This window comes from Streptococcus sp. HSISS3 (assembly GCF_000448605.1).
Taxonomy (GTDB): Bacteria; Bacillota; Bacilli; order Lactobacillales; family Streptococcaceae; genus Streptococcus; species Streptococcus raffinosi.
This window is the reverse complement of record NZ_CM002130.1, coordinates 999,042-1,056,712: the sequence shown is the minus strand read 5'-3', so window position 1 is coordinate 1,056,712 and position 57,671 is coordinate 999,042. Positions and strand designations below refer to the sequence as shown.

The window sequence follows — 57,671 nt, the reverse complement described above, 5'->3', positions numbered from 1 at the left end:
TTCTAATTTTCAGAAGAAGTAACATATAAAATTAAGGTAGCTATCCTTTTAAACTAAAGAATCAATTAAATAATACTTACAAATTGAAAGTGAGTATAAATTTTTAAAAATATTAAGACAATTCCATTGACAGAAAGTTTAAAAGTGATAGACTTTAGGTGTTAAGAAAATATAGAAGGAAATTTGTGATATGGGAAGAAAAGATTCACAACGTTTTTCAATCAGAAAGTATAGCTTTGGAGCTGCTTCTGTTCTTTTGGGTACAACCATTCTTGCGATGGGGGCAACTGGTGTACATGCAGATGAGGTTTCAACTTCAGCTGCTACTGATACACCACTCAGTGCTTCTGTACTAACAGATACTGCTGCTGATCCGGCAACGACTGTTGATCATTCAGAGAAGCAAGTTGTTTCTGTCAAAGAAGAAGGAAATACCACTGTAACAACAAGTGTTGTTACAACTGATAGTCTTGAGGATGCTAAAACTTCTGCGGTAAAAGAAGGGGTAGAAGTCGAAGAAACTGCACCTCAAACACATACATCCCTAGAGGGTGCCATTGCTGACAATCAAGCTCAATCAAAAGAGATTAATACGGTTGTCTCTGATTATCAGAAAGCAAAAGAAAGCCACAAAAAAGATGTAGCTGAGTATGATAAAGCTCAGGCTGAGTACGATGCTAAAGTGGCCGAAAAAGCAGCAGCTGATAAAGCAAACGCTGCTTCTAAAGCACAGTATGATACTGATCAAGCTGTTTATGAAAAAGGGTTAGCTAAATACCAAGCTGATAAAAAAGCCTATGATGCAGCATTGGAAGAGTATAATACTCAAAAATTAACTTATGATTCTAAAGTAGCCGAAAAAGCAGCTGCCGATGCAGCTAATGCTAAGTCAGAAGCCGATTACAAGGTACAGTTGGCTGTTTATGAAGCTGCTATGGCTCAGTACAGCAAAGACAAGGCAAAATATGATGCTGAGAAGGAAGCTTATGATGCTAAAGTAGTTGAAAAAGTTCGTACAGAAATCGAAAACAAGGCAGCTCAAGAGCAGTATGAGAAAGATCTAGCTACTTATAATGCCGCTTACGAAAAATATCAAACCGATTTAGCTGCCTACAAGACTGCCAAAGCCGCCTACGATGCTAAAGTAGCCGAAAAAGCAGCAGCTGATGCAGCTAATGCAAAAGCTAAAGCCAAGTATGATGCAGAAATGGTCACTTACGAAGTAGCCTTGTCTGAATATAAGACAAATAAGGCTTTGTATGATGCCGCTCTAGCTGAATACAATACGAAAAAAGCAGCCTATGATGCTAAAGTAGCTGAGAAAACACAAGCGGAAATTACTGATAAGGCTGCTCAAGAGCAATATGAGAAAGATCTTGCTGCTTACAATACGGCTTACGAAAAATATCAAACTGATTTAGCTGCCTACAAGACTGCTAAAGCAGCCTACGATGCCAAAGTAGTCGAAAAAGCAGCAGCTGATGCAGCTAATGCGGAAGCTAAAGCGAAATATGATGCAGAAATGGCTGTTTATAATACAGCTAAAGCACAATACGATAAAGATTTACAAGAATACCAAGCTAAGAAAGCGCAATACGATAAAGATAAAGCAGCCTATGATCAACTTGTTGTTATTAAAGCAGAAGAAGATGCTGCAAAAGCTAAGTATGAAGTTGAGCTTGCCAAATACAATGTAGATTTAGAGCAATACGGCAAAGATTTTGCTACATACCAAACAAAACTTGCTGAATATCAAACGGCTTTGGCACAGTACAAAGATGCTAAAGCGGCCTATGATAAGTACATGAATGATAATGGTTTCCAAGATCTAAAAGATGTAGAAACTGTTCAAGATTTGACCTTCCAACGTGAAGGTGGAGCCATTCATACCATCAATGGCATCAGCGCTTATCTCACTCGTGATGCTCAAGCTCGTTTGAATACAAGCAACGTACATCAGTATGATTCCAATAAATTGGAAGCTTCAGATATTGTAGCAACTAGTCCTTGGGCAAATAATGAAACTGAATTTATTCAAATTAAGGAAGGTGACAAATTTGTTGTAACCTATGACAATTTGAATCAGTCAAGCATGCGTGAAAATACAGATATGCATCCTATCAAGCGCGTGATTTACCGTTATGAAATTCTTACTCTTCCATCAAATGACGGTAAAGGAATTGCAGCCGTTAGCTCAGACCCAACTGTAACACTTACAGTCGGTGCTTCAACAGACCAAAATAAACCAGTTAAGGTGGCTGTAGATGTTGAATTCTATGATGGTAATGGCAATAAGTTTGATTTGACACAGTACAATGCGATTGTAGCGTTGAACTCTCTTAACCACTGGACAGGTGCTTCTTATGTAGATAGTGGGGATAAACCTCGTGCCCTTACAGTAGAAGCCAAGGATAAAAATGGTAACACTGTTCGAGGAACTTGGAATCCATATGCAGATGGTTCATCAATGAGCATTGAAAACAATGCAGTTGTTGTTAAAAATGGAACAGCTGACTTTGGTACTGCTGACGTCACTATCTCTGCTGAAAATCCAATTAAAATTGTAGCTCAAAAAGCGACATGGAATGGTAGTGAATTTACAGTTAGTGAAGAAACTATTATCGACGCAACTTCAGTCAATGCTTCCGGTGCTGGGAATGGTCACTCTATCGGAACAGATGAGTTCACATTTGACGGTAAAGATGATGTTATCGGTTCTTATACGATTGATTCAACTTCAGGACGTATCATCTTTACTCCTAAGAAGAAATTTGAAAATGTAGAGCACCAAGAATCTGTAAATGTTGGAAACAATAAATACATTCCAATTCCAAATTCAAGTGTTTCTTATGATTCTGCTACAAAAGAGGTGACATCATTTAAAGATAACCAATACATTGAACATGGGTCTATCTTTAATGGTGAATCTTCAACGACTCTTGAAGGTTGGGATAATCCATCTTCTCCATACCTCTATTATGGTGGAGCAGGCTTGAAGATGGCTGATGGTCACTTGGTATTTACGGCTAATGGAGCTAATGCTGCTGGTCAACCAACAGTATATTGGTTTGCGATTAACTCAAATGTTGGTATTCCAAAAAATCCAGGTGAAGCGCCAAAAGAGCCAACAGCTCCTGAAGAACCAAAGGCTCCAACACCACCAACGATTACATTGGAAGTTCTTCCAGCGGTACCAACAGAACCAACTCCGCCAACAGCCCCTACGGCACCAACAGAACCTAACTATACAGTTGTTACAGTTGATGCAGAGGGACCTAAGGCTCCTACAGAACCAAAAGCTCCAACGCCACCAACTCCGACAGTTGTTGAAGTTCCAGCGGAACCAAGCAAACCAGAAGAACCTAAAGCGCCAACACCACCGACAGAACCTAACTACACTGTGGTTACAGTTGATGGAGAGGCACCTAAGGCCCCAACAGAGCCCAAAGCTCCAACACCACCAACCCCAGTACTAGTTGAAGTGCCAGCAGAGCCACGTAAGATTACAGCGCCAGTAGAACCTAAAGCTCCAACACCACCTACACCAGTAGTCGTAGAGGTACCTGGAGAGCCAACCAAACCAACACCACCAACTGAGCCTAAGGCACCAACGCCACCAACTATGGTTACAGTTAATGTACCTAATAAACCTGTTTCACCTAAGGAACTTGTAGCCCCTAAAGTTAAATGGCATAAGAATTATCTTGTTGAGCGAGTAACACGTCCAGTACCAACGCCACCACCAACTCCTCAAAAACCAAAAACTTCTGGAACACCTACAGGACCAAGCGTTACACCAACTTCTTCTGTAGTTGCTAAGCAAGAAACAGAAAGAACTAATAGCGCCGTATTGCCAGAAACAGGTGATTCTAACCAAAAATTAGCATCTGTAACAGGTCTAGGCTTTCTTTCAATGGCAATTACAGGTCTATGGTCAGCTCGCAAACGTAAACATTAATAAGATAAAATGAAAGATTAGGTTGTTTTGCTATGCAAGACAGTCTAGTCTTTTTTGTTATCTATTCTTTGAGTTTTATCAGCTTAAACTAGTTTGATTGTTAAAACTAATTTAGGAAACTAGAAGAAAGAATTTAGCTGAAATAGGTTATCAAGAACTAATTCTCGCAATGAAAAGTAGCATGAAAACGTATAGTTATGTATTTTTCATAATCTTTTCAATAAAAAACATTAAAGCGAATTGGACTAGATATTATAAAATTAAACCTCCTTTTTGTATCGAAAACGCTATTAATAATAGGGTTTTGTCTATCAAATATTTTGATATTAAAAAGTATTTGAATTTAAGAATCTAATCGAATTTAAAGGAATGCGTGTTTTTATGAGATATCTCAAATTGACATGGTTCTTTCTTTTGTTAGAATATGAACATAACTAAATATAGAAGGACGTAATTTAAATGGGGAAAAAGGAATTACAACGTTATTCACTCAGAAAGTCTAGCCTTGGTGCGGCTTCTGTTCTTTTGGGGACTGCAGTTCTTGCAGTAGGAGCTTCAAATGCAAGCGCTGATGAGGTAGCAACAACTACAGATTCAGCAACACCAGCAGTTGAAGCAACAGATGCTGTTGAAGAAAACACTTCAGCCGTAGCAGATTCAACTGAAAAGAAAGTTGTTAACGTTACTGAAGAAGGTAACACAACTGTTACAACAAGTGAAGTAACAAATACAAGCTTAGAAAACGCAAAAACTGCTGCAACAAACGAAGGGATTGAGGTTAAGGAAGAACCTGCTCAAACTAAGGAAAGTGTTGAAGCAGCTGCTGCGGATAACAAAGCACAAGCAGAAAAAATCAATACAGTCGTTTCTGATTATAAAACGGCTAAAGAAAAATACCAGTCAGATAAGGCTGACTATGATAAAGCAAAAGCAAACTATGATGCTAAATTAGCTGAGAAAGCACTTGCTGATAAATCAAATGCTGAAGCTCAAGCTAAATACGATACTGAAAAAACTGCTTATGATAAAGCTTCAGAGCAATACCAAATTGCTAAGCAAGCTTATGACTCAGCCCTTTCAGAGTACAAGACTAAGAAAGTTACTTATGATGCTAAGGTAGCAGAAAAAGAAGCAGCTGATAAAGAAAATGCCTTGTCTGCAGCTAAATACCAAGCAGAATTGGCAACTTATAACCAAGCAAAAGCTGATTATGAAGCAGCTCTTGCACAGTACAATAGTGATAAGGCCAAATACAATGCTGAAAAAGCTAATTATGATAATAAAGTAGCTGAAAAAGTTGTTATTGAAAAACGTAACGCTGAAGCTGAAGCTAAGTATCAAAATGAGCTTGCTGCTTATAAAGAAGCTAAAGCTAAATATGATGTTGAAAAAGCAGCTTATGACAAGAATATCGAACTTTATAAAACTAAAAAAGCAGCTTATGAAGTAGATCTTGAAACAAAAAAGCCATCGAAAAATACAATGCAGATGCAAAAGCAAAATATGAAGCAGCTTTGGTTGTTTACAATGGGCAAAAAGCAAAATATGACCAAGAGTACCTTGAGTATCAAAATAAATTGGCTGTCTATCAAACAGCTCTTAAACAATACCAAGAGGCTAAAGCCGCTTATGATAAATACATGGATGATCCTGTTTATCGTAATCTCAAAGATGCAGAAGTTGTTCAAGAGTTGACATTCCACCGTGAAACAGAAGCAACTCACAAACTTGAAGGTGTTAGCAACTACTTGACTAAAGCAGCTCAAGAACGCCTTAATACAAGTAATGTTTTCCAATATGATTCTAATAAGTTACAAGCATCTGATATTGTGACAGATAGTCCTTGGACAAACACAGAAGACGAATGGATTCAAGTTAAAGAAGGCGACAAATTTGTTGTGACTTATGATGGCTTGAACCAATCTAGCATGTTGGTTAAAAACGAAGCATCTCCAATTAAACGTGTTGTTTATCGTTATGAAATTGTTAGTCTTCCGTCAAATGATGGAAAGGGAATTGCTAAAATCAGTAAAGATCCAACAGTTACAATGACCGTAGGAGCTTCAACTGATCAAGCTAAACCGGTTAAGGTTGCTGTAGATGTAGAGTTCTACGATAAAGATGGCAAGATGTTTAATCTTAATGAGCATAATGCTGTTGTAGCGCTTAACTCACTTAACCATTGGAATGGTGCTGCTTACGTTGAAACATCTGAACGTCCACGTCCAATTACGGTCGAAGCTAAAGATGTTAACGGCAACACGGTTCGTGGAACTTACAATCCTTATGCGGATGGTTCTACACTGGCTATTCAAAATGGTGAAGTTGTTACGAAATCAGGATATGCTGACTTTGGTGGCGTTACTGTTAACATTTCAGCCGACAATCCACTTAAAGTAGTTGTTCCAATCACTGATTGGAATGGTTCAGAGTGGTTCGTGTCACGTGAAATTCCATCTGATGTAACAACACTTAATGCCTCAGGTAGTGGAAACGGTCATGCTCTTGGTAACCAAGACTATACTTTTGGTGATAAGGACGATGTTATCGGTACATACAGCGTTTCTGCTGAAACTGGTTTGATTACTTTCACACCTAAGAAAAAATACCAATCAACACGTCACCAAGAATACGTTAATATTGGTGATAATCAATTCATCGCTATTCCAAAATCATCAGTTACTTATGATGCAGCTACAAAAGAAGTTACTTCAGTCAATGATAACCAATACATTGACCATGGTTCTGTCTATAATGGTGAAACAACCTCAGACTTAACTGGTTGGGACAATGAAGACTCCCCTTACCTCTATTATGGAGGAGCTGGTATCAAGATGACGAATGGTCACTTGGTATTTACAGCTGATGGTGCCAATGCTGATGGTGCTCCAACGGTCTACTGGTTTGCAATTAATTCGAACCTAGGTTTGCCTAAGAATCCTGGTGAAAAACCTGAAGAGCCTAAGGCACCAACACCACCGACAGCTCCAACTAAACCGTTGATGAAAACGGTTGGTATCAATCCACAAGCACCAACACCACCAACACCTCCAAAAGAACCAGTGGTACCAACACCACCAACTCCAGAGGTAGTAGAAGTTCCTGGTAAACCGCAAGCACCAACACCACCAACAGGTCCAGTAGCGCCAACACCACCAACACCAAAAGTGGTTGAAGTTCCTGCAAAACCGGTTGAACCAACACCACCAACAGGTCCAGTAGCGCCAACACCACCAACACCAAAAGTGGTTGAAGTTCCTGCAAAACCAGTTGAACCAAAAACTCCTGCAAAACCAACTGTTGTATGGCACAAAAACTATGTTGTTGAGAGAGTGTCTCATGTGGTTCCACCAACACCAAAAACACCTCAAAAACCTGTGACACCACCAACACCACCAACGCCTGATACTGAGGTACCTGTAGTTGCGCAACCTGAGTTGCCACAAACTGGTGAACATACAAGTAATGCTGGCTTCCTTGGACTTCTTTCAATGATTTTTGCAGCCTTTATCGGATTCTTCAAACGTCATAAAGAAGACTAAGTGGTACTAATAATTGGCTACTCCATAAGAACTAGACTCTAGCTTAAGAGTCTAGTTTTTTGTCACCTTTAAAAATTCAACCCCCTTAAATCATTTTAAAATATAAGGGAAAAATGGTATAATGAGTAGAATGACTATTATAGAAAGATGAGAGGAGTCGATCATGGAAGAACTGAAGAAAACCGCCGGTGTAACCGCTGCCAAATTTGTTAAAGATGGTATGGTTGTCGGACTAGGAACAGGGTCAACGGCTTACTTTTTTGTGGAAGAAATTGGTCGTCGTATTAAGGAAGAGGGACTCAATGTTGTCGGTGTAACGACATCAAGTCAAACAACAAAACAAGCAGAAGGCTTAGGGATCCCATTAAAGGCAGTTGATGATATTGACAGTATCGATGTGACTGTAGATGGGGCTGATGAAGTGGATCCGCAACTCAACGGTATTAAGGGTGGTGGTGGTGCCCTTTTGATGGAAAAAATTGTTGCCACATCTACCAAAGAATACATCTGGGTTGTTGATGAGTCAAAACTGGTTGATCAACTTGGTGCCTTTAAACTACCAGTTGAGGTTGTTCAATATGGTGCTGATCGTTTGTATCGTGTCTTCGAGTCTAAGGACTATAAACCATCATTCCGATTAACGGAAGAAGGTAATCGCTTTGTCACTGATATGAAGAACTATATCATTGATCTAGATTTAGGTAAGATTGAAAATCCAGTGGCACTTGGTGAGGAACTTAAAGCCATGACAGGTGTTGTTGAACATAGGCTTTTCAATGGAATGGTTAACAAGGTTATTGTTGCAGGAAAAGACGGTGTTAAAATCGTTGAAGTAAAGGCTTAGTCCCATCTGAATTTCTTCATTAACTGAATAACGCAATCTATTGTTTACGAAAATATAAAAATAAAAGAAAAGGTAAAGAGAAAATCTGAAAAAGATTTCAGCTCTTTGTGGTGTTATTATGTCTAAATTTAATCGAATGCATTTAGTTGTTCTTGATTCTGTAGGGATTGGGGCAGCACCTGATGCAAACGACTTTGTCAATGCTGGTGTACCAGATGGTGCTTCTGATACACTTGGCCATATCTCGAAGACTGTTGGTTTGAATGTGCCAAACATGGCAAAAATTGGTCTTGGGAACATTCCACGTGAAGTGCCTTTGAAGACCGTACCAGCTGAAAATAATCCAACTGGTTATGCAACAAAATTGCAGGAAGTGTCTCTTGGTAAAGATACCATGACTGGCCACTGGGAAATCATGGGTCTCAATATTACTGAACCTTTTGATACCTTCTGGAACGGATTTCCAGAAGAGATTATTACTAAAATTGAAGAGTTTTCAGGTCGAAAGGTCATTCGAGAAGCTAATAAACCTTATTCAGGTACAGCAGTTATTGAAGACTTTGGACCTCGTCAAATGGAAACTGGTGAATTGATTATTTACACTTCAGCTGACCCAGTTCTTCAAATTGCGGCACACGAAGACATTATTCCTTTGGATGAACTCTACCGTATTTGTGAATACGCTCGTTCTATCACTTTGGAACGTCCAGCTCTTCTTGGTCGTATCATTGCGCGTCCTTACGTTGGTGAGCCTGGAAACTTCACTCGTACGTCTAATCGTCGAGATTTGGCTGTTTCACCATTTGCACCAACTGTCTTGGATAAATTGAATGAAGCTGGAATTGATACTTATGCTGTTGGTAAGATTAACGATATCTTCAACGGAGCTGGTATTAATCACGATATGGGCCACAACAAATCAAATAGCCATGGTATTGATAATTTGATTAAGGCTATGACTTCTGAAGATTTCAAACATGGCTTCTCATTCACAAACTTGGTAGACTTCGATGCCCTTTATGGACACCGTCGTAATCCTCATGGATATCGTGATTGTTTGCACGAATTTGACCAACTTTTGCCAGAAATCATCGCAGCAATGCGTGAAGATGACCTCTTAATGATTACAGCAGACCACGGAAATGATCCAACTTACGCTGGTACTGACCATACACGTGAATATATTCCTTTCTTGGCTTACAGCCCATCATTTAAAGGAAATGGACTTATTCCTGTAGGTCATTTCTCTGATATTTCAGCAACTGTTGCTGAAAATTTCGGTGTCGATAAAGCTATGATTGGTGAAAGCTTCTTGGATAAACTTGTCTAAAATGAAGCGCTACGCATTTTTGGTTCGTGGGATAAACGTTGGTGGTCGTCATAAGGTAGTCATGGAAGAATTTTGTCGAGAGTTAGAAAAACTCGGTATGTCAAATGTTTCTTCCTATATAAATAGTGGAAATCTTTTCTTTGATTCTTCCTTGATGAAAGAAGAACTCCTCTTAGTTTTAGAGAGATTTCTTAATAAGACTTATCCATTTATTAAGGTGTTTTCTCTTTTTACTCTAGAAGATTACCAAAATGAAGTGGCATCTTTACCTAAGTGGTGGGAAGATGACTTCTATAGAAAAGATGTCCTCTTATATACTGAAAGACTTGATAAGAACGAAATGAAGAAAATCATTAACTCTTTAGAGTTGAAAGATGAAATTCTTCATCTTGGTCAACTTGGTGTCTACTGGGGAAAGTATGATAAATCAAGTTATAGCCAAACGGCTTATCATAAGAAGTTATTGAAAACACCTTTCTATCCATATATCACCATTCGAAATGCAAGAACTTTTTCAAAAATTGGTCACTTTTTAAGAATGAAATAATATTGAGGGAGAAATAAGATGTCGCTACTTGAAAAAATTAGAGTTACGCAAGCCTTTTTGGAAAGTAAAGGAATTGAAAAGCCTGAATTTGGTTTGATTTTAGGTTCTGGACTTGGCGAGTTGGCTGAAGAAGTTGAAGATGCAATTATCATTGATTATGCGGACATTCCAAACTGGGGACAATCGACCGTTGTTGGTCATGCAGGTAAACTTGTATATGGTACTTTGGCTGGACGTAAGGTTTTGGCTCTTCAAGGACGTTTCCATTTTTATGAAGGAAATCCGCTTGAAGTAGTCACTTTCCCTGTACGTGTGATGAAAGCTCTCGGTTGTGAAGGAGTACTCGTAACGAATGCGGCTGGTGGAATTGGTTTTGGTCCTGGCACTCTCATGGCTATCACAGACCACATCAATATGACTGGTCAAAACCCTTTGATTGGGGAAAACTTGGATGAGTTTGGCCCACGTTTCCCAGATATGTCTAAAGCATATACTCCAGCATACCTTGAAATCGCCCACAAAGTGGCTGATAAACTTGGTATCAAGTTGGAAGAAGGGGTTTATCTTGGAGCAACAGGACCTACCTATGAAACACCTGCTGAAATTCGTGCCTTTAAGACATTGGGTGCAGATGCGGTTGGTATGTCAACTGTTCCTGAAGTTATCGTAGCAGCACATTCTGGCTTGAAAGTTCTGGGTATTTCATGTATTACCAACTTTGCGGCTGGTTTCCAAGAAGAACTCAATCACGAAGAAGTGGTGGAAGTGACAGAACGTGTTAAAGGGGATTTCAAAGGTTTGCTGAAAGCTATTTTGGCTGAACTTTAAAACATGATTTTTCGGGAAATAAAACGTTTAAGGTTGTTACCAAAATCTCTTAAGCTAAGTTTGGCTGTTTTTGGAACTGGTATCGCTTCAGGTCTTGTTGGAATTCTTTGCCACTATCTTTTAGAATTTATACAAGTTCTTGCGTTTGGTAAAGATAAAGGCAATCTCTTGTTACAGTTTCAATCAGTGAATGCTTTTCGAAGATTTTTTGTATTGATTGTGGTTGGGGTCCTAGCTAGTTTATTTTGGTATTTTCTTCAACGACGGATCTCCTTACTTTCCATTAGCAAAGCTAAGCAACTTGTTGGTAAAAGGAGTCCAAACTTTCTAGGCCAGTCTCTACATGCATTAGTCCAGGTGGCAATCGTTGCTGCCGGGGCCTCAATTGGCAAAGAAGGAGCACCTCGAGAATTAGGTGCTCTCTTCGGTGGTAGTCTTTCTAAGGGATTACGTTTAGACATTTCCGATAGACAATTATTAATTGCTTGTGGTGCTGGAGCAGGCTTAGCCTCTGTTTACCAGGTGCCTTTTGCCAGCGCTTTGTTTGTTTTGGAAACATTAGGAGTTAGTTGGAAGCTAAAGAATATCGTCATTATTCTTGTGACTACTTATGTATCTGCTTATTGTGCCAGACCAATTGTTGGTGGACAGGCTCTATATTTAGTCGATAAAGTGACTATTGATTCTTCCAGTTTCATGCAGGCAATCATCTTGACAGTATTTGTAACACCACTTGCTATGATGTTTGGTTATTTGACGAAAAAGGCCAGTGGACATCGTATTACAGACAAAAAAATACTTTGGACTTTGCCTTTTGCCTTTATGATTCTAGGTGGACTGTCAGCATACCTCCCTATTTTTATGGGAAATGGACAGGTTTTAGCCCAATGGCTTTTTTCTGGGAACTCTTCAGCATATCTTCCTGTCATTCTCATCATCAAATGCCTATTGGTCTGTCTACTTTTAAGAAGTGGTGCCTATGGTGGAACTCTGACGCCATCGTTTACATTAGGCGTAGGTGCGGGTTATCTGATAACGGGGCTTTTTGGAAATTTTGGCCTTTCCCTAAGTCCGAATTTAGGAATGCTTTTAGGAGCAACTATATTTTTAGGAACAACTTTGAATGCCCCCCTAACAGGAATGGCTTTGGTTGTTGGTTTTACAGGCACTGGAGGAGTTATCGTATTACCACTCATACTAGCCAGCATCCTATCAAGGATAATTAATAATAAATGGAAGGAAAAAGTATGAATATTCATTTTATCTTACACGAAACATTTGAGGTTCCAGGAGCTTACTTGAAATGGGCTCAAGAGCGTGGCCACAATGTCACATCAACTAAGGTTTATGAGGAGGAGAAACTTCCTGAAACTGTTGATGGTATTGATTTTCTTATTGTAATGGGTGGACCTCAGTCACCTGATGAAAATCGTCAAGCCTTTCCATACTATGATCCAAAGGCTGAAATTGCATTAATTCAAAAAGCTATTGACGCTGATATCTATATTGTTGGGGTATGTTTAGGGGCTCAACTTTTGTCTGTGGCTTATGGTGGTAAGTACGAGCATAGTCCCGAACGTGAGATTGGTGTTTTTCCAATAAATCTTACTGAAGCTGGATTAGCTGATGATCATATTAAAGATTTTGGTTCTACTTTAGATACCGGTCATTGGCATGGAGATATGCCTGGATTATCAGACAATGCAGTTGTTATAGCTACAAGTAAAGGTTGCCCTCGTCAAATTGTTCGCTTTAGTCCTAAACACTATGCTTTCCAGGCACATTTGGAGTTCGATCCAGAGGCTGTTGATTTACTGATAGCTGCTGATGGTGAAGAGCACTTGCGCCAGCAAAATCAAGAGTTACCTTTTGTTCAAACACCAGAACAATTGCGGGCCAATGACTATTCTCAAATGAATAAAAAGTTATTTGCTTTTCTAGATTCACTAACCCAAGGCTAAACATTTAAGTAGCTCATGTACTATCTATATAATAGTGGAAAATTTTAAAAAATATAACGTAAGAAAGGTAGAGCAGGTGTTCATGTTTGAACACGAGTGGAAAGCTTGGAAAATAGATAATCTGCCTAGATGCGAGGCATCTTCGTCAGCTTCCTAATTTTCAATCGCTCTCTGATTGCACTCCAGATTACTTAATAAAAAAGAAAGGATGGGTAGCTTGGGTTTGAAATTGAACCCGGGCTAGAGGCGGTGTAAAAAAGATAAATCTTCCAAGATGCGGTGCATCTTTGTCGGATTTCCTATTTTTACTTTGCCTCTTTAACGCCGATTCTATAAATAACTAAGAAAGGTAGAGCAGGTGTTCATATTTGAACACGAGCGGAAAGCTTGGAAAATAGATAATCTGCCTAGATGCGAGGCATCTTCGTCAGCTTCCTAATTTTCAGTCGCTTTCTGATCGCTCTTTGTATCATAAATTATGTCTATTCATATTGCTGCTAAGCAGGGAGAGATTGCTGATAAAATTCTTCTTCCTGGGGATCCTCTTCGTGCCAAATTCATTGCTGAGAATTTTCTTGAAGATGCTGTCTGTTTCAATGAGGTTCGTAACATGTTCGGTTACACAGGAACTTATAAGGGTGAACGTGTTTCTGTGATGGGGACTGGGATGGGAATGCCATCAATCTCTATTTATGCACGTGAACTTATCGTTGATTATGGGGTTAAAAAACTTATTCGTGTGGGAACTGCAGGTTCATTAAATAAGGATGTTCATGTGCGTGAGTTGGTCTTGGCACAAGCTGCAGCGACAAACTCTAACATTATTCGTAACGATTGGCCACAATACGATTTCCCACAAATTGCAAGTTTCAACCTTTTAGATAAGGCTTACCACATTGCCAAAGATCTCGGTATGACTACCCATGTTGGTAATGTACTGTCTTCTGATGTTTTCTACTCAAATTACTATGAGAAAAATATTGAACTCGGTAAATGGGGCGTGAAAGCTGTTGAAATGGAAGCGGCGGCTCTTTATTACCTTGCAGCTCAGCATCAGGTAGATACTCTTGCCATTATGACAATCTCTGATAGTTTGGTGAATCCAGATGAGGATACAACTGCAGAGGAACGTCAAAATACTTTCACTGATATGATGAAAGTCGGTTTAGAAACACTGATTGCTGATTAGTTGCTATAATGAAAGGACACCTTTTGGTGTTCCTTTTTGGTTTTGTTGGGTTATAGTTGACTTGTTTCCTTTATTATGAATAGTGGTAATAGATTTAAAATTGTCAAAAGAATAGTATAGTAACTACTATTTTTTATGGAGTGAGTTTATAATATCAAGATAAATGTCAGAAAATTATAGAATTAGTATACTAATTGTGAAATTTTTCCTGACAATATGATGAAAATTAATAGAAATTAATGACTTGATAAGCTAATGAAAAACTGTTTCTTCTTTTTTAAAAAGAATGACAATTGAAATGAAGTTAAAGTAATGTTATAATGATAATGGGAAATGTCTAATTTTAATTTTTAGGAGCAATCTATATGAGTTCGCATACGTATCGTAAGCAGAAACAGACAAGTAAAGGATTCTGGGGAATGGTCAACATTGGGTTGACCATTCTGTATGCTATTTTAGCAGCGATTTTACTTTTCATTATGTTCAACTACAATTTCCTATCTTTTAGGTTTTTGAATATTATCATCACACTTGCCATGGTGGTTGTTCTTGCTATTAGTATCTATCTTCAAAAAGCTAAGAAATCACCACTTGTGACAACTGTTATATTGGTTATTTTCACCCTAATTTCTTTGGTTGGTGTATTTGGCTTCAAACAGCTAATTGATATTACTAACCGTATGAATCAGACTGCATCATTCTCAGAAGTTGAGATGAGTGTTGTGGTTCCAAAAGATAGTGACATCAAAGATGTCAGTCAGCTTTCTAGTGTCCAAGCACCTATGAAGGTTGATAAGAATAACATTGAAACCATGATGTCAGCTCTGAAAAATGACAAGAAGGTTGATGTAAAAGTTGACGATGTTGCTTCTTACCAAGAGGCCTATGACAATCTTAAATCTGGAAAATCTAAAGCCATGGTTTTGAGTGGTTCATATGCTAGCCTTTTAGAGTCAGTTGATAGCAATTACACTTCAAATCTGAAAACAATTTATACCTATAAAATCAAAACAAAAAACAATAAGTCTGCAAAACAAGCAGATTCCAAAGTATTCAATATTTATATCAGCGGTATTGATACTTATGGTTCTATTTCAACAGTATCACGTTCTGATGTTAATATCATTATGACCGTCAATATGAATACACATAAGATTCTTTTGACTTCAACACCTCGAGATGCCTATGTTAAAATTCCTGGTGGTGGGGCAAACCAATATGATAAATTGACCCACGCAGGTATCTACGGTGTTGAAACTTCAGAACAAACACTTGAAAATCTTTATGGCATTAATATTGATTATTATGCACGTATCAATTTCACATCATTCCTTAAGTTGATTGACCAACTGGGTGGTGTGACCGTCCATAATGATCAAGCCTTTACTAGCCTTCATGGGAAATTTGACTTCCCAGTTGGTGATATTAAAATGAACTCAGAACAAGCACTTGGCTTTGTTCGTGAGCGTTATAGCTTGGATGGTGGCGATAATGATCGTGGTAAAAACCAAGAAAAGGTTATTTCAGCGATTGTTAACAAATTAGCCTCACTTCATTCAGTATCAAACTTTAATTCAATTGTTAATAATCTTCAAGACTCTGTTCAAACCAACATGTCTTTGGATACTATTAATTCCTTGGCCAATACGCAGCTTGATTCAGGTTCTAAATTTACAGTGTCTTCTCAAGCGGTGACAGGTACAGGATCAACGGGACAATTGACTTCATATGCTATGCCAAATTCTAGTCTTTATATGATGAAACTTGATGATTCTAGTGTGGCAAGCGCATCACAAGCTATCAAAATATGATGGAGGAAAAATAAGTGATTGACGTTCATTCACATATTGTTTTTGATGTTGATGATGGTCCTAAGACTTTAGAGGAAAGTCTAGAACTTATTGGCGAAAGTTACGCCCAGGGAGTGCGTACTATTGTTTCAACGTCTCATCGTCGTAAGGGAATGTTTGAAACCCCAGAGGACAAAATCTTTGCCAACTTTTCTAAAGTAAAAGAAGAAGCAGAGGCTCTTTACCCTGATTTAACAATTTACTATGGTGGTGAACTCTATTACACTTCAGACATTGTTGAGAAGCTTGAAAAGCACCTTATTCCTCATATGCATAATACGCAATTTGCTTTGATTGAATTTAGTGCTAGAACTTCTTGGAAGGAAATTCATAGTGGACTAAGTAATGTTTTGCGAGCAGGGGTAACTCCGATTGTGGCTCACATTGAACGTTATGATGCTCTTGAGGAACATGCTGACCGTGTTCGTGAAATCATCAACATGGGTTGCTATACTCAAGTCAATAGTTCTCACGTCTTAAAACCAAAGCTTTTTGGTGATAAGGAAAAAGTGAGAAAAAAACGTGTCCGTTATTTTTTGGAAAAGAATCTAGTTCACATGGTTGCAAGTGACATGCATAATTTGGGACCAAGACCTCCATTTATGAAGGAAGCCTACGCTATTATTGAGAAAACTTATGGTACTAGACGTGCCCGTAATCTTTTTATCAAAAACCCACAAACTCTACTTGAAAATCAATACATATAGGAGAAACTATGACTCAAGAAAACACGAAACGTGTTGAAATCGATGTACTTGCACTCTTGCAAAAACTCTGGACTAAGAAAGTCTTCATTCTATTTACAGCTTTTTATGTTGCTGTTTTTGCCTTCTTAGGAACTTATTTCTTTATTCAACCAACTTATACGTCATCAACACGTATCTATGTGGTAAATCAAGCTGATGATGGCAAGAATCTTTCTGCACAAGACTTGCAGGCTGGTACGTTTTTGACAAAAGACTATAAAGAAATTATTACGTCTAATGATGTTTTGTCTGAAGTAATTAAAGACGAAAAATTGAATATGACTGAAGCAGACCTTGCTAAAATGATTTCAGTTAACATTCCTACAGATACGCGTCTTATTTCAATTTCTGTTAATGCAAAAACTGGACAAGATGCTCAATCCCTAGCTAACAAGGTTCGTGATGTTGCTGCAGAAAAAATCAAAAAAGTGACAAAAGTAGAAGATGTCACAACGCTTGAAGATGCGAAATTGCCAGATTCACCTTCTTCTCCAAACATTAAACGTAATGTTGCTCTTGGAGCAGTGCTCGGAGGTTTCCTTGCAATTGTTGGTGTATTGGTTCGTGAAATCTTGGATGATCGTATTCGTCGTCCGGAAGATATTGAAGACGCCTTAGGACTGACACTTCTTGGAATTGTCCCTGATATAGATAAGATTTAAGGAGAAGAAATGCCTCTATTAAAGTTAGTAAATTCTAAAGTAAACTTTGCCAAACAAACCGAAGAATATTACAATGCTATTCGCACAAATATTCAGTTTTCTGGCGCTCAGATGAAAGTTATTGCTGTTAGCTCAGTCGAAGCTGGTGAAGGTAAATCAACAACATCTGTTAATATTGCTATTTCGTTTGCTAGTGTTGGCCTTAGAACGCTGCTCATTGATGCAGATACCCGTAATTCAGTTTTGTCTGGAACATTTAAATCAAATGAGCCGTATAAAGGCCTTTCAAATTTCCTTTCTGGAAATGCTACTTTGGAGGAAACCGTTTGTCGAACAGACATCACAGGTTTGGATGTAATTTCGTCTGGTCCTATTCCACCAAATCCAACAAGTCTTTTACAAAATGAAAATTTCACACACCTATTGGACGTTGCTCGTAGCCAATATGATTATGTTATTATTGATACACCACCAATTGGTTTAGTTATCGATGCTGTCATTGTTGCTCACCAAGCCGATGCTAGTCTTTTGGTGACAGCTGCAGGTAAAATTAAACGTCGTTTCGTAACAAAGGCAGTAGAACAATTAACACAAAGTGGTTCTCAGTTCTTGGGTGTTGTTCTAAATAAAGTAGATATGACTGTAGATAAATACGGTACATATGGTTCTTACGGGTCATATGGTGACTACGGCAAGAAATCAGAGCAAAAAAGTAGTCATTCAAGGTCGCAACGCCGTAGAAAAGGATAGCATTAATGGGGATAATGTAGCTCCTTAAACATTAGCATATAAAAAAGGGGTTCAGAGTGAAAGAAAAACAAGAAATTCGTCGCATTGAGATTGGTATTATACAACTGGTTGTGGTCCTTTTTGTAGCCTGGGTCACAAGTAAATTGCCTTATACTGAGATTACCAAGGGAAGTGTCGTTCTCTTAGGTATTGTTCATGTAGTAACTTATTATATTAGTAATTACTTTGAAAATTTAAAATATCGTGGTTACTTGGATGAATTTATTGCTACTCTCAAATATTGTCTCATATTTGCTGCAATCGCAACCTTCCTATCCTTTTTTGCAGATGGTAATTTTTCAATTTCACGTCGTGGACTCCTTTATTTTATCCTCATTGCAGGTGCTCTCTTATACCTAACAAACACTGTTCTCAAATATTTCCGATCATCCATCTACACACGTCGTAAGAGTAATAAAAATATTCTCTTAATTTCTGATCAGACTCGTCTTGAAAATGTTCTGACACGTATGAAAGATAATATGGATGGTAGAATTACAGCGGTTTGTGTTTTGGATAATCCTTATTTTACTAATCCATTTATCAAGAGTGTTAAGCAAGACAACTTGGTTGAATATGCAACCCACTCAGTAGTTGACCAGGTCCTGATTAATCTTCCTAGTGAACAATACAAAATTTGGGATTACGCCTCACCTTTTGAACTTATGGGGATTCCAGTTTCTATCAATCTCAATTCGCTGGAATTTATGAGTCAGGGGGAAAAACGGATTCAACAACTAGGACCTTTTAATGTTGTTACCTTTTCAACACAATTTTATAGTTACGGTGATATATTGGCAAAACGCTGCTTAGATATCTGCGGAGCTTTGGTTGGTTTGATTTTCTGTGGTATTGTCGGAATCTTTCTTTATCCGATTATCCGTAAGGACGGAGGTCCAGCAATATTCGCCCAAGATCGTGTTGGTGAGAATGGACGTATTTTCAAGTTTTATAAGTTCCGTTCAATGCGAGTTGATGCCGAAGAAATCAAGAAGAATCTCATGGAACAAAATCAGATGTCTGGCGGTATGTTTAAAATGGATAATGATCCTCGCATTACTAAAGTTGGTCATTTTATCCGTAAAACGAGCCTTGATGAACTTCCACAATTTTGGAATGTTCTTAAGGGGGATATGAGTTTGGTTGGTACACGTCCGCCGACCTTAGACGAATACGAATCCTACACTCCAGAACAAAAACGTCGATTAAGCTTTAGACCAGGAATCACTGGCCTTTGGCAAGTAAGTGGTCGAAGTGAAATTACAGATTTTGATGAAGTCGTCAAACTTGATGTAGCTTATATGGATGGATGGACTATCTGGCGCGATATCAGAATCTTATTGAAAACAATTAAAGTAGTAGTAACGAAGGATGGAGCAAAGTGATGGCTTTCTCCATTTCTTTTAATGGTGATTAAATGAAAAAAACAGTTTATATCGTTGGTTCTAAGGGAATTCCAGCAAAATATGGTGGTTTTGAGACTTTTGTTGAGAAACTAACAGAGTTCCAGCAAGATAAAGATATCCAGTATTACGTAGCTTGTATGCGTGAAAATTCTGCTAAATCAGGAATTACAGCTGACTCTTTCGAGCATAATGGCGCAAAGTGTTTCAACATTGATGTGCCTAATATTGGTCCTGCTCGTGCCATCGCTTATGACATTGCAGCTCTAAATAAGGCCATTGAAATCGCTAAAGCCAATGATGATCAAGAACCGATTTTCTATGTTTTGGCTTGCCGTATTGGACCATTTATCTCAGGTATCAAGAAGAAAATCAAGGCTATTGGTGGTACCCTAATGGTTAATCCTGATGGTCATGAATGGTTACGTGCAAAATGGAGTCTTCCTGTCCGTAAATACTGGAAGATTTCAGAACAACTTATGCTTAAACATGCTGACCTTTTGATTTGTGATAGTAAAAATATCGAGTCCTACATTCAAAAAGATTATGCAAAGTATCATCCCCAAACAACCTATATTGCTTATGGAACTGATACGACCAAATCTCGATTGACTAAGGTTGATGATAAAGTTCGTACCTGGTATTTTGAAAAAGGGGTTATTGAAAACAACTATTATCTTGTTGTAGGTCGCTTTGTCCCTGAAAACAACTATGAGGCAATGATTCGTGGTTTTATGGCGTCACATTCTGACAAGGATTTTGTGCTCATTACTAATGTTGAAGAAAACAAGTTCTATGACAAGTTGCGTCAGGAAACTGGCTTTGACAAGGACCCTCGTGTGAAGTTTGTTGGAACGGTATATGACCAGGAATTGCTCAAATATATTCGTGAAAATGCCTTTGCTTATTTCCACGGTCATGAAGTCGGAGGGACGAATCCATCACTTCTAGAGGCATTAGAGTCTACCAAACTTAATCTTTTGTTGGATGTTGGCTTTAACCGTGAGGTTGGTGAAGATGGTGCTCTTTATTGGAAAAAAGATCAATTGGCAACTGTTATTGATCAAGCTGAACAATTGGACAATCAAGCTATCGAAGCTCTTAATCAAAAATCTAGTCAACGTATTGCCCAAGCTTTCACATGGGAAAAAATTGTCACAGACTACGAAAAAGTATTTAAAGGATAGAAATGCAGAAAATTTTATATCTCCATGCGGGTGCTGAAATGTATGGCGCTGACAAGGTTTTGTTGGAGCTTATTAAAGGCTTGGATACAGATGCCTTTGAAGCGCATGTTATTTTACCAAATGATGGTGTTTTAGTGGCTGCTTTAGAAAATGTCGGTGCCAAAGTGAAAGTCATTGACTATCCAATCTTGCGACGTAAATATTTTAATCCTAAAGGTATCATGGAGTACTTTGGCTCTTATAACCGTTATTCTAAACAAATTGCCAAGTATGCCAAAGAGAACGGGATTACCCTGATTCACAACAATACGACGGCGGTGCTTGAAGGCATTTACCTTAAACGTAAGTTGAAACTTCCTTTGATTTGGCATGTTCACGAAATTATTGTCAAACCAAAAGCTATTTCTGACTTCATCAATTTTTTGATGGGACGCTTTGCTGATACGATAGTAACGGTTTCAAATGCCGTGGCGAATCATGTCAAAAAGTCTCGTTATGTGAATGATAATCAGGTACAAGTCATCTATAATGGGGTTGATAATGATGTTTTCCATGTAGTGGATGCTTCAGCCATTAGAGAGCGGTTTGGTATTGCTCAAGATGCTCTTGTTATTGGGATGGTTGCCCGTGTCAATGCCTGGAAGGGGCAAGGAGACTTCTTGGAAGCTGTGACTCCAATTTTACAGGCTAATCCAAAAGCCGTTGCCTTTCTTGCAGGTAGTGCTTTTGAGGGAGAAGAGTGGCGCATTGATGAGTTAGAAAAGATTATTGCTGACTCGCCAGTAGCTGGTCAAATCAAGCGTATCGATTATTATAGTAAGACAACAGAGCTCTATAATATGTTTGATATCTTTGTCTTGCCAAGTACCAATCCTGATCCACTGCCAACTGTAGTTTTAGAAGCAATGGCTTGTGGGAAACCTATCGTTGGCTACCGTCATGGTGGCGTTTGTGAAATGGTGCAAGAAGGTGAAAATGGCCTTCTTGCTATTCCAAATCAGCCTTCAGAACTGTCTAAGGCAATTCAAAAATTAGCGGATAATACCGAGAAGCGAGAACAATTTGGCAAGGCATCTGTCAAACGCCAAAAAGAACTCTTTTCATTACAAAGTTATATTCGTAATTTCTCGGAATTATATAAGAAGTACTAATATGAACAGTGAAACACTAAAGAATAAACTAAAACCAATCGTTTATCCAATTATTAATTTTATCCCAAGACGACGACTTAAGAATAAGAATTTCACAATTATTTGTGATAATTGTTGGGCTGGGAAGGTTTATCAGGAGTTGGGACTACCTTATCAAACGCCTTTTGTTGGAATGTTTGTCTTTTCACCTGATTACATCAAAATGCTCAAGAATCTAAAACATTATTTGAGTGGAGATATCCCCTTGAAATTCGTTAAGGAATCGAAATACATCAAAGACTTTGATAATGCCTATCCTCTAGCACTTCTTGATGATATTGAACTTCATTTTTTGCACTATGCAGATGAAGAAGAAGCGACTCAAAAATGGCAACGTCGATTGGCACGCATTCATTGGGATAATATGTATTTCAAATTCAACGATAACGATGCTTGTACTTACGAGCTTATGAAAGAGTTTGAAGAACTTCCTTACAAGAGCAAAGTCATCTTCTCTTCACAGAATTATAGTGACCTACCTTCCTTGGTTCATTTCAAATCAGCTGAAAAGCAAGGTCATGTCGGGATCGATTTAAAAACTTACCACCGCTATTTTAATGCTGTGACTTGGTTGAATAAGGGTGGAGAGGATTTAACTAAATGAAAAAGATAAGACTCATTATTCCGTACTTTGGAAAACTTCCAAAGTTTTTCCCTTATTTTTTGTTGACCGCCAAACGTAATCAAAGGATTGATTTCTTAATTTATACTGATCAAAATATTGACCAATTTGAAATTTTGAACGCTGAGAATATTGAATTTAAGACTCTTTCGTTTGATGATTTAAGAAAAAAGTTCAGTCTAAATTTGATTTTGAAATTTCTCTCAAAACACCTTATAAATTATGTGACTATAAAGTTGCTTATGGATTTATCTTTGAAGAGGAGTTGAAGGGATATGACTACTGGGGATTTTGTGATACAGATGTCTTACTTGGTGATATTTATCAATTTCTGGAAGAACATAGCTTTTTTGAGAATGACTATTCTCGATATGGCCTTTTAGGTCATCTCCAAATATTTAAAAATTCACAGGAAGTTAATCATATATTTATGTCTGGCCAAGGTTTAAACTATCGACTGGATTTTCACAATATCTTTACAAGTGAGCAAAATTTTATTTTTGATGAGGCAGATGGTATCCAAAAGATTTTTGAAAAAATAATTTCAAACAACTGCAAGATAAGTTTTTTGATGATATTGATATTAGTCATTTCTCCTTTAGAGAATATGGTGAAAATGAACCTAAACGCTATTATTTTTGGTCAGAGGAAAATGGTTTGGAATCAATAAATTTAATCGACGGTAATATAAAGGTTAATCGTCCTCTATATGCACATTTCCAAAAGAGTGATTAAGTGTCCTGAGTTTAGACTAGTAGATTCATTTTATGTTATACCAAATCAATTAGTTATTGGAGAGAAAATTTCTAAGGAAGAGCTTTTAGAAGTAACAAGAAATAAATTCTATTGGGCATATGTTAAATCGACAATATTAAAGAAATTTAAAAAAGAAAAATGGACACTAGAGTTTATTCGTCATAAATTAAGGATGAAGAGTTAATGGATAATATAGATTTGAGCATAATTGTTCCTGTATTTAATGTTGAAGGTTATTTAAAAAGAGCCCTAGATTCCATACTTATGCAATCGTCACCAATTAAGTATGAGATTCTATTAATTGATGATGATTCAACCGACCAGAGTGGTGCGATTTGTGATGAGTATCAAGATAATTATTCAAATATTTTTGTTAGACATATTGAGAATAACGGAGTCTCGGAAGCTAGAAATTTAGGGATTTCTCTCTCGAGGGGTGAATATTTGTACTTTATGGACTCAGATGATTTCTTATCAGATGATTTCTTTGAGAAGATATGTCCTAATCTTAATAGAGAATGGGATGTTCTTTGTTTTGGTTACAATGAAATTAAAGAAACCAATAACACTATTTTGTCTTGCCGTTCTCATTCTTATCAGCACCTAGGACTTCTTAAAAAGGAAGAGTTTAGGAATGACTTCATAGAGCTTTTTAAAACTGATATGATGTATAATGTTTGGTCGAGAATTTATAACAAAGAATTTATTCTAAAAAATAATATTAAGTTTCCTAGTAAACCAATAGGGGAAGATACTTTATTTAATTTCCAAGTTTATCAACAATTAGATAACATTCTTTTTATTGATTCGACTCTCTATAATTATATTGCAGGTAGAAGTGGTTCTGCACTGACGAGTTATCATCCTAAAAGAATTGAATTTCAATTAGATGAACTTCAAGAATTACATAAATTGCTTGAACAGTTCCAATTAGAAGATGCTACATTAATGCAGGATATTAAGACCAAAATTATCATAAGTTCAGTTTTCCAGATTTCTAATTTAAAGTTGAAAAGACAAGAAAAAATAGAATTACTACAGTCCATTATTTCAAATAAAGCTTTTGACAATATTTTTTCAGGGAATGGAGATCAAATCATTGGTCCTTATAATATGTTATTGAGACAGCGAAATATTTCTTCTTTTCTTAGAAGATTGAGTATTGATCTTCTTACCCAAAAAAAGTTTCGGACAGTCATCTTTATTGAAAAAATGAAAATGAATCCAATTTTACGTAAAATTGCTTTTAAATAAATTAGCTATTCTTATAAACGGTAAAAGGGTATTATGTTAAAAATTAAGTTTGAGAACCTTTTGGTTATTTTGGTCTTATCGGTAATTGTAGGGTACGATGTTATTATGACTTCGGTTCTAAATAAAACTCTCCCTCAATTACCAACTATTCTCTTGATTGGTGTTGCATTGGTGTTGTCACTAAGATTTTTATTTATTAAAAATTTTAGTATATCATTCATTGTTTCAGGAATTCTTTTAATCGTAACAAGTTTATGTGTTTTTTTACAAACTGGTGCTACCAATTTTCTTCTTTACTCATTATTGATTTTACTACTTTATGATGTTGATGTAGATGTTATTTTAAAAACTTACGTGTTTATTGCTGGTTCAATTGTCATAGGTATATTCTTACTTTCAATAATTGGTCTTCTACCAAATTTACAATTTGCCCAAGTTAGATCTTCTGGTTTAGTTATAAGAAATTCATTTGGCTTCATTTATCCTACAGATTTTGCCTCACACTGTTTTTATTTGTTTATTGCTTGGGGATATTTACTTAGAGAGAAGTATATTTGGCTTAGGGTGGCAGTTGGAGTAGCCTTATCAGCCTTTATTATCAAATTTTGTGATGCTAGATTGAATTCTATGTCTATTTTGATAGCTGTAATTATTTTTTTAGTAATGTACTATACTAAAGAAAAGAAATTTAAAGTTTATTACATACTACCCTATTCTGCGGCAATTTTTTCATCATTGATGTTTTATTTGTCTTCTCATTTTTCTTTTTCTTCCCCATTTTTTGTTAAGTTGAACGATTTCTTCAGTATGAGACTTTTTTTGGGTAAAAATGCCCTTGATACATACAAGTTACACCTTTTTGGAACTAATAATGTAAAATTTATTGGTTATGGAGGTACTACAGAGTCAGTACTCAGTTATAATTATGTTGATTCCTCTTATATTCAAATGTTATTCTACTATGGAATTGTTCCTGTAGTCTTACTTGTATTAGTTTATGTTTTATCATCCAGGAGATTTTACAAAGAAGGTAAAATGTTATTTCTATCATTACTTTCTTTAATAACTATTAATTGTATGATAGAAGCATTTTGGATTAGACCAGGATACAACATCTTCATGTTTACATTATTTGCAAGTTTAATTTCGATAAAAGAAATAAATGATGAGGAAAATAAAATAGAGATACTATAAATGAAAGTTTTAAAGAATTACGCCTATAATCTTTCCTACCAATTATTGGTCATTGTGTTACCAATTATTACGACACCTTATGTAACTAGGATTTTTAGTTCTAAAGATTTAGGTACCTATGGTTACTTTAACTCTATTGTGACCTACTTTATTCTCTTAGCGACCTTAGGAGTTGCTAACTACGGGACCAAGGAAATTTCTAGTAATCGTAAGGATATTCGGAAAAATTTCTGGGGTATTTATACCCTCCAATTGATTGCCACTTTTTTGTCACTTCTTTTGTATGCGCTCTTGTGTTTATTTTTGCCAGCAATGCAAAACATGGTGGCCTATATACTTGGGCTTAGTTTAGTATCTAAAGGAATGGATATTTCTTGGTTGTTCCAAGGTTTGGAGGATTTTCGTCGTATTACGGCAAGAAACACAACAGTTAAACTCTTAGGAGTTATTTCCATTTTCTTATTTGTAAAAACTTCCGGTGATTTATACCTCTATGTGTTTCTACTAACCTTTTTTGAATTACTAGGACAATTAAGCATGTGGCTCCCAGCAAGGCCATATATTGGTGAGCCTCAATTTGATTTGTCTTTTGCTAAGAAGCATCTTAAGCCAGTTATTTTACTGTTCTTGCCTCAGATTGCTATTTCACTTTATGTGACTTTGGACCGTACTATGTTGGGGGCCTTGTCATCGACAAATGATGTAGGGATTTATGATCAGGCTTTGAAAATTATTAATATTTTGTTGACGTTGGTGACTTCATTGGGAAGTGTAATGCTTCCAAGGGTATCTGGTCTTTTGTCTAGTGGAGACTATAAGGCTGTTAACAAGATGCATGAATTCTCTTTCTTGATTTATAATCTCGTCATTTTCCCAATTATTGCTGGTCTCTTGGTTGTCAATAAAGACTTTGTTAGTTTTTTCCTAGGAAAGGACTTCCAAGCAGCTAATATTGCCATTGCCATCATGGTTTTTAGGATGTTCTTTATTGGTTGGACAAATATCATGGGAATTCAGATTTTAATTCCGCATAATAAGCACCGTGAATTCATGCTTTCTACAACGATTCCAGCATTTGTTAGTGTGGGACTTAACCTTTTATTGATTCCACCATTTGGTTTCATTGGGGCTTCCATTGTTTCCGTTCTTACAGAAGCTTTGGTTTGGGTGATTCAGCTTAATTTTGCAAGAAAATTTATGAAAGATGTTTCTATCCTTCCTGCTATGTCTAAAATTATCATTGCATCAGTTGTGATGTATCTTGGACTTTTTGTCTTTAGAACCTTTGTTCAATTTAAACCTATGCTAAACGTAGCAGTAGATGGTTTTGTTGGAGCCATCATTTATTTAATTTTGATTGTTGTTTTACGTGCCCTTGATGTGAGAGACTTGAAGGAACAGTTAATGAAAAACTAAGGAGTAAACTATGTACGATTATCTTATTGTTGGTGCTGGATTATCTGGCGCTATATTCGCACATGAAGCTACAAAACGTGGCAAAAAGGTAAAAGTGATTGACAAGCGTGATCACATCGGTGGTAATATCTACTGTGAAAATATTGAAGGCATCAATGTTCATAAATACGGTGCTCACATTTTCCATACGTCCAACAAAAAAATCTGGGACTATGTTAACCAGTTCGCTGAATTCAATAACTATATTAATTCTCCAGTAGCTAACTACAAGGGTAGTCTTTACAATCTTCCTTTCAACATGAATACCTTCTATGCCATGTGGGGGACAAAGACACCTCAAGAAGTTAAGGACAAGATTGCAGAACAAACAGCTGATATGAAAGATGTCGAGCCAAAGAATCTTGAAGAACAAGCTATCAAGTTGATTGGTCCAGATATCTACGAAAAGTTAATTAAGGGCTATACAGAAAAGCAGTGGGGACGTTCTGCTACAGACCTTCCCCCCTTTATCATCAAACGTCTTCCGGTCCGATTGACTTTTGATAATAACTACTTTAATGATCGTTTCCAAGGGATTCCAATCGGTGGTTACAATGTCATCATTGAAAATATGCTTGGCGATGTGGAAGTAGAGCTTGGGGTTGATTTCTTCGCCAACCGTGAAGAACTGGAAAGTTCAGCTGAAAAGGTTGTCTTCACAGGCATGATTGACCAGTACTTTGACTATAAACATGGAGAACTGGAGTATCGTAGTCTTCATTTTGAACACGAAGTCCTAGATGAGGAAAACCATCAAGGTAACGCAGTAGTTAACTATACAGAGCGTGAGATTCCTTATACTCGTATTATTGAGCACAAGCACTTCGAGTATGGTACGCAGCCTAAGACAGTGATTACCCGTGAATATCCAGCAGATTGGAAACGGGGAGATGAACCTTACTACCCAATCAATGATGCTAAAAATAATGCTATGTTTGCCAAGTACCAAGAAGAAGCAGCTAAAAATGACAAAGTCATCTTCTGTGGGCGCCTAGCAGACTATAAATACTACGACATGCACGTAGTCATTGAGCGTGCCTTAGAAGTCGTAGAGAAAGAATTTAGTAAATGACAGAAGAAAAAATTGATATCGTTGTCCTCTGGGTAGATGGCAGTAACCCGGAGTTTATCCGTGAGAAACAAGCCGTTTCCGGTCAAGTTTCAGATTGGAACCAAGAAATTGATGGAGAGCAACGTTATCGTGACTATGGTATTTTTAATTATTGGTTTAGAATGATTGAAAAACATGCTACTTGGGTAAATAATGTTTATTTAATCACTAACGGACAAAAACCGGACTGGTTGAACTTGGAGCATCCAAAACTTAGATGGATTACTCATAAGGAATTTATGCCTGAAGAGTACCTACCTACCTATAATTCTGCTGCTATTGAACTTAATCTCCATCGCATTGAAGGATTATCGGAGAATTATTTGTATTTCAATGATGATATGTACTTGATTAAAGATAGCCACCTTTCAGATTTTTATAAAAATGGTCAACCTAAGCTTTTAGCGGTGTATGATGCCATAGTTCCTTGGTCACCATTTACAAATACTTATCTCAATAATGTTGAGTTGATTTATCGTCATTTTCCAAATAAAAAAGCTTTAAAGTCGTCTCCTTGGAAGTTTTTAATTATCGCTATGGGTCTTTGGTTCTGAAGAACTTGCTACTCTTACCATGGGGGCCGACGGGCTATGTGAATCAGCATTTGCCTGTACCGATGAAGAAGAGTACTTTGTCACATTTGTGGGACATTGAAGGTGAGATTTTGGATAGAACATCCAGAAATAAGATTAGAGATTATGGGGTGGATGTCAATCAATACATCTGTTCTCACTGGCAAATTGAAAGTAATCAATTTTTCCCTATGTCAAAAAATTTCGGAGAAACAATTGGTTTAAATCAAGTGGATAAACTTGATAGAATCTTTAAAGATAAGCATAAAAGATTACTTTGTGTGAATGATGATGGTGACTTTAATGAAGAAAACCTCATTCATTTTAAGCAAATCTTAAATGAATACTATCCTAAAAAATCAGCTTATGAAAAATGAGAAGTAAAAGATGAAATACTATTTAAAAGAAGAATTTTTACACGACAATAATGCTAAAAATGCGGGAAATAAAGCACGTAATGACGTTGAAGTGATTTTAAATGACCTAGGTTATGCCCCCTTAAAAGTTATAGTTGATGACTGGTATAAAATGAATGTTCTTAATGCTCAGATTCACAAATATAGAGCACTTTTGAGAGTCTTTAAACGCTTAAAGAAAATGATGATATTGTGATACAATTTCCCTTGTTACATCATTCTTTGTTCATTAACAGTCTACTAAAATCTCTTAAAAATAAAGGTGTTAACATCTATCTGCTGATTCATGATTTAGAGACCTTGCGTTTTGTAAATGACAAGACTCTCCCCTTTAGAATGAAGTTGCGGATGAAATTAACGGAAAGTGATACATTTCATAGTGTAACTGGCATTATTGCCCACAATTCTATTATGAAGTCAGTTTTGGTGGATAAAGGAGTGGCGGAAGATAAGATTGTCAGTCTTGGGATTTTTGACTATTTGATTCCAAATTTCCAAGAAAAGACAGGTCTCACCAAAAATCAGCCAATTATTGTGGCTGGTAACTTGGCACAAGAAAAAGCTGGCTATCTATACTCACTTCCTGCAGAACCTGCTTATAACCTTTATGGTGTAGGTTTTGACGAGAGTAGAGCCCTTGAAAACGAGACCTACTTTGGTTCTTTCCTACCTGATGAACTTCCTGTAGCCCTAAAGGGTGGTTTTGGTCTTGTCTGGGATGGAGAAAGTGCTGAGACCTGTAGTGGTGTCTTTGGTGAATACCTACGTTACAACAATTCTCACAAAGCTTCACTATACTTGGCATCAGGCTTCCCACTTGTGGTGTGGAAACAGTCAGCTTTGTCACATTTTGTACTTGAGCAGGGCTGCGGTATTGCAGTAGACTCTCTTTATGATTTGAAGGCTACCATTGAAAATCTCTCAGAAGACGATTACCAAACCTTAATTAAAAATTCCAAGCGTGTCGGTCAGGAGATTCGTGACGGTCACTACCTAATTACTGCGCTTAACAATTTAAAGTAAAATAAAACTCCTCATTTTGTGAGGAGTTATTGTATTATTTAGAAACCTCAAACTGGTACTGGGTTCCTGGAACTTTCCCATTTGAGTAGATAGCTTTGATATAGTCGTCATATGTGATTGACTTAGATTTTCCAGCTTTTACAAGCTCTTGATCACGCCAGATATATGGATCAGTGGCGTTACTATCTCGTTTGGTAAGATAAAGATATTCAATATAGGTTCTGTCATCAACAAAGGCACCAGCAACCTTTTCTTTACCATTATCTGATCGCGTATACATACGAGTTGTACCACCTCCGTCGAGTAAGAAGGCAAGACGAATATTTGAGTAACCTAAATCTTTCAAAAGGTGATAAACGTCTTCGTGATTTAATCCTTTATTGAGGGAGGTGTGGCCGTAGGTTTGAATAATACGGATAATGCCATCATAGGTCTCTACATAAATAGAGCGTGCATTAGGTTGGTCAGGATCACCTTTCTCCCATGACTTGTCAACCTTTTTATCTTTAATGAGTATACCAAAGGCGCCGGTATCCCAACCGTTGCTTCCCATATGTGTGAACATTTTGGCTGTATCTATATTTGGGTAGGTTCCTGCACTGATATTGTTTTGATCATCGCCATAAAGAAGGCCAGTTTTGCCAAGTTCGATTTCTTTTTGGGCGAAAGGACGATCTAGACCTTCATAAGACCAAAATCCTGAGTTAATCAGAGCAATGGCTTCACGACGTTTAGCTTCGTACTTAATACTTTGCTCTGTGAGTTTAGGGTTATTATCTTCGGTTCTTCCTTTTTGGAGGACGTATTTTCCGTCTTTTTTAAAAGAAAGGATTTGCATGTCTACATTTTTAATACTACCAGTCTCAAGAAGAATTGATTGATCTAGTAGTTCCTTATTTTTGATGGTGAAGCTCAATCCATCCTTATTAGACGGCATGGAGAGCTTTTTTATATCACGTTGATTAAAGTAAATAGTGACATAGAGTAGTCCAGCCACGACACCTGTTAAGATTAGAAGAATAAGAACTATTCTTAAAATATTTTTCAATTTCATACTATTATTATAAACAATCCAGGCTAACAAAACAATCTAATTCTTTCTAAATTTGAAAAAATAAGAATATTTTTCTGCAATAATACTGGAAAGCGTTTTCTAAAAGGTCTATAATAGAGGTAAATCAGTCATGGGTGTAATCACGACCATGGCTTTACCATTTTCTGAAGGAGTGTCTTTTATTAGATGCCATGCTAGTGTTTAATAGTATACCTAAAGATACACAGGGCTTCTTCAGTTTATGAATCCGATTTCTGCTTTAGAGGTGATAATATGAAAGAATTTTATTTGATGAGACATGGGCAAACACGTTTTAACGTTCAGCATAGGCTTCAAGGAGTCTGTGATGCTCCTTTGACGGAAGTTGGAATCGAACAGGCTAAGAAGGCAGGCCAGTATCTAGCTAAGCAAGAACCAATTTTTGACCATCTCTTTTCTTCAACATCTGAGAGAGCTAGTGATACTCTAGAAATTGTAACTGGCCGAACAGACTATGAAAGGCTTAAAGGGCTTAAAGGACAGGATTTTGGAGCCTTTGAGGGGCAGCCAGAGTATCTACTTCCGAAACCTTTACCAGATGGTCAGGGGTTTGGAGATTACTTTCTTCAATTTGGTGGTGAGAGCACTACTCAGGTTCGGGATCGTATGGAGTTGACGGTTAGAGCCATCATGGAGAGTGTGGCTGAAGATTCTAAGTCCTTACTGGTTAGTCATGGTCCATCTATTTTACAGTTTAGTAGACGTGTTTTAGATCCGACTCCAGAATTACGTGGTCTAAAAAATTGTTGTATCTTACATTTTACTTATGATCAAGGTCAATTTGCATTGGTTTCGATTTATAATCCGGTAGAGGAAGAGTATATTTTCGGAGGCGAAAAATGACACGATTTTATTTGATGCGACATGGGCAAACACTTTTTAACACACTCAATCGTATCCAAGGTTGGTGCGACTCCCCTTTGACCGAAAAGGGGAGAGATCAGGCACGTCAGGTTAGGGCTTATTTTCAAAAACATCATCTGAACTTTGACCAATATTATTGCACGACAACGGAGCGGGCATCTGATACTTTGGAGTTGGTGACAGGACAGACTGCCTACCATAGGGTAAAGGGACTCAAGGAAATGAATTTTGGTATTTTTGAGGGACAACCAGAATATCTTCACCCCAAGACAACTATTGTAGGGCATTTTGGTAATCATTATGCTCAGTTTGGTGGGGAAAGTCAGGACCAATTTGTTGCTCGTGTAGTGAAAAGTGCTAGGGAAATAGTCAATAAACATCCCGATCAATCCATCTTGGCTGTTAGTCATGCTGGGGCTTTGATGACTTTTTTACATGCTGTGGAGCCAGAGCGTGCGTTCCAGTCTTGTCCAGGTAATTGTGCTATCTTAGTTTTCGATTATGATGGGACTGATTTTCACTTTATCAAACTCATTGATCCAATAGCTGACCAAGAGTTTTCGGATTTCTAGAAGCTTTCTCATGTCAAAGATAGTAAGATGCCCTTTCTTAGTGTATAATGAAAGGGTATCTTAAATTTTGGAGTATCTATGAAGTTTACAAAAAATCAATTTATTTGGTTGGCTGTCCTTTTTTTCAGTTGTTTTTTGATATACACTTACTGGGAAACAGTTGTTTCAATTTGTAACACGATTTTTGTTGCCAGCCAGCCCTTCTTGGTAGGAGCAGGAATAGCTTTTGTGGTCAATATCTTGATGTCTTTTTATGAAAAATGGCTAGTCAAGCTTGTTCCTTTTGCTTTTACCCATAAAATCAAACGCCCCATTTCTTTGCTTTTAGCCTTTGCGACCATTGGTTTAGTCTTTACCTGGGTAGTCTTTACCGTTCTTCCAGATTTGATTGATAGTATCAATACACTGATTAGTCAAGATAGATCGGCTATTAATAACCTGATTAATTGGTTACTTAAAAATAAGTCTTTGCAAAAAGTTATTCAAGACTTTGGTGGTGTGACTCAGGTTAGAGAGCTGATTAATACTTACAGTGCTCAATTACTTCAACAGATTATGAATGGTTTGACGAGCTTCTTGACGTCATTAACGAGTTTACCGTCAACCTTGATTAACCTCTTTATCAGTATCGTCTTTTCTTGCTATGTCTTGGCTGGCAAAGAAAAACTTGGTAATCAGGTCAATCGCTTGGTAGAGGTTTATTTAGGTCGTTTTGGTAAGACGTTCCATTATGTCGTTGGGATTCTCAATAATCGTTTCCGTAATTTCTTTGTTTATCAGTCTCTTGAGGCATGTATTTTGGGGACTTTATGTTATATTGGAATGCGTATCTTTGATTTCCCATATGCTGCGACTATCTCTATCTTGATTGGATTCTCAGCGATGATTCCAGTTGTGGGAGCCTACATTGGTGTGACGATTGGTACCATTTTGATTATGACCCATTCAGTGACTTTGGCACTTTTGTTTATTGCTTATGTGGTTATATTGCAACAGTTCGAGGGAAATCTCATCTATCCCTATGTTGTTGGTGGTTCTACTGGTCTGCCGGGTATATGGGTTATCTTCGCCATCACCATCGGATCAGCCTTAGGTGGCATCCTAGGTATGCTGGTTTCTGTGCCAGTAGCTGCGACCCTTTATCAGATTGTTAAGGACAATGTGGTTAAACGTGAACAGGACAAGACAACTAAGTCGCTTGAAACTAAATATTAAGTGAAACAGATTACGGTCTGTTTTTTGATACGCTTGACTAAACATCGTCAGCAACAAGGATAGTTGTGTTGGTTCATCTATATTATAGAGTATTATGATACTACATTGATATAAGTGGTTTTTGATCTTATTAATAGAATACCTAGTATTTAGATACTATTTATATATAATGGATTTTCTTATCTGATTCACACAATTTTCAAAAAAATGCTAGAATAAAACTATCAAGATTTTCCTATCTTTCCGAAGAAATAGTGGAAGTATTGCTTACGTGCAGAAATTAAGAATTTATAAATGTGTTAAGGATAAGGTGTGAGATATGATAGAATCAACAAGACCTGAGCTTTCGACTTATCAAGAAGAACGGTTAGCTAAATTTGTGAGTGACAATCAAAAACTTGGCAAGGGTCAAATTGTGTTTGCTGGAGATTCGATTACAGAATTTTTTTCCTTGAAAAAATATTTGGGAAGAGACCTCCCTTTGATTAATCGTGGAATTGCAGGAACAGATTCCGTTTGGCTCTTAGAGCATCTTAAAGAGCAGGTTTTAGATTTAGAGCCTGATAAATTAGTCATCTTGATTGGTATTAACGACATTGGACGAGGCTATCCTATTCGAGATATCGTCAATCGTATTTCGAATATGGTTATGGCAGTTCGTCAAGAATCACTTTCAACAGAGATTTATTTGCTGAGTGTCTTTCCAGTCAGTGAAAGGTCAGAGCATCGCTCAAAGGTAAAAGTAAGGAATAATACAACGGTTTCTGAGCTCAATCAAGAACTTGCTGTTCTTCCTGGTGTGACCTATGTGGACCTTTTTGACTATCTAGTGGATGATCAAAGTCAGTTAGATGAGAAATATACAACTGATGGTCTTCATTTAACCCCATTAGGCTATCAAGCCATAGCAGAACCAATCATAAAGGAGATTTTAGAATGAGGGTAGGTTTAGTCCTGGAAGGTGGAGGCATGCGTGGCCTGTATACAGCTGGTGTTTTAGATGCCTTTTTAGAGGCTGGTATCAAGGTTGATGGGGTAGTTTCAGTGTCTGCAGGAGCGCTTTTTGGTGTCAATTACTTGTCCAATCAACCTAAGAGGGCATTGCGCTATAACAAGCGTTTTATGGGAGACCGGCGTTACATGAGTTTCTGGTCCTGGTTAACAACTGGTAACTTTGTTAATAAGGAATTTTCCTACTATAAGGTGCCAATGGAACTAGATGTTTTTGATCAGGAGGCTTTTGCTGAGTCAGGGGTTCCTTTCTATGTGGTTACTACAGATATTGAGACAGGTAAGCCAGACTATATCAAGATTGACCATGTCTTTGAACAGATGGAAGCCCTTCGTGCCAGTTCCGCCCTCCCCTTGGTTTCTGAGATTGTAGACTACAAGGGTAAGCGTTATATGGATGGTGGCCTTTCTGACAGTCTTCCTGTTGATTTTATGGAAAACTTAGGCTTTGATAAGCTTATTGTTATTCTGACTCGTCCTAAGGGCTATCGTAAACAGCCTTCAAAAACCAGCAAGAGACTCTACAAGATTTTTTATCGAAAATATCCGGAATTTGTGAAAGTGGCTTCAAACCGCCATATTCACTACAATAAGAGCATTGAGAAAATTGAGGCTTTGGAAAAATCTGGAAAACTGTATGCCATCCGTCCAGAACATGCCCTTAAAGTCGGGCGTTTAGAAAAAGATCCAGAAAAGTTTGAAGCCATCTATCAAGAAGGGCTGAAACAAATGCGAACCAATATTGATGATCTCAAAACATTTCTTCAAGACAAGTAAAAAACGTGCCATTGCGCACGTTTTTTTTACTTGTTAGATTGTCGAGCTTGTTTGCGTTCTTTGACTTTTTGTCGATGGCCTTTTTCGTTAAGATAAATCAAGTATAGAAGTCCAACTGGGACAAGGCATAAGAACCAGAAATAAACAGGTAGTATGTTACTTCCTTTAGTATTAGTGGTTGCATTACCCTTTTGGTTACTTCCAAAATCGAACCAGCCTTTAACTTTAGTAGCCTTAACCGAAGTAGCTTTGATTTTAGGTGAGACTGTTTTTAGGCCATTATCAACCACAATTTGGTCATCTTTGACAGAGATTTTAGGTTCTTGGCCTTTTTTAACAGTGGCATAGACATCTTTTGCGACATCATATTTTTTACCGTCAATTTTTTGCTCGCCTTTACTTAAAACTTTCTTGTAAGAGAAGTCTTTGTACATTTTCTCAACAAGAGCATTCCCAAACGTATGGCGAATTTCTTCCCCTGTTTGGTCAGACCAGTCACCAGAACCCATGATGACAGCAATCATACGCTGATCGCCACGCTTGATGGTATCAATATAGTTGAAGGCACCTTCTGGACTAGAACCTGTCTTCAAACCATCAACTCCCTCAATACCATATTTAGCACCAGGGATAGAGTAGTTGTAGGTTTCGAAGGTTTCCTCATAAGGTGTTCCTTTTTTAACCGTGACAACTGGTTTGTCGGTGTAATTGAGAATTTTCGGATATTTCTTGATAAAGTTATAGGTCATGATGGCCAAATCACGTGCAGTCGTCTGGTTGGTTTGGTTGATATCATAGCGTTGGGGGTTGTAGTAGCCTTTGAAGGCAACAGCAACAGCGCCAGAAGCATTGTACCATTTGGTATGGGTCATTCCCAGCTCTTTAGACTTCTCGTTCATCTTATCAATCCATTTATCTGGATCATTATTGGTCAGATAATTGGCTAACATTACGGTTGTAACGTTTGAAGACGGCACAGCAGTCATGGTAATGAGTTCTGAAACGGTATATTGGACACCAGCGACAATCTTATTATTGGAAATTTCATAGATCTCAGCTATAGCTTGATCGGTAGGAGTAGCTGTGATGACAGTATCTTCTGAAATCTCGCCTTTAGACATGGCTTCAAAGACCAGATAAAGCGTCATAGCCTTGGACATTGAGGCAGGGTCACGGACTTCATCAGCATTTTCTTCCCAGAGGACGTCACCAGTATTTCCATCAATTAGGAGAGTGGACTTAGGACGATAGGCCTCCGTAGCTTCAGTATAGCCAGCGGCATGTGTGATATCCATTAACTCGTCAGCATTAGACAAACTTGGTGCTAGAGCTAGACAAGCTGTTAAAAGGATGGCAACAATTTTCTTTTTCATAATGTGTCTCCTTTATTATCTATGAGGCTCTGACTTGGCAAGAACCTCCTCACATTCAATAATAGTAAAAGCATGTCACTCAAACTGCAATTTTCTTATTTGATAGTGACTATTATTCCCATTATACCATATAAAACCTAGTCTTTTAGCATCTTTGGAGAATTTAATGCAATTTTTAGAATCTATTGAATGTTGTAGGCAATAGTGCTGGTGACAAGAAAAAAACGAGCTATTTGCTCGTTACTTGTCATTTTTTATGGTTGTTATTTGATGGTAAATCATAAACCATGTCTCATTTCGACGCCAGATACTGGTATGGAAATTTCCCTCCAATTCGTAACTGATTAATTTGGTTTTTTGACTTACGGATGTCATCTTAAAGTCTTTATAATTGTTAAGGAGCGGTTGTTGGTTAGCAATGACTTCTTGGCGGTTGTGATGATGTCCATTTTCATCAATCAAGTAGAAATCAGGGGCTAAAAGATTTTCATAGTCAGGGATTTTTGATAGAAATATCTTTTCATTTCGAGAAAGTTTATGGAGGACATTGCCATAAATCTCATCCTCAGGAATTGCAGCTGGTTCGACATGGACATCAGTGTCGTAGACAGAGAAACGCTTGCTGAGGACTTTTTCGATTTGTTCAGTGATGGCATGACTCTCGTAAACAGAGAGGTCGGGGTTCATTTCTACAACAATGTCAAGGTAGATGTTACTCCCATAGGAACGGCCACGTTGCTTTTTAACTTTGGTAACTTTAGGGATCTCCAGAATAGCTTTTTCATAGGCCTTGAGATTTTTCTCATCGAAACCATCTGATAAACTAAAGGTTGCTTCCATGAAAATATCGTAGGCTGTCTTTAGGATGAAAAAAGTGATGATAATGGCAGTAATATAGTCAATGATAGTAAGGTTGAAAGATGCTGCGATGATGGCAATTGAGGTTCCGATAGAGGTCACAGCATCAGAGAGATTGTCTTTAGCAGCCGCAATGAGGGCGCTGGACTTCAGTTTTTTGGCAAGACTCTTATTGTAGAAGTAGACGCCACACATGACGATGGCAGAGAGGACTCCAACGGTAGCACCAAGAGGATCAACTACAGTTTCAATTCTTAGAAAAATCTTTCGGACTGTTTGGATAAGGACTTGGAAGCCCACTACAAACATGATGAAGGAGGTGACTAAGCTTGATAAGTCTTCAATTTTCCAATGGCCAAACCTGTGGTCTGAATCGGCTGGTTGACTAGCCAGGTGTAGTCCAATGAGGAGAGCTACATTTCCCAAGATATCTGACAAGTTGTTGAAACCATCAGCTATCAAAGAGCTAGAGTTTAAAAAGTGTCCAGCGAGAAGTTTCGCTATTGTTAGAAGCATGTAGGCTACGATACTAACGATGGGACCTCGCCTCGCCGCCCGTAAGTTTTCATACGTCGTCATAGAATTACCCTTTTGTTTAAATACAAGTGTTTATTATAGCATAAAATGATAGCTTATTAAAGGTTGTATTGGTTTTTATCGTAATGCTTGTTCGATTTTAAAATGAGAGTCAGAAGGAGAATGCAAAGAGTCAGCCTTTTTCAGTATTTTCCGAATATTCCCTACACATTTATGGTATAATTTAGGGGATTAAACAGTCTAAAAAAGAGGTTTTTATGGAACATTCGACATGGCATAGGCTTTTGAAAGAAGCTTTGCCGGACCATTATTTTTCAAAGATAAATCAGTTTATGGACCAGGTTTATAGCCAGGGAATCGTTTATCCCCCACGTGACAAGGTGTTTAATGCCTTGTTAGAGACTCCTTTCGAAGAGGTTCGGGTGGTTATCCTTGGACAGGACCCTTATCATGGTCCTAATCAGGCTCAAGGCTTGTCATTTTCAGTGCCTGAGACGATTCCAGCCCCACCTTCTTTGGTTAATATTCTCAAAGAATTGGGAGAGGATCTTGGGCCTAGAACGCATCATGATTTAACGACCTGGGCCAAGCAGGGAGTGCTATTGCTTAATGCTTGTCTGACTGTTCCAGCAGGTCAAGCCAATGGGCATGCCGGTCAGATTTGGGAACCGTTCACAGATGCTGTTATCAAGGTCCTCAATCAAAAAGATAGTCCCGTTGTCTTTATACTTTGGGGTGGCTATGCACGTAAGAAGAAGTCTCTAGTGACTAATCCTAAGCATGCCATTATTGAAAGTGCCCACCCGAGTCCCTTGTCGGCCTATCGTGGTTTTTTGGTAGTAAGCCTTTTTCAAAAGCCAATACCTACCTTGTCTCTCAAGGCCAATCCCCAATTGATTGGTTGAAGTAAAATAGAAAGTTGGAAGATTATGTTACTTATTAAAAATGGTCGTGTTGTCGACCCTAAATCAGGTTTAGACACGCAAGCTGATGTTCTTGTTGATGGTAAAAAAGTCGTTAAAATCGCTGAAAATATTGACGCAGGTGATGCTCAAGTCATTGATGCGACTGGTCTTGTGGTTGCTCCTGGATTGGTGGATATCCATGTTCATTTCCGTGAACCAGGCCAAACCCATAAGGAAGACATTCATACTGGTGCCTTAGCAGCGGCGGCGGGTGGCTTTACGACTGTTGTAATGATGGCTAATACAAATCCAACGATTTCAGACAAGGAAACTTTGGAGGAAGTCTTGACTTCAGCAGCTAAAGAAAATATCCATGTGAAGTCTGTTGCAACAATCACTAAGAATTTTGATGGTGAAAACATCACTGATTTCAAGGGTTTGCTTGAAGCAGGTGCTGCTGGTTTCTCAGATGACGGTATTCCATTGACCAATGCTGGAATTGTCAAAAAGGCCATGGAGTTGGCTAAAGAGAATAATACCTTTATCAGCCTTCACGAAGAGGACCCTGACCTTAATGGTATTCTCGGATTTAATGAAAATATTGCTAAAAAGAGTTTCATATTTGTGGAGCAACTGGTGTAGCTGAGTACAGTATGATTGCGCGTGATGTCATGATTGCTTATGATACCCAAGCCCATGTTCATATTCAACACTTGTCAAAAGCTGAATCTGTCAAAGTGGTTGAATTTGCTCAAAAACTTGGAGCACAAGTCACAGCGGAAGTAGCACCACAGCACTTCTCAAAAACTGAAGACCTCTTGCTTTCAAAAGGTGCTAATGCCAAGATGAATCCACCACTTCGTTTGGAATCTGACCGTCAAGCCGTTATTGAGGGATTGAAATCTGGAGTGATAACTGTTATTGCCACAGATCACGCGCCACACCATGCAGACGAAAAGAATGTGGCTGATGTGACTAAAGCCCCGTCAGGAATGACAGGACTTGAAACGTCTCTATCTCTTGGATTGACATACTTGGTTGATGCAGGCCATTTGAGTTTAATTGAGTTATTGAAAGTGATGACCAGCAATCCATCTGAGCTTTATGGCTTCGATGCCGGTTATTTGGCTGAAAATGGACCAGCTGACCTTGTGATTTTTGCAGATAAAGAAAAACGTCAGGTCACAGCAGACTTTAAGTCTAAAGCGGCCAACTCACCATTTGTCGGTGAAGAGCTTACGGGAAGTGTCAAATACACTATCTGTGACGGTGAGATTGTTTATCAAGCCTAAGTTTACGCCCCTTCTTATTTGAGAAACCGAATGAAATTGTTATGGTTTTGTCTATTGCCATTTCTTTTGGTTTTAGGGCTAGCAGTAAGGAGAGATTATGAAAAAATTTTTGATTTGGCTTGGTTGTTTAATAGCTTTTATAGTCCCCGTAATTTCTGTTAAAGCTGATGACGTTAGTTACCGTATCCCCTCATACAAAGGGCATCTAAGTATTTCGGATAATAGTAGTGCTACATTTACGCAGGAAATTACTTATGATTTTGAGAGTGATTATCATGGGCAGTATGTCACATTGGGTAGTGCAAAGCCAGTTCCAGATGGTTTTTACATTAGTGGTAATCCAACGGTAACAGCGACAGTAAATGGCCAAACCAAACCCTATGTTAGGGTTGAAGCATCAGAATTATCAGATGGAACTAAGCTGAAAGTTTACAACCAGGGGCATAGTGGTGATAAAGTTGTTCTTAAGGTTACTTGGCAAATTAGTCGTATTTTAAATCTTTATTCTGATGTTGCTGTCCTCAATTGGTTTCCGATTTCCGATTGGGATAAGTCGATTGGTCATGTTGATTTTACTGTTGATGGTTTAGATTCCAATAAGGGTGAGCTTTATGCTCATGCAGGATTCTTTCAAAAAAATCCTCAGGTTCAAAGGACGGATGAAGGCTATAATATTCAGTTTGATCATTTTCCTGCAAAGGGGAAACTCGAACTTCATGCTTATTGGCCTATGACACCAAGTCTAAAATCTAAAAATTCCACTAATATCATCAATAGTTCAGCTAAAGATAAATTCCTAAAACAGGAAAATGATATTGTGAGAAATAGAAAGATTTATCACATCATTTTCTATGGTCTTTTCCCAGGACTTCTCCTCGTCCTATTTGTTTTAGCTATTGTGTTTTATAGTTCAGTCTTGAGAAGCACTAGGCCACCACGTTTTCCAAAAGATAGTAGACTCTATGACATACCTCAAAATCTAGCTCCTCTAGTTCTTGCTCAGAACGTCTACAACCAACGATTTGACATTAGTGGTCTGAATAGTGTGACTTACCCAATATCCTTTAACCATATGGTCCAAGCAACGATACTGGATCTTATAGATAGAGGAAATTTATCCTTTAGTCAATCAAGGGGAGAGCCAATCCTTGAATTTGTTAAAAGTGATGGTTTAGCCGATTTTGAAGTAGCTTTTATTGACATGCTCTTTGATGGTCAAAGTCAAGTCAAAGAGAAAGATATGTTCTCACGATACTATATCAACGAAGGTGAAATTGAAGGTCAGTATAAAAAAGCTAAAAATAGGACAGAAAGAGATAAGCTTCGTTCTATAGGTAGAAATATTAGAAGTCTGTTTTTAGAAGATGCTACAAGGGTTACCCAAGGTGTCGAAAATCAAGAAAAGCAACTCGGATTACCAAGCCTGTATAGGCAGCTGACTCCTTCAGAAACGCATTTATCTTCAGTAGCAAACATAATGTTTATATCTCTTTATGTACTCATTGCTATTGGTTTCTTCCTTCTCTCAATTGGTTTCTCCTCTAATTTATCCTTTTTATATTTACTCATTTTCTTCCCAGTTATTACCATGCATCTTATTTATCGTCTTCAAATCAATGGGCGGGCAAACGGGTGCCTTGTTCCAGAAAACTCGGATATTTATTATCAATGGCATAGTTTTAACAACATGATTAAGAGTATCGAGCAGTTTAATCAAGCAGAATTACAATCCATTGTTTTATGGAATCGTATTCTAGTTTATGCGACACTTTATGGACAGGCCAAGAAAGTTAGTGACGTCCTGAAACGTTACAACATTCACCTTAGCAATCCATCTTTAGATGCCTTTACTTATTCACCTGTATCTTTTGCCATGCTCTATAATTCAACTGCATTGCAAAATTATGTTTCTGCTTCAGATACTGTAAGTAACTTTTCTATCAACTCAAGTAGTGGTAGTGGAGGCTTTAGTGGTGGTGGCTTCTCTGGTGGAGGAGGAGGCGGAGGTGGAGGTGCCTTCTAATTCTTTAACCAATTGAATACTATCACCTGATAGAGACACTCAGAGTACTTTGGGTGTCTTTTAGTGTCAATTCAGATGGCTTTCTTCTCTGAAAAATTTTCTGAATAGATTAGACATTTAGTGTGTTAAGTTTATAAAACTAAAAAAGAGCCTAAAAGCTCTTTTTTGATGAAATTTTAATATCCAGATTCAAAGACTTCAATAATTTGAATAAGGTAGCCTTCATGGAAACCGACTCGGTAATCGACGTTTGGCAGCGTTTTAACCAAATCATTAAGTTCCTTGTCCTTGCTAACGGAATCAGTTAGGACTGGTAGTTCAACAACAAAAAGTTGGGAATGGTCCATTTGTAGATAGCTACTATGTATCTTGGTATCAGGACGGAGATGTTTGAGAACAGCTTTGTCTGAGGCCTGAAGAAGTTGGTACAAATCTAAGTCTGATAAAGGAACTTCTCCAAATTTTGGGCTAATATTGATCGTGATATCAATATGAGCTGACCTCGTCCCTACAATACGATTAGAAAGAAAACTAGCTAAGATAGGATTAGTCAGCTGATTCAATTTTTCTTGAGTTTCTGGGCTACTAATGATGGAATTACTCGTTTTATAAATCTCAAGTAAATCTTTAGCTTTTGTGGCATCATCAGTCTTTAAAGCTTCTGAGACATCCTTCAGATTTTTTTTGTAAAGCTCTGAAAATTTTTGTTTTTGGGTGATAATTTGGATTAGGGCTTTGTTGTAGTTAGTCATAGTCCCTAGCAATTTAAAACGTTCTCTGTCCAATCTTTTGATGAACTGTGAGTGGACGGCTTCGTTCCAATTGTAAAAATCCCATAGGAGAAGGGCGAGGTAAAGCATCAAAACGATGATACTATTTGAACTCACTCTAAATACCATTTCAAATAAGTTCTGGGGGTCATTCGTAGTTGGAAGAACGCTATTAAGACCATGGATGACTGTGAAAAAGACGTAATAAACAGCGAGAAAAGTGGTACTACGCAACCAATTACGTCTCGCCCAGTATTCATCGAGTTTGCTCATCTGATCTAAATCAATAGCGAAAATCTTAAGGATCAGAAAGATGATAAGAGGAGCTAAAAAGTAAGTCAGAATATGTAGGTTATTATCAAGACTCACATCTCCATTGATATGTAGGACATGAGGCAATATGACGATTGAAAGCAATCGCGTGGCAACATCAAAGAGAATAGTTGGATAAAAAGCAAAAAGAAGTCGATGATAAAAGGAGCGTTCTCTAACAAGAGCCAAGTCAACAACTAGAAAGAAAAGAGGGTCTACAATGATTTTGACAAGGTTGAAGTAAGATGCCCCAGCAACGTAAGAGAGGAAAATGAGAAAGAGGTGCCCAGGTAATGGTTTAACCTTAGACATGATTTGATAAAGGTACCAGATAGAAATAAAACTAATGGCCTGCAGGAGAGGATTGATAATATTAGTAATCATGATAACCTCCTTTGGTCATGTCAATTTCAATTTGTAGACGATAAATGCCAGCACGTGTATTTGAAATAATGTTAACATTTGGATAATTGACCAGAATGTGGGTGACACGTTTTAATTCTGGGTCGCTAAAATCAGAAGTAATCGGTGAATCTTCTTTTGTGCTTGAGCTTTCCACGACAAAGTGCTGACTGTCCTCGTCTTTAAAATAGGCAAAGCTAAGGTATTTTTGTCTACTGTCTCTTGCTTGGTCAATGACATGATCTAAGATAGTCGATAAGATATAAACCCAGTCTAAGGGATAAATAGGATAGACAGTGATTGGTTCGGGAATTTCCATACTAACCCAGACATCTAGTTCTTTAGCCTTTAAAAATTTAGCTTCAAAAAGCGCCTGCAAGTCAGCTAATTTTATGTTTTCAAGCTTATTTCTGTAGAATCGGTCAATCTTTTTATCTAAAGGGTTTGGTGTTAACAAATAATCTATAAGTTCCTCAGCTTCGTCGTTTTGTTGGAAGCGAATGAGGTCATAGAGATTTTCAGCTTCATCCTTGATAAAAAGTTCTTGGCTAGTCTTTTTTTGATACCAAATATTGATGTTTTGACTTGATTTTTGTAGAAGGTCTATATGCACCTCTTGAGCAGCCCTCGTTTGGGCTTTTAATTCCTTTCTATAGAGGGTAACTTGTTTAGATAGAATTAAAGCCGTAGCAATAAGGAAGAAAAGAGTGAGTTGGATATTATTCGTAATTAATTCCGAAATAAAGTAAATGACTGCTAGACTATAAAGTGCGACTGACGTAGATCTGTACCATGGTCTGGCAGAATCAATTTGCTTTAAGCGATTATAATCGACTTGTAGAAGAGCATTCTGAGCAAACCAAAGTAAGAAGGCTAAGAAAAGGATTAAGAAGCCAGCGAAATTGTAATCTAAGACAAAAGGAAAAAAGATTGGAATAATGAGGGAAATCACAAGCCTTACCATTAGGGCAAAGGTAAATGGTATAAAGAAGGATTCCAAGATGGTATGTCTAAGATTTTTGAATGATTTGACAGAATGAAGGAATACAAGCGCTATAAAACCTGATTTTGGGAAGAGAATACCTAAAAAGCTGAAAGTCATAATCGCCACTCCAGCTAAAAAGAGAACCCAGTATCTTACGGGTCTATGCGTGGTTAATTTGAAGATAACAATTTGTAATATAAAAGCTGTACATGCCGTAAGCCCGTGAACAATGGCATCACTCAATATAATATAATCTCCTATTCGGGTAAAATCTATTCAATTATATCATACCCCTTGGAAAAATAGCATACGAATTGCCTCTTAGTGACAGTTATGTAAGGCTTTTCATTTTTCAAGCATATTTCTTGCCCATAAAGTTTTTTTCCCCTATTCTAGATGTATAGAAAAATTCGATAGAGGAGATCGATATGATAAAACTTTCTAAAGAGACACATCTTGAGATGTTCACTAAAATGGAACGTATCCGTGAATTTGATTCACGTATTAATAAATTGGTTCGTCGTGGGTTTGTTCAAGGGATGACTCACTTTTCAGTTGGTGAAGAAGCCGCTAACGTTGGGGCTGTTCAACACTTGAGCTACGATGATATTTTCTTTTCAAACCACCGTGGTCATGGACAATCTATTGCTCAAGACATGGACTTGAACAAAATGATGGCCGAACTAGCTGGTAAGGCAACGGGTGTTTCAAAGGGCCGTGGTGGCTCAATGCACTTGGCTGACTTCGAAAAAGGTAACTATGGTACCAATGGTATCGTTGGTGGTGGCTATGCCCTTGCCGTAGGCGCAGCCCTCACGCAACAATATAAAGAAACTGGAAATATCGTTGTTGCCTTTTCAGGAGATGGTGCTACTAATGAAGGCTCTTTCCACGAGTCAGTCAATATGGCTTCTGCTTGGAAATTGCCAGTAATTTTCTTCATCATTAACAACCGTTATGGTATCTCAATGGATATTCATAGAGCTACCAACACTCCTCATTTGTATACACGTGCGGAAGCCTATGGTATTCCAGGTTTCTACTGTCAGGATGGTAATGATGTCATGGCAGTCTACGAAACAATGGGCAAGGCTGTGGAACATGTTCGTGGTGGAAATGGTCCTGCTATCGTTGAGGTAGAGTCATACCGTTGGTTTGGTCACTCCACTGCCGATGCTGGAGTTTATCGTACCAAGGAAGAGGTTGATGAGTGGAAGAACCATAACGATCCAATCATTAAATACCGTAACTATTTGGTTTCTGAAAAAATCGCAAGTGATGAGGAACTAGATGCTATTCAAAGCCAAGTTAAGGCACAAATCGATGCAGCGTATGAGTTTGCTCAAAATAGCCCAGATCCAGAACTTTCAATTGCCTTTGAAGATGTATGGGTAGACTAAAGAGAAAGGTTGAGGAATAACAAGTATGAGTGAAACAAAATTGATGGCCTTACGTGAGGCAGTAAACCTTGCCATGAGCGAGGAAATGCGTAAAGATGAAAATATATTCCTTATGGGTGAAGATGTTGGTATCTACGGCGGTGACTTTGGTACTTCAGTGGGTATGTTGGCTGAATTTGGTGAAAAACGTGTTAGAGATACGCCAATTTCAGAAGCAGCTATCGCTGGTGCTGCTGTTGGATCTGCCATCACAGGTCTTCGTCCGATTGTTGACTTGACTTTCATGGACTTCATCACAATTGCCCTTGACGCTATCGTTAATAACGGTGCAAAGAACAACTACATGTTTGGTGGTGGATTGAAGACACCTGTAACCTTCCGTGTGGCATCTGGTTCAGGGATTGGTTCTGCAGCACAGCACTCACAATCTCTTGAGTCATGGTTGACCCACATCCCAGGAATTAAAGTGGTTGCACCAGGGAATGCTAATGATGCTAAAGGCCTTTTGAAATCTGCTATTCAAGATAATAACATTGTTATCTTCATGGAACCTAAGGCACTTTACGGTAAGAAAGAAGAAGTAACACAAGATCCTGATTTCTACATCCCACTTGGAAAAGGTGAGATTAAACGTGAAGGTACTGATTTGACAATCGTATCATATGGTCGTATGTTGGAACGTGTTCTTAAGGCGGCTGAAGAAGTGGCTGAACAAGGTATTAATGTTGAGGTCGTTGACCCTCGTACCCTCGTTCCACTTGATAAGGAATTGATTTTCGACTCAGTTAAGAAAACTGGAAAATTGATGTTGGTAAATGATGCTTATAAGACTGGTGGCTTTATCGGCGAAATTGCTGCTATGGTTACTGAAAGTGAAGCATTTGATTACCTTGACCACCCAATTGTACGTTTGGCAAGTGAAGATGTGCCTGTACCTTATGCGCGTGTCTTGGAACAAGCGGTTCTTCCAGATGTTGAAAAGATTAAGGCTGCTATTATCAAGATGGCCAATAAAGGAAACTAACTTTCTAGCGACGGTTAAGTGATATGTCTCGCTAGTAAAATGTGTTTCTTGTTTTAACTGTGAGAGTATCGGAAAATATAATTTAAAGTAGAAAGGAGAGGGCGTTAAAGCGTTTGAGTTGATTTGAACTCGAACGAAATGCTTCGGAATTTAGATAGTTTTACTTGTGTGCAAGCACACTAACGTAAAACTCCTAAAATTCTGTCGCATTTTAGCGTTCTTAGTATCATAAAATATGGCTTTTGAGATTATTATGCCTAAGCTTGGTGTGGACATGCAGGAAGGTGAAATCATCGAGTGGAAAAAACAAGAGGGTGATGTGGTTAATGAGGGAGATATCCTTCTTGAAATCATGTCAGACAAGACGAACATGGAACTTGAAGCGGAAGATTCAGGTGTCCTTTTGAAGATTACTCGTCAGGCTGGTGAAACAGTTCCAGTAACTGAGGTAATTGGTTATATCGGAGCAGAAGGTGAAGTTGTGGCTGATAATGCTGCGAGCGCACCAGTTGCAGCAGCTGCACCGCAAGTTGAAGAAGTTGCTGTTGTGGAAACGCCTGCCGCTACGCCTCAACCACAAGTAGCTGTGGTTCATGAAGGTGGTAAGGTTCGTGCAACGCCTAAGGCTCGTAAGGTGGCGCGTGAGTTGGGCATTGACCTTGCTCAGGTTCCGGGAACTGGACCAAAAGGTCGGGTTCATGCAGATGACGTTGAGAACTTCAAAGGTGCTCAACCTAAGGTAACCCCATTAGCACGTAAGATTGCTGCAGACCTCGGTATTGATTTAGCGACCGTTTCTGGAACAGGCTTTGGTGGTAAGATTACTAAGGAAGATGTCCTTGCAATCAGTGCTCCAGCACAAGTTAAGGAAGCTACTGCTGCACCTGCGGTTGAAGTTAAACCTGAAAAAGTCTTGCCAGAAGGTGTGGAAGTCATTCCAATGTCTGCTATGCGTAAGGCGATTTCTAAGGGAATGACGCATTCATACTTGACTGCACCAACATTTACTCTTAACTATGATGTGGACATGACTAACCTTATGGCTCTTCGTAAGCAAGTCCTTGATCCAATCATGAACAAGACTGGTATGAAGGTGACTTTCACTGATTTGATTGGTTTAGCAGTCGTTCGTACCCTTATGAAGGAGGAACATCGTTACCTCAATGCATCCTTGATTGATGATGCGCAAAATATCGAATTACACAAATTTGTTAATATCGGTATTGCCGTTGGTCTTGATGATGGTTTGATTGTGCCAGTTGTTCATGGTGCAGATAAGATGAGTTTGTCCGAGTTTGTTGTGGCCTCTAAGGATGTCATTAAAAAAGCTCAAGCTGGTAAATTGAAGGCTGCCGAAATGTCAGGTTCTACCTTCTCAATTACTAACTTGGGAATGTTTGGAACTAAATCATTTAATCCAATCATCAACCAACCAAACTCAGCTATCCTTGGTGTTTCAGCAACTATTCAGACACCTGTTGTTGTTGATGGTGAAGTTGTCGTGCGTCCAATTATGGGACTTTGCTTAACTATTGACCACCGTATTGTGGATGGTATGAATGGTGCCAAATTCATGGTTGATTTGAAGCATTTGATTGAAAATCCAATGGAATTGTTGATTTAAGTAAAATAAAATATCTGAAAACTGAAGTTTTGAAATAGAAAGGAGAGGGCGAACCAGAGGGCTCAACTGAACCCGAGCGGAAAGCTTGGAAAATAGACCGTCCGTCTACGTCAGCAGGCTGACGTGTCGGACACCTAATTTTCAGTCGCTTTCTGGTCGCTCTTGGTATCTTATAAATGGCTTTTGAGATTATTATGCCTAAGCTTGGTGTTGATATGCAGGAAGGCGAGATCATCGAGTGGAAAAAACAAGAGGGTGATGTGGTTAATGAGGGTGATATCCTTCTTGAAATCATGTCAGATAAGACGAACATGGAACTTGAAGCGGAAGATTCAGGTGTCCTTTTGAAGATTACTCGTCAGGCTGGTGAAACAGTTCCAGTAACTGAGGTAATTGGTTATATCGGAGCAGAAGGTGAAGTTGTGGCTGATAATGCTGCGAGCGCACCAGCTGCAGAAGCAACTGCTCAGTTGGAATCAGCTGGACTTGAAGTTCCTAAAGCACCTGCCCAAGCTGCTCCTGTAGCTGCTGCAGAAAAAGCACCACTTGCTGACAATGAATACGATATTATCGTTGTTGGTGGTGGTCCTGCAGGATATTATTCTGCTATTCGTGGGGCACAACTTGGTGGTAAGGTTGCTATCATTGAAAAATCTGAATTTGGTGGAACATGTTTGAATAAAGGCTGTATCCCGACTAAGACCTACCTTAAAAATGCAGAAATTCTTAATGGACTTAAGATTGCTGCAGGTCGTGGTATCAACCTAGCGTCAACAAACTACACTATCGATATGGATAAGACTGTTGACTTTAAGAACTCTGTCGTTAAGACACTTACTGGTGGTGTTCAAGGTCTTTTGAAGGCTAACAAAGTGACTATTTTCAACGGTCTTGGTCAAGTTAACCCAGATAAGACGGTTACAATCGGATCAGAAACAATCAAGGGACGTAACATCATCCTTGCGACTGGATCAAAAGTTTCACGTATCAATATCCCTGGCATTGATTCACAACTTGTGATGACATCTGACGATATTCTTGACTTGCGTGAGTTGCCTAAATCACTCGCTGTTATGGGTGGTGGTGTCGTTGGTATCGAGCTTGGTCTTGTTTATGCTTCATACGGTGTGGATGTAACCGTTGTTGAGATGGCTGACCGCATTATCCCTGCTATGGATAAAGAAGTATCACTTGAACTTCAAAAAATCCTTGCTAAGAAGGGTATGAAGATTATGACATCTGTCGGAGTTTCTGAGATTGTAGAAGCTAACAACCAATTGACCCTTAAACTTAATAATGGTGAAGAGATTGTAGCTGACCGTGCCCTTCTTTCTATCGGACGTGTTCCTCAGTTGGATGGTCTTGAAAATCTTAACCTTGAACTCGACCGTGGTCGTATCAAAGTTAATGCTTACCAAGAAACATCTATTCCAGGAATCTATGCTCCAGGTGATGTCAATGGAACCAAGATGCTCGCTCACGCTGCCTACCGTATGGGTGAAGTTGCGGCTGAAAATGCTATGCATGGTAACGTTCGTAAGGCTCACCTTGACTACACACCAGCTGCTGTATACACACACCCAGAAGTTGCGATGTGTGGTATTACTGAAGAAGAAGCACGCGCTAAATACGGCGATGTTCTGATTGGTAAATCAAGCTTTGCTGGTAACGGACGTGCCATTGCTTCCAACGAAGCTCAAGGTTTTGTTAAAGTCGTTGCAGATGCGAAGTACCATGAAATTCTTGGTGTTCACATTATTGGTCCGGCTGCAGCCGAATTGATTAACGAAGCATCAACAATTATGGAAAATGAATTGACTGTAGATGAACTCTTGCAATCTATTCATGGTCACCCAACCTTCTCTGAAAATATGTACGAAGCTTTTGCTGACGTACTTGGAGAAGCTATCCATAACCCACCAAAACGTAAATAAAGATAAATTAAATTCTCGAACAAAGGTTCGGGAATTTTTTTCATAAATTTTCATTTGTATTTATTTGAAAAAATCGTCACGGATTTTCAATAGTTTTGAAGAAAAATACGAATAATAAGTTAAAGAGTTTTCTATCAAGAGAGAAAGTTTGTTTATAATTTTATAATATTTCTATTTTATTTAGAAAATTTTTAATAATAACCTTTCCACGAAAGTTTTTATGTGGTAAAATGGTTCAAGTATTACAAATGCAAAAGGAAAGTTAAATGCGAACGAAAGATTTTATCTACTATGCCAGTGCGGCTGTTCTCTTGGCTGTAACTACTCAGGTTGCTCAAGCTGATGAAGTGGCAACACAAACGCCTTCTATTACTGAAGGAAACCACTATCAACCTGCGACTGCAGCAGAAATTTTTGGTGGTGAAGCGTCACTTACTGAAACACCAAGCTCAACCGTTTCAGCCCCTGCCTCTGTAGCAACAAGTGAAGTGCCAAAAGCTAACACTCCAGCAGTCTCTACAGCTATTGCTAAACAAAGTTCGGAAGTGTCTAGTGTGGCTGTAACCTCAACTGCATCAACATCTGTAGCTAACTCAACAACGATTGTTACGTCTACATCAACAGCGATTTCAAACGCTAGCTCTGAGAGTGTGACCGCTTCTGCACATTCAACAGCTTCTGAGGCCCCTAACAACGCTGTTGCCACACCTGCTAAATTAACGAATTCTTCGGATGTCTCTTCGACAAATCTTAGGGTTCAGCCTAAGACTTTTATTGATGTTAGCAGCCATAACGGTGATATCAGTGTAGAAGATTACCGTGCTCTTGCCCGCCAAGGTGTGGGTGGTGTCGTCGTTAAATTGACTGAAGACACTTGGTACAATAATCCCCAAGCTCCATCACAGGTTCGCAATGCTCAAATCGCAGGCCTCCAAGTATCGACTTATCATTTTTCTCGATACACAACTGAGGAAGAAGCACGTGCAGAGGCTCGCTTCTATATCGAAGCAGCACAAAGACTTAACCTTCCAAAGAGCACTGTTATGGTTAATGACTTTGAAGATTCCAACATGCTTCCAAACATCAACCGTAATACCCAAGCCTGGGTTAATGAAATGCGTAAGTATGGCTATAACAACTTGATGTTCTACACGAGTGCCAGCTGGTTGGATGAAAACAATCTAGGTTACAGAGGTCCAGTTTCAACCTCTCAATTTGGTCTTGAAAACTTCTGGGTTGCTCAATATCCATCAACAACACTTGCAGCTACAAGTGCTAAGAATATGCGCTATAACGGTAAAACTGGTGCATGGCAGTTCTCAGCGACGGCTAATCTTTTGCCAGGAAAACATGTCTTTGACCAAAGTGTTGATTATACTGGGCGATTTACAGCTAATGTCGGTGTTGAGGCAGATCCTACTCAAGGTGATTTGAGTGGTCTTATCTCGATTGTCAATAACAACCCAATTCTAGGTAGCTTTGATGTTGTCATTTCTAATGTCAAGGCACCAAATGGTGTTGAGACTGTAAAAGTGCCTATTTGGTCAGAAGTTGATGGTCAGGATGATATTATTTGGTATACGGCTGACCGTCAAAGCAATGGTGCTTATACTGTCAATGTAAAAGCTTCAGCTCATAAAAACACAACAGGTCTCTATAATGTTCATCTTTACTATGTTCAGAAAGACGGACAATTGACCGGTGTGGGGGGAACAACAACTCAAGTCTTCATTGGCAAGACCCCTGAGCAGTTAAGACCAAAAGCAAGTTTTGCTATTGAGAATAACAATGCCCAAAATGGTACATTTGACGCCGTCATCACTAATATCACATCACCTTTGGGTGTTAAGGAAGTTTTGGTTCCATCATGGAGTCTTGAAAACGGTCAAGACGACCTTATTTGGCATAAGGCAACTAAACAAAGCGATGGCAGCTATCGTGTAACCATTAAGGCAAGTGAGCATAAGGGCAATAAAGGTAATTACCGTGCGGATGCTTATATTGTAGATAACTCTAACAATCGTCACTATATTTCAGAAAAAGTAGTATCGGTTGACTATGCACGTCCAAGTGGTGTCCTTTCGATTGAAAACAACAATACGGCAGCAGGTACCTTTGATGCAGTTGTTCGTAATATTGTTGCTCCTACAGGTTTGAAAGAAGTTCTTGTTCCCTCATGGAGTTTAGCTGGTGGTCAGGATGACCTTATCTGGCATAAGGCAACTCGTCAAGCTGACGGCTCTTACCGTGTGACGATTAAGGCAACAGACCATAAGAATTCAACTGGTAAATACCGTGCCGATGCTTATATTGTAGATGACTCAAACAATCGCTTCTACCTTACTAAAAAAGTGGTAGAAGTTACCCAAACTCGTCCTACTGCAAGTCTCATTATTGAAAACAATAATGTTGAATTGGGAACTTTTGATGCCGTTGTTCGTAATATTTCTGCTCCAAATGGTGTTAAAGAAGTCTTAGTGCCATCATGGAGTCTTGTGAACGGTCAAGATGACCTTATTTGGCACAAAGCGACTCGCCAATCAGATGGTAGCTATCGTGTCACTATCAAGTCTAATGAACACAAGAATTCGCTTGGCAATTATCGTGCTGACCTTTATATCGTAGATAATACTAACAAACGCTACTATGTCACTGAAACAGTGGTAGACGTTAAACATAATAAACCAGTTGGTACGATTTCAGTAGTCAACAATAACAAGGATGCTGGAACATTTGATGTCATTATCAGTGATGTCTATAGCCCTAAAGGTGTCCGTACTGTTCAAGTACCTATCTGGTCTGAAAAAGACGGACAAGATGATATTCGTTGGTATGAAGCAACACGTCAAGCTAATGGAACTTATACGGTAAATGTTCAAGCTACTAACCACAAAAATTCAACAGGTTTGTACAATATTCATTTGTACTACATTTTAAACGATGGGGCACAAGTTGGTGTAGGAGGGACAACGACAACAGTTGAATTCCGTAATGCTAAGACTAAAACGCAAACCTATATCACTAATGTTAATTCAGAAGCTGGTAGCTTCACTGTAGTGGTAGATCAGGCACCTCAAGGGCGTCAAATTCAGAAAATTCGAGTGGCGGTTTGGTCTGAGAGCAACCAAGGAAACCTTTCTTGGTACGATGCTACACCGACTGGCACACATACTGAGGTCAATGTTTCTACAGTCAATCATAAGAATCTTGCTGGAAATTACACGACTCATGTTTATGTTGATTATGTAGATAATACTGTACAAGGTTTCAACCTTGGTGAGACAGCTCTTGCTCCACGTAATCGTCGTGTTGAGCCACAAACGACTTATTATTCTCAACGTGACCCTCGTTGGGCTTCTAAGTGGTATGGTGTCAGCAATATGGATCAATCTGGCTGTGTCCCAACATCATTGGCGATGACTTTTACAGATATCTTGGGAACAACTGTATCACCAACAACTGTAGCGGATTACTTGTATTACAATACAAATTCATTCAATAAAACATCAGTTGCTGGTACTGATGCAGAAGGTATTGTCTCAGCAAGTAAAAACTGGGGGCTTAAGAGTAACATGCTTTCAAGCATCTCTAGTATTGCTTCTGCTTTGTTGTCCGGTCAACACGTTCTTGCTGCGGTAGGAGCAAGTCAGTTTATCAACTATCCATATACGCATGAAATTGTTCTTCATGGCTATGATAATGGTAAAACTTATGTACGTGATCCATTTAATGCTGCAAATAATGGCTGGTATTCTTTGGATTACATTCATGGTGTTAAGAGTACAGATCCAATGGACACTAAACTTGGTGCACCATTCTTCTCAATCTTTGCTTAGTTTATTAAATGAAAAGTCTTCAGAAGTGAATTTCTGTGGGCTTTTTATTGTTCCTATTGTGTATTCTTGGAACTAAATCAATCAATTGTCAAAATCTTTTATTTTGTATTTAAATCCTTGTTATTATGATGAATATTAGATTAATTAACCTGAATTGAGTAGTCTTTTATTTGAAAAACACTTATTCTTTTTTCATTTTTGTTATTTTTTTAGAGAATTATCACTTTTCCCCTATTCGTAAAACAGTTTCTGTGGTAAAATGATTGACGTATAAAAAAGTGTTAAAGGAAAGTTAAATGCGAACAAAAGATTTTATCTACTATGCCAGTGCAGCTGTTCTTATGGCAGTAACCACTCAAGTGGCTAGTGCCGATGAGGTAGCTACTCAAATACCTACCGTTGCTGAAGGTAGTCATTATCAACCTGCAACAGCAGCTGATATTTTTGGAGGTGAAGGAGTTCTGGTTAAGGACGCACCGTCATCATCAGCAGCATCCACTGCGGCAACTCCGTCAACCGCTACAAGTGAAGTAGCAAACTCAAGTACTCCACAAGTCAGTCAATCAGTGGTAGTTTCAACTGAAACTACTGAATCAAGGACAGTCGCTTCCGAATCAGTAGCTAAAGTAAGTTCGGTAGCAAGTTCAGAAAATACATCTACTTCAAGTGTTTCAGAGGTATCAAGTGCAGCTTCGACTGAGCCAGAAAGATTGACTCATTCGGTAGCAGGTCAAACTGCAGATGCCTTGCAACCTAAAGCAAATTTTTCAATTGAGAATAACAATCAGACGACTGGTACCTTTGATGCAGTTGTGCGTGATATTGTCGCTCCTTTGGGTGTCAAAGAAGTTCTCGTACCATCTTGGAGTTTAGCCAATGGCCAAGATGATTTGATTTGGCATAAGGCAGCTAAGCAAATGGACGGCTCTTATCGTGTAACGATTAAGGCGGTTGATCACAAGGGGGAAGCCGGCAATTACCGTGCAGATGCCTATGTTGTTGACCGAACAAATAAGAGACATTATATTTCTGAGAAAGTAGTCTCTGTAACTTACTCTCGTCCAAGTGCAAGTCTCGTTATTGAAAACAATAATGCGGTTACAGGTACCTTCGATGCTGTAGTGAAAAACATCATTGCTCCTACAGGTTTAAAAGAAATCCTCGTACCGTCATGGAGTTTAGTCGGTGGTCAAGATGATTTAATTTGGCACAAGGCTACGAAACAAGCGGACGGTTCGTACCGCGCTACTATTAAGGCAAGCGACCACAAACATTCAACTGGTAACTATCGTGCCGATGCCTATATTGTAGATAACTTTAACAAGCGTTTCTACTTGACTGAAAAAGTGGTTGAAGTTAGTCAATCTCGTCCCAGTGCCAGCCTAACGATTGAAAATAATAATGTAGCTACAGGCACTTTTGATGCTGTGGTTCGAAATATTGTTGCACCAAATGGCTTGAAGGAAATCTTGGTACCGTCATGGAGTCTTGTTAATGGACAGGATGATTTGGTATGGCACAAAGCTACTCGCCAAGCAGACGGTAGCTATCGTGTGACGATTAAGGCTTCAGAACACAAACATTCCTATGGTAAATATAGAGCGGATGCTTATCTCATAGATAATGCTGGTAACCGTCAGTATTTGACAGAGACTGTGATTGAGGTTAGTGAGACTAAGCCAAGCGGCAGCATTTCTATCTTAAATAACAATGGTGCTGGTAGTTTTGATGTGCTTATCAGTGATGTCTATAGCCCTAAGGGTGTGCGTACGGTTCAAGTACCTATCTGGTCCGAAAAAGATTGGCAAGATGATATTCGCTGGTATGAAGCGACTCGTCAAGCTGATGGCAGTTACAAAGTTAATGTCCAAGTGGCTAATCACAAATACTCGACAGGTACTTACAATGTCCATCTTTACTATATTCAAAACGATGGCTCACAAGTTGGAGTTGGGGCGACTCAAACAAAAGTGACCTTATCGGAACCTAAAGCAGACCTTGCCATTACAGGTTTGAACAATGCTACTGGTAGCTATGATCTTGTCATTTCAAATTTGGTTGCACCATACGGCTTCAAAGAAGTTCTAGTTCCAACCTGGTCAGAAAAGAATGGTCAAGATGATATCATCTGGTACAAGGCAACTAAACAAGCCAACGGAGACTATAAGGTAACCGTTCGTTCAAGCAACCATAAAGGTGATAGCGGTCTCTATAACTCTCATGTCTACTTGGTTGATAATGATGGTAAATTCATTGGCCTTGGAGGCAAACAAGTGACCCTTGATATTACCAAGACTCAAGGAACCTTAACTATTGCCAACAACGACAAAAATCGAGGCACTTTTGATGTTGTCATTACCAATCTCACCAATCCAGGGGGGATTACAGGTGTGCTCATTCCTGTATGGTCTGACCAAAATGGCCAAGACGATCTT

Annotated in this window: 39 protein-coding genes and 5 pseudogenes; 39 read left to right on the top strand and 5 right to left on the bottom strand. The window is 38.4% G+C overall.

Going from position 1 to position 57,671, the window contains the following annotated elements:
* Positions 1–190: 190 nt before the first annotated feature.
* The 25 genes and pseudogenes from HSISS3_RS04950 to HSISS3_RS04835 all read left to right on the top strand — a co-directional run bounded on the left by HSISS3_RS04950 (position 191) and on the right by HSISS3_RS04835 (position 30,429).
* Positions 191–3,958, top strand: coding sequence for a YSIRK signal domain/LPXTG anchor domain surface protein (locus tag HSISS3_RS04950; protein WP_021151932.1), 3,768 nt, complete (start codon positions 191–193; stop codon positions 3,956–3,958).
* 459 nt (positions 3,959–4,417) lie between these two features.
* Positions 4,418–7,500, top strand: a pseudogene (locus HSISS3_RS04945) (GbpC/Spa domain-containing protein).
* Between the two features lie 163 nt (positions 7,501–7,663).
* Positions 7,664–8,344, top strand: coding sequence for a ribose-5-phosphate isomerase RpiA (rpiA, locus tag HSISS3_RS04940; protein WP_021151929.1), 681 nt, complete (start codon positions 7,664–7,666; stop codon positions 8,342–8,344).
* 118 nt (positions 8,345–8,462) lie between these two features.
* Positions 8,463–9,674, top strand: a complete 1,212-nt coding sequence (locus HSISS3_RS04935) for a phosphopentomutase (RefSeq protein ID WP_021145448.1) — start codon at positions 8,463–8,465, stop codon at positions 9,672–9,674.
* 1 nt (position 9,675) lies between these two features.
* Entirely contained in the window at positions 9,676–10,221 is a 546-nt protein-coding gene (locus HSISS3_RS04930; protein WP_021151928.1) for a DUF1697 domain-containing protein, read from the top strand.
* Between the two features lie 18 nt (positions 10,222–10,239).
* Entirely contained in the window at positions 10,240–11,049 is an 810-nt protein-coding gene (locus HSISS3_RS04925) for a purine-nucleoside phosphorylase (protein ID WP_021151927.1), read from the top strand.
* A 3-nt stretch (positions 11,050–11,052) separates the two neighbouring features.
* Positions 11,053–12,300 (top strand): chloride channel protein, encoded by a 1,248-nt coding sequence (locus HSISS3_RS04920; RefSeq protein ID WP_042771838.1) that lies wholly within the window; start codon positions 11,053–11,055, stop codon positions 12,298–12,300.
* Entirely contained in the window at positions 12,297–13,010 is a 714-nt protein-coding gene (locus HSISS3_RS04915) for a type 1 glutamine amidotransferase (protein ID WP_021151925.1), read from the top strand. Before HSISS3_RS04920 ends, HSISS3_RS04915 begins: the two co-directional genes overlap by 4 nt.
* Positions 13,011–13,488: 478 nt before the next feature.
* Entirely contained in the window at positions 13,489–14,199 is a 711-nt protein-coding gene (deoD, locus tag HSISS3_RS04910) for a purine-nucleoside phosphorylase (protein WP_021151924.1), read from the top strand.
* A gap of 365 nt (positions 14,200–14,564) precedes the next feature.
* Positions 14,565–16,010, top strand: coding sequence for an LCP family glycopolymer transferase CpsA (locus HSISS3_RS04905; protein WP_021151923.1), 1,446 nt, complete (start codon positions 14,565–14,567; stop codon positions 16,008–16,010).
* Positions 16,011–16,024: 14 nt separating this feature from the next.
* On the top strand, positions 16,025–16,756 hold the full coding sequence (cps4B, locus tag HSISS3_RS04900) for a capsular polysaccharide biosynthesis protein Cps4B (RefSeq protein WP_002888631.1): 732 nt from the start codon (positions 16,025–16,027) through the stop codon (positions 16,754–16,756).
* 8 nt (positions 16,757–16,764) lie between these two features.
* A complete protein-coding gene (locus HSISS3_RS04895; protein ID WP_002888634.1) occupies positions 16,765–17,457 on the top strand; it encodes a capsular polysaccharide biosynthesis protein in 693 nt (230 codons plus the stop codon).
* A gap of 9 nt (positions 17,458–17,466) precedes the next feature.
* Complete coding sequence (locus HSISS3_RS04890; RefSeq protein WP_021151922.1) at positions 17,467–18,207, top strand: tyrosine-protein kinase; 741 nt, start codon at positions 17,467–17,469, stop codon at positions 18,205–18,207.
* A 56-nt stretch (positions 18,208–18,263) separates the two neighbouring features.
* Positions 18,264–19,631, top strand: coding sequence for a sugar transferase (locus tag HSISS3_RS04885; protein ID WP_021151921.1), 1,368 nt, complete (start codon positions 18,264–18,266; stop codon positions 19,629–19,631).
* A gap of 32 nt (positions 19,632–19,663) precedes the next feature.
* Entirely contained in the window at positions 19,664–20,836 is a 1,173-nt protein-coding gene (locus tag HSISS3_RS04880; protein WP_021151920.1) for a beta 1-4 rhamnosyltransferase Cps2T, read from the top strand.
* Between the two features lie 2 nt (positions 20,837–20,838).
* The gene (locus HSISS3_RS04875; protein WP_021151919.1) at positions 20,839–21,987 is read left to right on the top strand and encodes a glycosyltransferase family 4 protein; all 1,149 of its coding nucleotides are present in this window, start codon (positions 20,839–20,841) and stop codon (positions 21,985–21,987) included.
* Position 21,988: 1 nt separating this feature from the next.
* On the top strand, positions 21,989–22,630 hold the full coding sequence (locus tag HSISS3_RS04870; RefSeq protein WP_021151918.1) for a DUF1919 domain-containing protein: 642 nt from the start codon (positions 21,989–21,991) through the stop codon (positions 22,628–22,630).
* The gene (locus tag HSISS3_RS12580) at positions 22,627–22,917 is read left to right on the top strand and encodes a DUF6625 family protein (RefSeq protein ID WP_367998932.1); all 291 of its coding nucleotides are present in this window, start codon (positions 22,627–22,629) and stop codon (positions 22,915–22,917) included. The genes HSISS3_RS04870 and HSISS3_RS12580 overlap by 4 nt, the downstream gene beginning before the upstream one ends.
* The gene (locus tag HSISS3_RS12305) at positions 22,845–23,318 is read left to right on the top strand and encodes a DUF6625 family protein (protein ID WP_367998934.1); all 474 of its coding nucleotides are present in this window, start codon (positions 22,845–22,847) and stop codon (positions 23,316–23,318) included. The genes HSISS3_RS12580 and HSISS3_RS12305 overlap by 73 nt, the downstream gene beginning before the upstream one ends.
* A 269-nt stretch (positions 23,319–23,587) precedes the next feature.
* Complete coding sequence (locus tag HSISS3_RS04860) at positions 23,588–24,658, top strand: glycosyltransferase (RefSeq protein WP_021151917.1); 1,071 nt, start codon at positions 23,588–23,590, stop codon at positions 24,656–24,658.
* 33 nt (positions 24,659–24,691) lie between these two features.
* Positions 24,692–25,852, top strand: a complete 1,161-nt coding sequence (locus tag HSISS3_RS04855; protein ID WP_021151916.1) for a polymerase for repeating unit of receptor polysaccharide — start codon at positions 24,692–24,694, stop codon at positions 25,850–25,852.
* Positions 25,853–27,268 carry a flippase gene (locus HSISS3_RS04850; protein ID WP_021145431.1) on the top strand — a complete coding sequence of 472 codons (1,416 nt, stop codon included), beginning with the start codon at positions 25,853–25,855 and terminating at the stop codon, positions 27,266–27,268.
* Between the two features lie 10 nt (positions 27,269–27,278).
* Complete coding sequence (gene glf / locus HSISS3_RS04845; protein WP_021145430.1) at positions 27,279–28,379, top strand: UDP-galactopyranose mutase; 1,101 nt, start codon at positions 27,279–27,281, stop codon at positions 28,377–28,379.
* Positions 28,376–29,367 (top strand): annotated as a pseudogene (locus HSISS3_RS04840) (stealth family protein). Before glf ends, HSISS3_RS04840 begins: the two are co-directional and overlap by 4 nt.
* 10 nt (positions 29,368–29,377) lie before the next feature.
* A pseudogene (locus HSISS3_RS04835) lies at positions 29,378–30,429 on the top strand (galactofuranosyltransferase).
* 34 nt (positions 30,430–30,463) lie between these two features.
* On the opposite strand, the gene HSISS3_RS04830 reads toward HSISS3_RS04835, so the two are convergent.
* Positions 30,464–31,483: a phosphodiester glycosidase family protein gene (locus HSISS3_RS04830; RefSeq protein ID WP_196757051.1), complete on the bottom strand. Its 1,020-nt coding sequence runs from the start codon at positions 31,481–31,483 to the stop codon at positions 30,464–30,466.
* A gap of 273 nt (positions 31,484–31,756) precedes the next feature.
* Here HSISS3_RS04830 and HSISS3_RS04825 point away from each other — a divergent pair, with 273 nt between their 5' ends.
* The 5 genes from HSISS3_RS04825 (at position 31,757) to HSISS3_RS04805 (ending at position 35,961) form a co-directional block, all read left to right on the top strand.
* Positions 31,757–32,365 carry a histidine phosphatase family protein gene (locus HSISS3_RS04825; protein ID WP_021145426.1) on the top strand — a complete coding sequence of 203 codons (609 nt, stop codon included), beginning with the start codon at positions 31,757–31,759 and terminating at the stop codon, positions 32,363–32,365.
* Complete coding sequence (locus HSISS3_RS04820) at positions 32,362–32,958, top strand: histidine phosphatase family protein (RefSeq protein WP_021151910.1); 597 nt, start codon at positions 32,362–32,364, stop codon at positions 32,956–32,958. The genes HSISS3_RS04825 and HSISS3_RS04820 overlap by 4 nt, the downstream gene beginning before the upstream one ends.
* 78 nt (positions 32,959–33,036) lie before the next feature.
* Positions 33,037–34,173, top strand: coding sequence for an AI-2E family transporter (locus HSISS3_RS04815; protein ID WP_021151909.1), 1,137 nt, complete (start codon positions 33,037–33,039; stop codon positions 34,171–34,173).
* 319 nt (positions 34,174–34,492) lie between these two features.
* On the top strand, positions 34,493–35,113 hold the full coding sequence (locus tag HSISS3_RS04810; protein ID WP_021145422.1) for an SGNH/GDSL hydrolase family protein: 621 nt from the start codon (positions 34,493–34,495) through the stop codon (positions 35,111–35,113).
* Positions 35,110–35,961 carry a patatin-like phospholipase family protein gene (locus HSISS3_RS04805; protein WP_021151908.1) on the top strand — a complete coding sequence of 284 codons (852 nt, stop codon included), beginning with the start codon at positions 35,110–35,112 and terminating at the stop codon, positions 35,959–35,961. The genes HSISS3_RS04810 and HSISS3_RS04805 overlap by 4 nt, the downstream gene beginning before the upstream one ends.
* A gap of 26 nt (positions 35,962–35,987) precedes the next feature.
* Here the strand turns inward: HSISS3_RS04805 and HSISS3_RS04800 are convergent, their stop codons facing one another.
* Together HSISS3_RS04800 and HSISS3_RS04795 are read right to left on the bottom strand one after the other, a co-directional pair.
* A complete protein-coding gene (locus HSISS3_RS04800; RefSeq protein ID WP_021151907.1) occupies positions 35,988–37,334 on the bottom strand; it encodes a DUF1958 domain-containing protein in 1,347 nt (448 codons plus the stop codon).
* 240 nt (positions 37,335–37,574) lie between these two features.
* Positions 37,575–38,771: a cation diffusion facilitator family transporter gene (locus HSISS3_RS04795; RefSeq protein ID WP_042771834.1), complete on the bottom strand. Its 1,197-nt coding sequence runs from the start codon at positions 38,769–38,771 to the stop codon at positions 37,575–37,577.
* A gap of 215 nt (positions 38,772–38,986) precedes the next feature.
* On the opposite strand from HSISS3_RS04795, the pseudogene HSISS3_RS04790 reads away from it, so the two are divergent.
* The 3 genes and pseudogenes from HSISS3_RS04790 (at position 38,987) to HSISS3_RS04780 (ending at position 42,949) form a co-directional block, all read left to right on the top strand.
* Positions 38,987–39,639 (top strand): annotated as a pseudogene (locus tag HSISS3_RS04790) (uracil-DNA glycosylase).
* 19 nt (positions 39,640–39,658) lie between these two features.
* Positions 39,659–40,926 (top strand): annotated as a pseudogene (locus HSISS3_RS04785) (dihydroorotase).
* Positions 40,927–41,023: 97 nt separating this feature from the next.
* Positions 41,024–42,949: a DUF2207 domain-containing protein gene (locus tag HSISS3_RS04780; protein WP_021151902.1), complete on the top strand. Its 1,926-nt coding sequence runs from the start codon at positions 41,024–41,026 to the stop codon at positions 42,947–42,949.
* A 176-nt stretch (positions 42,950–43,125) separates the two neighbouring features.
* On the opposite strand, the gene HSISS3_RS04775 is transcribed toward HSISS3_RS04780, so the two are convergent.
* Entirely contained in the window at positions 43,126–44,415 is a 1,290-nt protein-coding gene (locus tag HSISS3_RS04775) for a hypothetical protein (protein WP_021151901.1), read from the bottom strand.
* Positions 44,405–45,535, bottom strand: coding sequence for a hypothetical protein (locus HSISS3_RS04770; protein WP_231087410.1), 1,131 nt, complete (start codon positions 45,533–45,535; stop codon positions 44,405–44,407). The genes HSISS3_RS04775 and HSISS3_RS04770 overlap by 11 nt, the downstream gene beginning before the upstream one ends.
* A 311-nt stretch (positions 45,536–45,846) precedes the next feature.
* Here HSISS3_RS04770 and HSISS3_RS04765 point away from each other — a divergent pair, with 311 nt between their 5' ends.
* The 6 genes from HSISS3_RS04765 to HSISS3_RS04740 form a co-directional block, all read left to right on the top strand.
* On the top strand, positions 45,847–46,818 hold the full coding sequence (locus tag HSISS3_RS04765; RefSeq protein ID WP_008534604.1) for a thiamine pyrophosphate-dependent dehydrogenase E1 component subunit alpha: 972 nt from the start codon (positions 45,847–45,849) through the stop codon (positions 46,816–46,818).
* Positions 46,819–46,843: 25 nt separating this feature from the next.
* Positions 46,844–47,842: an alpha-ketoacid dehydrogenase subunit beta gene (locus HSISS3_RS04760; protein WP_002888870.1), complete on the top strand. Its 999-nt coding sequence runs from the start codon at positions 46,844–46,846 to the stop codon at positions 47,840–47,842.
* Positions 47,843–48,077: 235 nt separating this feature from the next.
* Positions 48,078–49,466, top strand: a complete 1,389-nt coding sequence (locus HSISS3_RS04755; protein WP_042771833.1) for a dihydrolipoamide acetyltransferase — start codon at positions 48,078–48,080, stop codon at positions 49,464–49,466.
* 176 nt (positions 49,467–49,642) lie between these two features.
* Entirely contained in the window at positions 49,643–51,400 is a 1,758-nt protein-coding gene (lpdA, locus tag HSISS3_RS04750; protein WP_021151898.1) for a dihydrolipoyl dehydrogenase, read from the top strand.
* 266 nt (positions 51,401–51,666) lie between these two features.
* Positions 51,667–55,236, top strand: a complete 3,570-nt coding sequence (locus HSISS3_RS04745; RefSeq protein ID WP_021151897.1) for a GBS Bsp-like repeat-containing protein — start codon at positions 51,667–51,669, stop codon at positions 55,234–55,236.
* A 296-nt stretch (positions 55,237–55,532) separates the two neighbouring features.
* Positions 55,533–57,671: GBS Bsp-like repeat-containing protein (locus HSISS3_RS04740; protein ID WP_042771832.1), on the top strand; the 2,139-nt coding region annotated here is incomplete at its 3' end.

Excerpts from the sequence above, each read along its gene's own strand:
- HSISS3_RS04950 (WP_021151932.1), top strand. The coding sequence starts at position 191 with ATGGGAAGAAAAGATTCACAACGTTTTTCAATCAGAAAGTATAGCTTT.
- rpiA (WP_021151929.1), top strand. The coding sequence starts at position 7,664 with ATGGAAGAACTGAAGAAAACCGCCGGTGTAACCGCTGCCAAATTTGTT.
- HSISS3_RS04935 (WP_021145448.1), top strand. The coding sequence starts at position 8,463 with ATGTCTAAATTTAATCGAATGCATTTAGTTGTTCTTGATTCTGTAGGG.
- HSISS3_RS04930 (WP_021151928.1), top strand. The coding sequence starts at position 9,676 with ATGAAGCGCTACGCATTTTTGGTTCGTGGGATAAACGTTGGTGGTCGT.
- HSISS3_RS04925 (WP_021151927.1), top strand. The coding sequence starts at position 10,240 with ATGTCGCTACTTGAAAAAATTAGAGTTACGCAAGCCTTTTTGGAAAGT.
- HSISS3_RS04920 (WP_042771838.1), top strand. The coding sequence starts at position 11,053 with ATGATTTTTCGGGAAATAAAACGTTTAAGGTTGTTACCAAAATCTCTT.
- HSISS3_RS04915 (WP_021151925.1), top strand. The coding sequence starts at position 12,297 with ATGAATATTCATTTTATCTTACACGAAACATTTGAGGTTCCAGGAGCT.
- deoD (WP_021151924.1), top strand. The coding sequence starts at position 13,489 with ATGTCTATTCATATTGCTGCTAAGCAGGGAGAGATTGCTGATAAAATT.
- HSISS3_RS04905 (WP_021151923.1), top strand. The coding sequence starts at position 14,565 with ATGAGTTCGCATACGTATCGTAAGCAGAAACAGACAAGTAAAGGATTC.
- HSISS3_RS04895 (WP_002888634.1), top strand. The coding sequence starts at position 16,765 with ATGACTCAAGAAAACACGAAACGTGTTGAAATCGATGTACTTGCACTC.
- HSISS3_RS04890 (WP_021151922.1), top strand. The coding sequence starts at position 17,467 with ATGCCTCTATTAAAGTTAGTAAATTCTAAAGTAAACTTTGCCAAACAA.
- HSISS3_RS04880 (WP_021151920.1), top strand. The coding sequence starts at position 19,664 with ATGAAAAAAACAGTTTATATCGTTGGTTCTAAGGGAATTCCAGCAAAA.
- HSISS3_RS04875 (WP_021151919.1), top strand. The coding sequence starts at position 20,839 with ATGCAGAAAATTTTATATCTCCATGCGGGTGCTGAAATGTATGGCGCT.
- HSISS3_RS04870 (WP_021151918.1), top strand. The coding sequence starts at position 21,989 with ATGAACAGTGAAACACTAAAGAATAAACTAAAACCAATCGTTTATCCA.
- HSISS3_RS12580 (WP_367998932.1), top strand. The coding sequence starts at position 22,627 with ATGAAAAAGATAAGACTCATTATTCCGTACTTTGGAAAACTTCCAAAG.
- HSISS3_RS04860 (WP_021151917.1), top strand. The coding sequence starts at position 23,588 with ATGGATAATATAGATTTGAGCATAATTGTTCCTGTATTTAATGTTGAA.
- HSISS3_RS04855 (WP_021151916.1), top strand. The coding sequence starts at position 24,692 with ATGTTAAAAATTAAGTTTGAGAACCTTTTGGTTATTTTGGTCTTATCG.
- HSISS3_RS04850 (WP_021145431.1), top strand. The coding sequence starts at position 25,853 with ATGAAAGTTTTAAAGAATTACGCCTATAATCTTTCCTACCAATTATTG.
- glf (WP_021145430.1), top strand. The coding sequence starts at position 27,279 with ATGTACGATTATCTTATTGTTGGTGCTGGATTATCTGGCGCTATATTC.
- HSISS3_RS04830 (WP_196757051.1), bottom strand. The coding sequence starts at position 31,483 with ATGAAATTGAAAAATATTTTAAGAATAGTTCTTATTCTTCTAATCTTA.
- HSISS3_RS04825 (WP_021145426.1), top strand. The coding sequence starts at position 31,757 with ATGAAAGAATTTTATTTGATGAGACATGGGCAAACACGTTTTAACGTT.
- HSISS3_RS04820 (WP_021151910.1), top strand. The coding sequence starts at position 32,362 with ATGACACGATTTTATTTGATGCGACATGGGCAAACACTTTTTAACACA.
- HSISS3_RS04815 (WP_021151909.1), top strand. The coding sequence starts at position 33,037 with ATGAAGTTTACAAAAAATCAATTTATTTGGTTGGCTGTCCTTTTTTTC.
- HSISS3_RS04810 (WP_021145422.1), top strand. The coding sequence starts at position 34,493 with ATGATAGAATCAACAAGACCTGAGCTTTCGACTTATCAAGAAGAACGG.
- HSISS3_RS04805 (WP_021151908.1), top strand. The coding sequence starts at position 35,110 with ATGAGGGTAGGTTTAGTCCTGGAAGGTGGAGGCATGCGTGGCCTGTAT.
- HSISS3_RS04800 (WP_021151907.1), bottom strand. The coding sequence starts at position 37,334 with ATGAAAAAGAAAATTGTTGCCATCCTTTTAACAGCTTGTCTAGCTCTA.
- HSISS3_RS04795 (WP_042771834.1), bottom strand. The coding sequence starts at position 38,771 with ATGACGACGTATGAAAACTTACGGGCGGCGAGGCGAGGTCCCATCGTT.
- HSISS3_RS04780 (WP_021151902.1), top strand. The coding sequence starts at position 41,024 with ATGAAAAAATTTTTGATTTGGCTTGGTTGTTTAATAGCTTTTATAGTC.
- HSISS3_RS04775 (WP_021151901.1), bottom strand. The coding sequence starts at position 44,415 with ATGATTACTAATATTATCAATCCTCTCCTGCAGGCCATTAGTTTTATT.
- HSISS3_RS04770 (WP_231087410.1), bottom strand. The coding sequence starts at position 45,535 with ATGACTTTCAGCTTTTTAGGTATTCTCTTCCCAAAATCAGGTTTTATA.
- HSISS3_RS04765 (WP_008534604.1), top strand. The coding sequence starts at position 45,847 with ATGATAAAACTTTCTAAAGAGACACATCTTGAGATGTTCACTAAAATG.
- HSISS3_RS04760 (WP_002888870.1), top strand. The coding sequence starts at position 46,844 with ATGAGTGAAACAAAATTGATGGCCTTACGTGAGGCAGTAAACCTTGCC.
- HSISS3_RS04755 (WP_042771833.1), top strand. The coding sequence starts at position 48,078 with ATGGCTTTTGAGATTATTATGCCTAAGCTTGGTGTGGACATGCAGGAA.
- lpdA (WP_021151898.1), top strand. The coding sequence starts at position 49,643 with ATGGCTTTTGAGATTATTATGCCTAAGCTTGGTGTTGATATGCAGGAA.
- HSISS3_RS04745 (WP_021151897.1), top strand. The coding sequence starts at position 51,667 with ATGCGAACGAAAGATTTTATCTACTATGCCAGTGCGGCTGTTCTCTTG.